The 54,614-nt window shown below is 71.0% G+C and carries 57 protein-coding genes and 5 pseudogenes (2 of these 62 running past the window's edge); 37 read left to right on the forward strand and 25 right to left on the reverse strand.

The genetic code is table 11. From position 1 onward, the window contains the following. The 5 genes from ACZ6D7_RS36045 to ACZ6D7_RS36065 all read left to right on the forward strand — a co-directional run. On the forward strand, positions 1-614 hold the 3' portion of the coding sequence (locus tag ACZ6D7_RS36045) for a LacI family DNA-binding transcriptional regulator (protein ID WP_469500226.1). The gene continues 409 nt to the left of window position 1, outside the view; the window shows 614 of its 1,023 coding nt (coding positions 410-1,023); its start codon lies beyond the left edge, outside the window; its stop codon occupies positions 612-614. A 142-nt stretch (positions 615-756) separates the two neighbouring features. Continuing rightward, on the forward strand, positions 757-1,908 hold the full coding sequence (locus ACZ6D7_RS36050) for a S1C family serine protease (RefSeq protein ID WP_469500228.1): 1,152 nt from the start codon (positions 757-759) through the stop codon (positions 1,906-1,908). Between the two features lie 29 nt (positions 1,909-1,937). Next, positions 1,938-2,147 (forward strand): hypothetical protein, encoded by a 210-nt coding sequence (locus ACZ6D7_RS36055; RefSeq protein WP_469500230.1) that lies wholly within the window; start codon positions 1,938-1,940, stop codon positions 2,145-2,147. A gap of 107 nt (positions 2,148-2,254) precedes the next feature. Beyond that, positions 2,255-2,992: a response regulator transcription factor gene (locus ACZ6D7_RS36060; protein ID WP_469500231.1), complete on the forward strand. Its 738-nt coding sequence runs from the start codon at positions 2,255-2,257 to the stop codon at positions 2,990-2,992. Further along, positions 2,989-4,431 carry a HAMP domain-containing sensor histidine kinase gene (locus ACZ6D7_RS36065; protein ID WP_469500232.1) on the forward strand — a complete coding sequence of 481 codons (1,443 nt, stop codon included), beginning with the start codon at positions 2,989-2,991 and terminating at the stop codon, positions 4,429-4,431. Before ACZ6D7_RS36060 ends, ACZ6D7_RS36065 begins: the two co-directional genes overlap by 4 nt. 11 nt (positions 4,432-4,442) lie before the next feature. Here ACZ6D7_RS36065 and ACZ6D7_RS36070 read toward each other — a convergent pair whose 3' ends face one another. Continuing rightward, entirely contained in the window at positions 4,443-4,841 is a 399-nt protein-coding gene (locus ACZ6D7_RS36070) for a PIN domain-containing protein (RefSeq protein ID WP_469500233.1), read from the reverse strand. Next, positions 4,838-5,125: a hypothetical protein gene (locus ACZ6D7_RS36075; protein WP_469500234.1), complete on the reverse strand. Its 288-nt coding sequence runs from the start codon at positions 5,123-5,125 to the stop codon at positions 4,838-4,840. The genes ACZ6D7_RS36070 and ACZ6D7_RS36075 overlap by 4 nt, the downstream gene beginning before the upstream one ends. A 30-nt stretch (positions 5,126-5,155) precedes the next feature. On the opposite strand from ACZ6D7_RS36075, the pseudogene ACZ6D7_RS36080 reads away from it, so the two are divergent. From ACZ6D7_RS36080 to ACZ6D7_RS36095, 4 genes and pseudogenes are all read left to right on the forward strand, one after another. Next, positions 5,156-6,124, forward strand: a pseudogene (locus tag ACZ6D7_RS36080) (pectinesterase family protein); the annotation flags it as partial. 61 nt (positions 6,125-6,185) lie between these two features. Next, positions 6,186-6,413 (forward strand): response regulator, encoded by a 228-nt coding sequence (locus ACZ6D7_RS36085; protein WP_469500236.1) that lies wholly within the window; start codon positions 6,186-6,188, stop codon positions 6,411-6,413. A gap of 119 nt (positions 6,414-6,532) precedes the next feature. Next, on the forward strand, positions 6,533-6,706 hold the full coding sequence (locus ACZ6D7_RS36090; protein ID WP_469500237.1) for a DUF4158 domain-containing protein: 174 nt from the start codon (positions 6,533-6,535) through the stop codon (positions 6,704-6,706). 28 nt (positions 6,707-6,734) lie between these two features. Then, positions 6,735-7,393, forward strand: a pseudogene (locus ACZ6D7_RS36095) (Tn3 family transposase); the annotation flags it as partial. A 114-nt stretch (positions 7,394-7,507) separates the two neighbouring features. Here ACZ6D7_RS36095 and ACZ6D7_RS36100 read toward each other — a convergent pair. Next, entirely contained in the window at positions 7,508-8,005 is a 498-nt protein-coding gene (locus tag ACZ6D7_RS36100) for a MarR family winged helix-turn-helix transcriptional regulator (protein WP_469500239.1), read from the reverse strand. 84 nt (positions 8,006-8,089) lie between these two features. Here ACZ6D7_RS36100 and ACZ6D7_RS36105 point away from each other — a divergent pair, with 84 nt between their 5' ends. From ACZ6D7_RS36105 to ACZ6D7_RS36120, 4 genes and pseudogenes are all read left to right on the forward strand, one after another. Further along, complete coding sequence (locus ACZ6D7_RS36105; protein ID WP_469500241.1) at positions 8,090-8,971, forward strand: NmrA/HSCARG family protein; 882 nt, start codon at positions 8,090-8,092, stop codon at positions 8,969-8,971. A 68-nt stretch (positions 8,972-9,039) separates the two neighbouring features. Beyond that, on the forward strand, positions 9,040-9,477 hold the full coding sequence (locus tag ACZ6D7_RS36110; RefSeq protein WP_469500243.1) for a MarR family winged helix-turn-helix transcriptional regulator: 438 nt from the start codon (positions 9,040-9,042) through the stop codon (positions 9,475-9,477). 138 nt (positions 9,478-9,615) lie between these two features. Beyond that, entirely contained in the window at positions 9,616-10,284 is a 669-nt protein-coding gene (locus ACZ6D7_RS36115; RefSeq protein WP_469500247.1) for a recombinase family protein, read from the forward strand. A 59-nt stretch (positions 10,285-10,343) separates the two neighbouring features. Beyond that, a pseudogene (locus tag ACZ6D7_RS36120) lies at positions 10,344-10,898 on the forward strand (response regulator transcription factor); the annotation flags it as partial. Here the strand turns inward: ACZ6D7_RS36120 and ACZ6D7_RS36125 are convergent. The 4 genes from ACZ6D7_RS36125 to ACZ6D7_RS36140 all read right to left on the reverse strand — a co-directional run bounded on the left by ACZ6D7_RS36125 (position 10,887) and on the right by ACZ6D7_RS36140 (position 15,175). Further along, a complete protein-coding gene (locus tag ACZ6D7_RS36125) occupies positions 10,887-12,674 on the reverse strand; it encodes an ABC transporter ATP-binding protein (RefSeq protein WP_469500248.1) in 1,788 nt (595 codons plus the stop codon). The pseudogene ACZ6D7_RS36120 and the gene ACZ6D7_RS36125 overlap by 12 nt on opposite strands. 98 nt (positions 12,675-12,772) lie before the next feature. Then, positions 12,773-12,907, reverse strand: coding sequence for a hypothetical protein (locus ACZ6D7_RS36130; protein ID WP_469500250.1), 135 nt, complete (start codon positions 12,905-12,907; stop codon positions 12,773-12,775). Between the two features lie 80 nt (positions 12,908-12,987). Next, a complete protein-coding gene (locus tag ACZ6D7_RS36135; protein WP_469500252.1) occupies positions 12,988-13,122 on the reverse strand; it encodes a hypothetical protein in 135 nt (44 codons plus the stop codon). A gap of 241 nt (positions 13,123-13,363) precedes the next feature. Next, positions 13,364-15,175, reverse strand: coding sequence for a bifunctional metallophosphatase/5'-nucleotidase (locus ACZ6D7_RS36140; protein WP_469500253.1), 1,812 nt, complete (start codon positions 15,173-15,175; stop codon positions 13,364-13,366). A 221-nt stretch (positions 15,176-15,396) separates the two neighbouring features. Between ACZ6D7_RS36140 and mshD the strand changes: the two genes are divergently transcribed. Further along, a complete protein-coding gene (gene mshD, locus ACZ6D7_RS36145) occupies positions 15,397-16,323 on the forward strand; it encodes a mycothiol synthase (RefSeq protein ID WP_469500255.1) in 927 nt (308 codons plus the stop codon). 7 nt (positions 16,324-16,330) lie between these two features. Here mshD and ACZ6D7_RS36150 read toward each other — a convergent pair whose 3' ends face one another. From ACZ6D7_RS36150 to ACZ6D7_RS36170, 5 genes are all read right to left on the reverse strand, one after another. Next, the gene (locus ACZ6D7_RS36150) at positions 16,331-16,990 is read right to left on the reverse strand and encodes an ABC transporter (RefSeq protein ID WP_469500257.1); all 660 of its coding nucleotides are present in this window, start codon (positions 16,988-16,990) and stop codon (positions 16,331-16,333) included. Positions 16,991-16,995: 5 nt separating this feature from the next. Then, positions 16,996-18,549, reverse strand: coding sequence for an ABC transporter permease (locus tag ACZ6D7_RS36155; RefSeq protein WP_469500258.1), 1,554 nt, complete (start codon positions 18,547-18,549; stop codon positions 16,996-16,998). Further along, positions 18,546-19,427 (reverse strand): ABC transporter ATP-binding protein, encoded by an 882-nt coding sequence (locus ACZ6D7_RS36160; protein WP_469500260.1) that lies wholly within the window; start codon positions 19,425-19,427, stop codon positions 18,546-18,548. The genes ACZ6D7_RS36155 and ACZ6D7_RS36160 overlap by 4 nt, the downstream gene beginning before the upstream one ends. A gap of 50 nt (positions 19,428-19,477) precedes the next feature. Further along, entirely contained in the window at positions 19,478-20,317 is an 840-nt protein-coding gene (locus ACZ6D7_RS36165; protein WP_469500262.1) for an anti-sigma factor, read from the reverse strand. Positions 20,318-20,426: 109 nt separating this feature from the next. Further along, a complete protein-coding gene (locus ACZ6D7_RS36170) occupies positions 20,427-20,969 on the reverse strand; it encodes an RNA polymerase sigma factor (RefSeq protein WP_469500264.1) in 543 nt (180 codons plus the stop codon). A 291-nt stretch (positions 20,970-21,260) separates the two neighbouring features. On the opposite strand from ACZ6D7_RS36170, the gene ACZ6D7_RS36175 reads away from it, so the two are divergent. From ACZ6D7_RS36175 to pstB, 11 genes are all read left to right on the forward strand, one after another. Next, a complete protein-coding gene (locus ACZ6D7_RS36175; protein ID WP_469500266.1) occupies positions 21,261-21,647 on the forward strand; it encodes a GntR family transcriptional regulator in 387 nt (128 codons plus the stop codon). Further along, the gene (locus tag ACZ6D7_RS36180; protein WP_469500267.1) at positions 21,644-22,642 is read left to right on the forward strand and encodes an ABC transporter ATP-binding protein; all 999 of its coding nucleotides are present in this window, start codon (positions 21,644-21,646) and stop codon (positions 22,640-22,642) included. The genes ACZ6D7_RS36175 and ACZ6D7_RS36180 overlap by 4 nt, the downstream gene beginning before the upstream one ends. A gap of 115 nt (positions 22,643-22,757) precedes the next feature. After that, a complete protein-coding gene (locus tag ACZ6D7_RS36185; RefSeq protein ID WP_469500269.1) occupies positions 22,758-23,789 on the forward strand; it encodes an ABC transporter permease in 1,032 nt (343 codons plus the stop codon). Next, positions 23,786-24,817 carry a hypothetical protein gene (locus ACZ6D7_RS36190; protein WP_469500270.1) on the forward strand — a complete coding sequence of 344 codons (1,032 nt, stop codon included), beginning with the start codon at positions 23,786-23,788 and terminating at the stop codon, positions 24,815-24,817. The genes ACZ6D7_RS36185 and ACZ6D7_RS36190 overlap by 4 nt, the downstream gene beginning before the upstream one ends. A 271-nt stretch (positions 24,818-25,088) precedes the next feature. Beyond that, positions 25,089-27,317: an RNA degradosome polyphosphate kinase gene (locus ACZ6D7_RS36195; RefSeq protein WP_469500272.1), complete on the forward strand. Its 2,229-nt coding sequence runs from the start codon at positions 25,089-25,091 to the stop codon at positions 27,315-27,317. Beyond that, positions 27,298-28,422, forward strand: a complete 1,125-nt coding sequence (locus ACZ6D7_RS36200) for a CHAD domain-containing protein (RefSeq protein WP_469500274.1) — start codon at positions 27,298-27,300, stop codon at positions 28,420-28,422. Before ACZ6D7_RS36195 ends, ACZ6D7_RS36200 begins: the two co-directional genes overlap by 20 nt. Positions 28,423-28,527: 105 nt before the next feature. Continuing rightward, positions 28,528-28,950 carry an NUDIX hydrolase gene (locus ACZ6D7_RS36205; RefSeq protein ID WP_469500276.1) on the forward strand — a complete coding sequence of 141 codons (423 nt, stop codon included), beginning with the start codon at positions 28,528-28,530 and terminating at the stop codon, positions 28,948-28,950. A 224-nt stretch (positions 28,951-29,174) separates the two neighbouring features. Then, positions 29,175-30,305, forward strand: coding sequence for a phosphate ABC transporter substrate-binding protein PstS (gene pstS, locus ACZ6D7_RS36210; protein WP_469500280.1), 1,131 nt, complete (start codon positions 29,175-29,177; stop codon positions 30,303-30,305). 137 nt (positions 30,306-30,442) lie between these two features. After that, complete coding sequence (gene pstC, locus ACZ6D7_RS36215; protein WP_469500282.1) at positions 30,443-31,462, forward strand: phosphate ABC transporter permease subunit PstC; 1,020 nt, start codon at positions 30,443-30,445, stop codon at positions 31,460-31,462. Then, positions 31,459-32,523, forward strand: a complete 1,065-nt coding sequence (gene pstA / locus ACZ6D7_RS36220) for a phosphate ABC transporter permease PstA (protein WP_469500284.1) — start codon at positions 31,459-31,461, stop codon at positions 32,521-32,523. Before pstC ends, pstA begins: the two co-directional genes overlap by 4 nt. 43 nt (positions 32,524-32,566) lie before the next feature. Continuing rightward, positions 32,567-33,343, forward strand: coding sequence for a phosphate ABC transporter ATP-binding protein PstB (pstB, locus tag ACZ6D7_RS36225; RefSeq protein WP_469500286.1), 777 nt, complete (start codon positions 32,567-32,569; stop codon positions 33,341-33,343). A gap of 1,038 nt (positions 33,344-34,381) precedes the next feature. On the opposite strand, the gene ACZ6D7_RS36230 is transcribed toward pstB, so the two are convergent. Next, positions 34,382-35,380, reverse strand: a complete 999-nt coding sequence (locus tag ACZ6D7_RS36230) for an inorganic phosphate transporter (RefSeq protein WP_469500288.1) — start codon at positions 35,378-35,380, stop codon at positions 34,382-34,384. 7 nt (positions 35,381-35,387) lie between these two features. After that, entirely contained in the window at positions 35,388-36,008 is a 621-nt protein-coding gene (locus tag ACZ6D7_RS36235) for a DUF47 domain-containing protein (RefSeq protein WP_469500289.1), read from the reverse strand. 215 nt (positions 36,009-36,223) lie between these two features. On the opposite strand from ACZ6D7_RS36235, the gene ACZ6D7_RS36240 reads away from it, so the two are divergent. Continuing rightward, entirely contained in the window at positions 36,224-36,667 is a 444-nt protein-coding gene (locus ACZ6D7_RS36240) for a metal-sensitive transcriptional regulator (protein WP_469500290.1), read from the forward strand. Here ACZ6D7_RS36240 and ACZ6D7_RS36245 read toward each other — a convergent pair. Further along, positions 36,653-36,922, reverse strand: coding sequence for a hypothetical protein (locus ACZ6D7_RS36245; protein WP_469500339.1), 270 nt, complete (start codon positions 36,920-36,922; stop codon positions 36,653-36,655). The genes ACZ6D7_RS36240 and ACZ6D7_RS36245 overlap by 15 nt on opposite strands. Positions 36,923-37,093: 171 nt before the next feature. After that, entirely contained in the window at positions 37,094-37,933 is an 840-nt protein-coding gene (locus ACZ6D7_RS36250) for an SCO4651 family lipoprotein (protein WP_469500336.1), read from the reverse strand. 178 nt (positions 37,934-38,111) lie between these two features. Here ACZ6D7_RS36250 and ACZ6D7_RS36255 point away from each other — a divergent pair, with 178 nt between their 5' ends. Continuing rightward, on the forward strand, positions 38,112-38,285 hold the full coding sequence (locus ACZ6D7_RS36255; RefSeq protein WP_469500292.1) for a hypothetical protein: 174 nt from the start codon (positions 38,112-38,114) through the stop codon (positions 38,283-38,285). Between the two features lie 151 nt (positions 38,286-38,436). After that, positions 38,437-39,984, forward strand: coding sequence for an FAD-binding oxidoreductase (locus ACZ6D7_RS36260; protein ID WP_469500294.1), 1,548 nt, complete (start codon positions 38,437-38,439; stop codon positions 39,982-39,984). A gap of 61 nt (positions 39,985-40,045) precedes the next feature. Here the strand turns inward: ACZ6D7_RS36260 and ACZ6D7_RS36265 are convergent, their stop codons facing one another. Both ACZ6D7_RS36265 and ACZ6D7_RS36270 read right to left on the reverse strand, forming a co-directional pair. Continuing rightward, the gene (locus ACZ6D7_RS36265) at positions 40,046-40,756 is read right to left on the reverse strand and encodes a phosphatase PAP2 family protein (protein WP_469500296.1); all 711 of its coding nucleotides are present in this window, start codon (positions 40,754-40,756) and stop codon (positions 40,046-40,048) included. Between the two features lie 165 nt (positions 40,757-40,921). Then, positions 40,922-41,929 (reverse strand): C40 family peptidase, encoded by a 1,008-nt coding sequence (locus ACZ6D7_RS36270; RefSeq protein ID WP_469500338.1) that lies wholly within the window; start codon positions 41,927-41,929, stop codon positions 40,922-40,924. Between the two features lie 89 nt (positions 41,930-42,018). On the opposite strand from ACZ6D7_RS36270, the gene ACZ6D7_RS36275 reads away from it, so the two are divergent. The 3 genes from ACZ6D7_RS36275 (at position 42,019) to ACZ6D7_RS36285 (ending at position 44,106) form a co-directional block, all read left to right on the forward strand. Then, a complete protein-coding gene (locus ACZ6D7_RS36275) occupies positions 42,019-42,633 on the forward strand; it encodes a hypothetical protein (RefSeq protein ID WP_469500298.1) in 615 nt (204 codons plus the stop codon). Positions 42,634-42,646: 13 nt separating this feature from the next. After that, positions 42,647-43,222, forward strand: a complete 576-nt coding sequence (locus ACZ6D7_RS36280; protein WP_469500300.1) for a hypothetical protein — start codon at positions 42,647-42,649, stop codon at positions 43,220-43,222. A gap of 146 nt (positions 43,223-43,368) precedes the next feature. Next, positions 43,369-44,106, forward strand: a complete 738-nt coding sequence (locus ACZ6D7_RS36285; RefSeq protein WP_469500301.1) for a carbonic anhydrase — start codon at positions 43,369-43,371, stop codon at positions 44,104-44,106. A gap of 5 nt (positions 44,107-44,111) precedes the next feature. Here ACZ6D7_RS36285 and ACZ6D7_RS36290 read toward each other — a convergent pair. The 3 genes and pseudogenes from ACZ6D7_RS36290 to ACZ6D7_RS36300 form a co-directional block, all read right to left on the reverse strand. Further along, a pseudogene (locus tag ACZ6D7_RS36290) lies at positions 44,112-44,345 on the reverse strand (serine protease); the annotation flags it as partial. A gap of 54 nt (positions 44,346-44,399) precedes the next feature. Continuing rightward, a complete protein-coding gene (locus ACZ6D7_RS36295; protein ID WP_469500303.1) occupies positions 44,400-44,993 on the reverse strand; it encodes a Uma2 family endonuclease in 594 nt (197 codons plus the stop codon). A gap of 231 nt (positions 44,994-45,224) precedes the next feature. Next, positions 45,225-45,647 carry an ATP-binding protein gene (locus tag ACZ6D7_RS36300; RefSeq protein WP_469500305.1) on the reverse strand — a complete coding sequence of 141 codons (423 nt, stop codon included), beginning with the start codon at positions 45,645-45,647 and terminating at the stop codon, positions 45,225-45,227. 136 nt (positions 45,648-45,783) lie between these two features. Here ACZ6D7_RS36300 and ACZ6D7_RS36305 point away from each other — a divergent pair, with 136 nt between their 5' ends. Genes ACZ6D7_RS36305 through ACZ6D7_RS36315 form a run of 3 tightly spaced genes read left to right on the forward strand, consistent with a single transcriptional unit; the run spans position 45,784 to position 47,079 of the window. Then, positions 45,784-46,629, forward strand: coding sequence for a helix-turn-helix domain-containing protein (locus ACZ6D7_RS36305; protein ID WP_469500307.1), 846 nt, complete (start codon positions 45,784-45,786; stop codon positions 46,627-46,629). A gap of 8 nt (positions 46,630-46,637) precedes the next feature. After that, a complete protein-coding gene (locus ACZ6D7_RS36310; protein WP_469500308.1) occupies positions 46,638-46,829 on the forward strand; it encodes a DUF397 domain-containing protein in 192 nt (63 codons plus the stop codon). Further along, positions 46,822-47,079: a DUF397 domain-containing protein gene (locus ACZ6D7_RS36315; protein ID WP_469500310.1), complete on the forward strand. Its 258-nt coding sequence runs from the start codon at positions 46,822-46,824 to the stop codon at positions 47,077-47,079. The genes ACZ6D7_RS36310 and ACZ6D7_RS36315 overlap by 8 nt, the downstream gene beginning before the upstream one ends. Here ACZ6D7_RS36315 and ACZ6D7_RS36320 read toward each other — a convergent pair. The 4 genes and pseudogenes from ACZ6D7_RS36320 to ACZ6D7_RS36335 all read right to left on the reverse strand — a co-directional run. Continuing rightward, complete coding sequence (locus ACZ6D7_RS36320) at positions 47,073-50,486, reverse strand: hypothetical protein (protein ID WP_469500312.1); 3,414 nt, start codon at positions 50,484-50,486, stop codon at positions 47,073-47,075. The two genes, ACZ6D7_RS36315 and ACZ6D7_RS36320, sit on opposite strands and share 7 nt — an antisense overlap. 2 nt (positions 50,487-50,488) lie before the next feature. Next, a complete protein-coding gene (locus ACZ6D7_RS36325) occupies positions 50,489-50,845 on the reverse strand; it encodes a trypco2 family protein (RefSeq protein ID WP_469500314.1) in 357 nt (118 codons plus the stop codon). Between the two features lie 97 nt (positions 50,846-50,942). After that, entirely contained in the window at positions 50,943-51,230 is a 288-nt protein-coding gene (locus ACZ6D7_RS36330) for a hypothetical protein (protein ID WP_469500341.1), read from the reverse strand. A gap of 76 nt (positions 51,231-51,306) precedes the next feature. Further along, positions 51,307-52,059, reverse strand: a pseudogene (locus ACZ6D7_RS36335) (GNAT family N-acetyltransferase); the annotation flags it as partial. A gap of 76 nt (positions 52,060-52,135) precedes the next feature. Between ACZ6D7_RS36335 and ACZ6D7_RS36340 the strand changes: the two are divergent. The 3 genes from ACZ6D7_RS36340 to ACZ6D7_RS36350 form a co-directional block, all read left to right on the forward strand. Then, a complete protein-coding gene (locus ACZ6D7_RS36340; RefSeq protein ID WP_030795368.1) occupies positions 52,136-52,444 on the forward strand; it encodes a hypothetical protein in 309 nt (102 codons plus the stop codon). Between the two features lie 162 nt (positions 52,445-52,606). Further along, positions 52,607-53,425 carry a DUF8175 domain-containg protein gene (locus tag ACZ6D7_RS36345; RefSeq protein ID WP_469500316.1) on the forward strand — a complete coding sequence of 273 codons (819 nt, stop codon included), beginning with the start codon at positions 52,607-52,609 and terminating at the stop codon, positions 53,423-53,425. Further along, positions 53,415-54,614, forward strand: partial view of a hypothetical protein gene (locus tag ACZ6D7_RS36350; RefSeq protein WP_469500319.1) — the 5' portion only. It continues 147 nt past the right edge of the window; only the first 1,200 of its 1,347 coding nucleotides appear in the window; the start codon lies at positions 53,415-53,417; the stop codon falls past the right edge of the window. Before ACZ6D7_RS36345 ends, ACZ6D7_RS36350 begins: the two co-directional genes overlap by 11 nt.

The raw sequence follows: 54,614 nt of genomic DNA on the forward strand, positions 1-54,614 counted from the left end.
TCGAGGCGTGGGACGCCCGGGTGGTGCTGCTGCACGAGCGGCCCGAGGCCATCGACGACGTCGCCGTCGTCACCGACGACCTGGGCGGCGCCCAGCTCGCCGTCCGCCACCTCCTGGAGCACGGCTACGCGTACGTCGCCTGTATGGGCGGCACCGCCGAGACCCCCTCGGTCGGCGACCCGGTCTCCGACCACGTCGAGGGCTGGCGACGCGCGATGGCCGAGGCCGGCCTCGGCACCGAGGGCCGGCTCTTCGAGGCGCCGTACAACCGCTACGACGCCTATCGCGTCGCCCTCGACCTGCTGTCCGGCCCGGACCGGCCGCCGGCGATCTTCTGCTCCACCGACGACCAGGCGATCGGTCTGCTGCGCGCGGCGCGCGAGCTGCGCATCGACGTGCCGGGCGAGCTGGCGGTCATCGGCTTCGACGACATCAAGGAAGCCGGCCTCGCCGACCCCCAGCTGACAACGATCGCATCGGACCGCTCCGCGATGGCCCGAGCGGCGGTGGACCTCGTCCTGGACGACGGCGTACGGGTCACCGGATCGCGCCGCGAGCGGCTGAAGGTGTTCCCGTCGCGGCTGGTGGTACGGCGGTCCTGCGGCTGCGTGTAGCCGTTCGGGGGCTTCCATGAAGCTTCTCTGAGAGCCTTCGCCGAGCTGCGAGAAGCGCCTTTATATCGGGCATACGAGGTTCTGCCGGGCTTCTCAGGGAGCGCTCAGGTAGTTCTCATGGTCGGGAGCCAAGCTTCTTGCCATGACCGAGAGCTTCCGCCGCAGCGGCGAGTACGAGAACCCTGAGAACCCGTACGAGAACCCGTACCAGGGCGCCCAGCAGCACGCTTTTGCCCCCGTGGACCCGGAGTGGCCGCCCCCGCCGGCGTACCGGCCGGCCGCGCAGACCGCGCAGATCGCGCAGCAGCCGGTGGTCGAGCCCACCGCGGTGTGGCAGACGCAGGCGGCCGCCGGCGGCCACGGCAACGGCGACGGCCACGGCGGCGGAACCGCTCTCCTCACCGAGACCCCCGCGCAGCCCGCGCCCAAGAAGCGCGCCAAGGGCCCGATGGCGCTGCTGGCCGCCGTGGCGATCGTCGCCGCGGCCATAGGCGGCGGCACGGCCTACGGCATCCAGGAGCTGACCGGCAAGGACACGGTGGTCTCCTCCTCCACCACGACCAGCGTGGTGCCGTCCAGCAAGACCGGTGACGTGGCCACGATCGCCGCGGCGGTCAGCCCGAGCGTCGTCGAGATCAGCGCCACGCTCAGCAGCGGGTCGTCCACCGGCTCCGGTGTGATCATCACCAGCGACGGCGAGATCGTCACCAACAACCACGTCATCTCCGGCGCCTCCTCGATCAAGGTGACAACCAGCGACGGCACGTCGTACACCGCGAAGGTCGTCGGCACGGACAGCAAGAAGGACCTCGCGCTGATCAAGCTGGAGAACGCCTCCGGCCTGAAGCCGGCGACCCTCGGCAACTCCGACGGCGTCAAGGTCGGAGACACGGTCGTCGCCATCGGCTCCCCCGAGGGCCTCACCGGCACCGTGACCAGCGGCATCGTCTCCGCTCTGGACCGGGACGTGACCGTGTCCACCGACGAGAGCCAGCAGCAGGGCGGCAGCGGCGGGTGGCCGTTCGAGTTCGGCGGCCAGGAGTTCAACGGCGACACCGGCTCCTCGACCACGACCTACAAGGCGCTCCAGACCGACGCCTCCCTCAACCCCGGCAACTCCGGCGGCGCGCTCATCGACGCAGGCGGCAACATCATCGGCATCAACTCCGCGATGTACTCGGCCGCCTCGGCCTCGTCCTCGGACGCCGGCAGCGTCGGCCTCGGCTTCGCCATCCCGATCAACACCGTCAAGTCCGACCTGGCCACCTTGCGGGCCGGCGGCTCCGACAGCTGAACGTCCATCGAGCGAGCAGGGAGCACGTCATGATCAAGCAGGTTTCGCACACGGTGACCGGCGTCGGCGCGGCCGACCTCGGCCTGGCCCTCGGCGTGGCGTACGAGCTGCACGCTCCGGTGACCCCGACCCGGGCACCCGAGGTCGCGGCCCCGCAGATGATGGGCCTGCGCACCACCGCCGCCCGCCCGCACCGCCGCAAGGTGCCGCTCAACCGCCTCACGGCGCTGCGCGGCTGATCTCCCCCAGCTCCTCTGTACTCGCCCGCCGGGAACCGTGCGAGGCTGAAGGCGTCCATCCGATCTCAGCCTCCCGTCGTCCCACCGCACCCGAGGAACCCACGCCCATGAGCCCCGCCGAAGGCGACCGTGACACCCAGCGCATCCTGATCGTCGACGACGAGCCGGCGGTGCGCGAAGCCCTCCAGCGCAGCCTCGCCTTCGAGGGCTACGACACGGAGGTCGCGGTCGACGGTGCCGACGCCCTGGAGAAGGCGACGGCCTACCGCCCCGACCTGGTGGTCCTGGACATCCAGATGCCCCGCATGGACGGCCTCACCGCCGCGCGCCGTATCCGCGGGGCGGGCGACACGACGCCGATCCTGATGCTGACGGCCCGTGACACGGTCGGCGACCGGGTCACCGGGCTCGACGCGGGCGCCGACGACTACCTGGTCAAGCCCTTCGAACTGGACGAGCTGTTCGCCCGCGTCCGCGCCCTGCTGCGCCGCAGCTCCTACGCGGCGGCGGCGGGCGCGGCGGCGGTGGAGGAGGACGAGGCGCTCACCTTCGCCGACCTGCGGATGGACTTGGCGACCCGGGAGGTGACACGCGGCGGGCGCCCGGTGGAGCTGACCCGCACGGAGTTCACCCTCCTGGAGATGTTCATGGCCCACCCGCGCCAGGTGCTGACCCGTGAGCAGATCCTCAAGGCCGTCTGGGGCTTCGACTTCGAGCCGTCGTCGAACTCCCTCGACGTGTACGTGATGTACCTGCGCCGCAAGACCGAGGCGGGCGGCGAGCCGCGCCTCGTGCACACCGTCCGGGGCGTGGGGTACGTCCTGCGACAGGGCGGCGCGGAGTGAACAAGCTCGTACGACGGTTCCGGACCCTTCCGATTCGGGCCCGGCTGTCGATGCTGGTCGCTGCCGCTGTGGCTTTCGCGGTGGCGGCGGTTTCGGTGACGTGCTGGTTCATCGTGCAGGGGAAGCTGTACGACCAGGTCAACAACGACCTGCGGAGGGGCATGAGGGCGCCCGGGCAAGAGATCGTGAGAGCCCTCAACACGTGCAGCGAAACCTCGGACGACGGCACGTCCAACCCATTTCGGAACAACTACATCCAGGTGGTCAAGGAAGACGGAACCACCTGCGTCATCGACGACTCCATCGGCACGGTGAAGGTCACCCAGGCCGACAAGAACGCGATCAAGAGCGGCGACACCGGCCAGCTCTACTTCCGTAACGGCACCGACGGGGAGGGCAACCCCGTACGCGTCATGCTCCAGCCGATGACGACCACCACCGTCACCGGGGAGGCCGGCCCCAACGTCGGACTCGTGGTCGCCGTCTCCCTGAAGGGCACCCAGTCCACCCTCAACGACCTCGCCCTCATCCTCCTCCTCGTCTCCGGTATCGGAGTCCTCGGCGCCGGCGCCGCAGGCCTCGCCGTCGCCCGTGCGGGGCTGCGGCCCGTCGACAAGCTCACCGAGGCCGTCGAGCACGTCGCCCGTACCGAGGACCTGGGGATCCGTATCCCCGTCGAGGACGACAGCGAGGACGAGATCGCCCGGCTCTCCCGTTCCTTCAACTCGATGACCGCCTCCCTGGCCAACTCCCGTGAGCTTCAGCAGCAGCTGATCGCGGACGCCGGGCACGAACTCCGCACTCCCCTCACCTCCCTCCGCACGAACATCGAGCTCCTCACCCGCAGTGAGGAGACGGGCCGGCCGATCCCGGAGGCGGACCGCAAGGCGCTGCTCGCCTCGGTGAAGGCGCAGATGACGGAGCTGGCCGCGCTGATCGGCGACCTCCAGGAGCTGTCCCGCTCGGAGGGCCAGCGCGGCGAACGCGTGCAGGTGGTGGCGCTGGAGGACACGGTCGAGACGGCCCTGCGCCGGGCCCGTCTCCGCGGCCCGGAGCTGACCATCACGGCGTCCGTCGAGCCCTGGTACACCCGGGCGGAGCCGGCCGCACTGGAGCGTGCGGTGGTCAACATCCTGGACAACGCGGTGAAGTTCAGCCCGGAGGGCGGCACGATCGACGTGCGGCTGACCGGCGGCGTCCTGACGGTCCGCGACCACGGCCCCGGCATCCCCGAGGACGAACTCCCGCACGTCTTCGACCGCTTCTGGCGCTCCCCCAGCGCGAGGGCCCTGCCGGGCTCGGGCCTGGGCCTGTCGATCGTGGCCCGGACGGTCGAGCAGGCGGGCGGCGACGTCACCCTGACCCGCGCGGACGGCGGCGGCACGGTGGCGACCGTACGGCTGCCAGGCGCGCCCACGCCTCCGCCGGAGACGCCGTGATCCCAACGGGATCAGTGGAAGCCGAGCATTCCGGGGGAGTCGATGTCGACGGTGAGGATCCCGGGCGGGTAGTCGCTCTCTCTCCCGGTCAGGATGATCGACATGCCGCCGGTCTCCTGATGCGGTGTCGCGACGTAAAGGGTGTGGCAGACGTCTGTTCCGCCCCAGCCCTCCCGGTGCATCGCACCGACCGTGGCCGCAGCCGCCTGGGTCAGAGGGTCGACCAGGACTCCGGGCAGGGCGAGCACATCCCCCGCGATGCCCTTCTCCTGCGACTCCGCGTACATCAGGCACAACGCGGGCACGTGCAGCCAGTCCCCCGGCGTGTGCGCCATGTTGTCGGCGAGATGGTGCAGTGCACGATGCCCCTGCGCGAGCGCCACCACGGCGCTGGTGTCGAGAATGATCACGCGGCTCGGTCCCGGAGCGCGTGCATCTTCTCGGCGGCCATCGCGTACACATTGGCCAGTACGTCCGGCCCTCGGTCGAACTCTTCGTCCGTGAGCGTGCAGTTCATGCGCTCACGCAGCACCTTTCGAGTCGCGGCCACGCGCTCAGCGATCTGCTCGGCCGTGAGCTGCTGCGCCGCCAGTTCCTCGACAAGCTGCCCCAACGTCATCCCGCGTTCCTTCGCCACCTGGGCGAGATGGTCGCGGGCCGCCCGGGACACCTGAATGGTCGTGTGATCTGCCATGGCTCCACCAGTCACACCGCAGCCCGCCGCATCCTGGCCGCCGCCACGACCCTCACCGTCGCCGCCGACGGCAGCGGCCAGTACCGGACCGTGCAGGCCGCCGTGGACGCCGTACCGGTGAACAACCCCTCGCGCGTGGTGATCTCGGTGAAGCCGGGGACGTACCGCGAGGTCGTGAAGGTGCCCGCCACCAAGCCGCACGTCACCATCCAGGGTGCGGGCGCAACCCGTAAGGACACGACGATCGTCTACGGCAACGCGGCGGGCATGACCAAGCCCGACGGGTCCGGGACGTACGGCACCCCGGGCAGCGCCACCGTGTCCGTCCAGTCGGACGACTCGCAGATCCGCAATCTCACGGTCACCAACGACTTCGACGAGGCGAAGCACCAGGACATCGCAGGCCAGGCGGTGGCGCTGCTGACACAGGCCGACCGGATCGTCCTCGACGGGGTCATCGTCAACGGCGACCAGGACACCCTGGAACTGGAGACCGCCGCCAAGGACAAGCCCGGCCGGGTCTACGTGAGCAACTCCTACATCACCGGGAACGTCGACTTCGTCTTCTGCCGGGCCACGGTGGTCGTCGACAAGTCCGTGATCACGCTGAAGAAGCGCTGGAACGGCACGTCCGCCGGGTACGTCACCGCGCCGAGCACCCCCGCGGGCCGCAAGGGCATCCTCATCAACCGCTCGACGGTCAACGGTGACGTGAGCGCGGCCTCCTTCTTCCTCGGCCGCAACTGGCACCCGGGCGGCGACACGAGCGTCGACCCGCAGACCACCGTCCGCAACAGCACCCTGAGCGCGGCCGTCAAGGCGACCCCGTGGTCGGACATGGGCGGCTTCTCCTGGAAGGACGACCGGTTCGCCGAGTACCGGAACAGCGGCGCCGGCGCGGGGGCCGCGAGCGGTGACCGGCCCCAGCTGACCGACGCGCAGGCCGCCTACCAGGAGGTCGCGGACTGGCTCGGCGACTGGACGCCCTCGGCCGCCTGATCCCAGCCCACCCACACCCCTCTGCCAGCTCCGCCACAGTCCCCCGCCGCACCGTGAGGGGATGGTGATGCGAGCGGTGGAGGGCACGGGGACGGACAGGGCCACGAGCGCGGCGGGCAGGATCCTGCTCGCCGACGACGACGCGGACGTCCGGGAGGGCATCGGCAGACTGCTCAGGTTCGAGGGGTACGAGACCGTCCTCGCCTGCGACGGACGCCTCGCCCTCGACCTGATCGCGGCCCCCGACAACTCCCCCGACCTGGTCCTGATGGACGTCGGGTGTGAGTAGTTGCGGTGCAGAAAGTGGCGCTGAGATTGATCTTGGTCGGCTAGCACACCTGACAGGGGTGCCGCCGGGGTTCACTGAAAGATCGTCGGGCGGGCGTCGGCACTGGCTACGGTCCGGTCGTGCCGGTGGAGTTTCTGACTGATGAGCAGGCCGAGGCGTACGGGACGTTCACCGAGGTGCCCACGCGCCCGGAGTTGGAGCGGTTCTTCTTCCTCGACGATGACGACCGTGATCTGATCGCGCTGCGTCGTACGGACGCGCACCGGCTGGGGATGGTTATCTGGAGTCGCTGAGGCACTGTCCAGGATGTGCAGCACGTACTGGCGGGCCGACCTGCCCGGCGGCGAGGAGCCGGCCGCTGGGTACGGGCCGCTGGAGGCGGTGGCCTGCAACAAGGTCAACCTGAAGAAGATCGCCACGCACTGGCCGGACATGCTCCGGGTCGCCGGGTCGCTCATCACGAACCAGGTGCGGGCCTACGACCTGCTGCGGATGTTCGGCCGCGAGGGCCACCCCACCCCGCTGGGGGCTGCGTTCGCTGAGTACGGCCGCATCGACAAGACCATGCACTTGCTCGCCCTGGTCGACCCGGTCGACGACACCTACCGCCGGCTGATGAACCGGCAGCTCACGTCCAGGAGTCGCGCCACCGGCTCGCCCGTGCGATCTGCCACGGCGGCCGCGGGCAGATCCGCCAGGCGTACCGCGAGGGCCAGGAGGACCAACTCGCCGCCCTCGGCCTGGTCCTCAACGCCGTGGTCCTGTGGAACACACGCTACCTGGACGCCGCGGTCGCCCAGTTGCGCGCCGAGGACCACGACATCAAGGACGAAGACGTCGCCCGGCTCTCCCCGCTGAAGGACCGGCACATCAACTTCCTGGGCCGCTACCTGTTCAACATCAAGGCCAGCGGCCCCGGCCAGGGCCTGCGCCCGCTGCGTGACCCGGATTCCCCCGAGGACACCGACGAGGATGACTAACAGCCAGCGAATCCAGCTCTTTGAGGCATGACACGACAGCCGGGATAGCTGTTTCGATGCCACCGGACACCTAGCGGCTCCCGCATCGATCGCGGCTGCCTGCGGGACCCGTACTCAGTCGGGCTTGGGCCGGGATCGCAGGCGTCGCATCTGGGCGTGACTGAGGTCGTGAGCCTGTCGCATATGACGGGTGATCACCTCAAGCTCGTCCTCGGTGTGGCCGTCGAGCAGCGACTGCCACGCCGGGCCGAGGTCGTCCCATACCGCGGTGACCCGGGCGACGCGCTCCGCCACCGGGGCGACCAGCACCCGGCGACGGTCCTGCTGGTCGGGGGTGCGGACCACGTAACCCTCTCGTTCGAGACGGTCCACCAGCCGTGTGGCCGAGCCTGTGGTCAGGCCCGTCATGTCGGCGATTTGCCTGACGGTGAGCGGCCCTGGCTCGGCCGTCAGCAAGCTCAGACACTGCACATCGGTCGGGTGCAGCCCGAGATGGTCGGCGACAGCCTGGTTGAACAGCACATACGCCGCCAGGTAGCGGCGGGACTCCGTCGACAACTCCTCGTACAGCCGGGCCCGCCGCGACTCTGTCACCTGGATCACACTCCACATTGCTGCGTGACGCAGCAGTCTCGGATAATCTACTACGTGGCGCAGTTAATGCACCACGCAGTGATTCTATCCCTGGAGGGAACCATGCTCAACGTTGCCGTCACCGGAGCCACCGGAGCCCAGGGCGGGGCCACCGCCCGCGCCCTGCTTGCCGCCGGCCACCAGGTGCGCGCGCTCACCCGCCGTCCTGATTCGCCCGCCGCTGACGCCCTGCGCGGCCTCGGAGCCGATGTTCGCCGCGCCGACTTCGACGACCACACATCCCTCGACGCGGCCCTCGCCGGGGCGGACTCGCTCTTCGCGGTCACCACCCCGTTCGGCGCTGACACCACCACCGAGACCCGGCAGGGCAAGGCCCTCGTCGACGCGGCGGCAGCCGCCGGCCTCGGGCACGTCGTGTTCACGTCCGCCGCCCACGCCGACCGCAGCACCGGTGTCCCGCACTACGAGAGCAAGCACCTGGTCGAGCGGCACCTGCGCGAGACCGGAGTGCCTTGGACGGTGATTGCCCCGGCTGCGTTCATGGACAACTACGCGAGCGGCTGGACCCTGGAAGGGCTGCGCCAGGGCACGTTCGCCTGGCCCATGCCCGCCGACCGGCCGCTCACTCTCATCCCCGCCACCGACATCGGCGCGTTCGCCGCACTGGTCCTTCAGCGCCGCGACGAGTTCGCCGGCCGCCGCATCGACATCGCCTCCGATGAGCGCACCCCCGCCGAGATAGCGGCGATCCTCGCGGCGGCCATCGGCCGCCCGATCGGCCACCAAGAGGTACCTCTGGCCCACGTGCGGATCCGGTCCGCCGACCTGGCCGCCATGTTCGAGTACTTCACCACCTCGGGCCTCGATGTCGACACCGCCGGGCTGCGCCGTGACTACCCCGAAGTCGGCTGGCACAGCTTCACCGACTGGGCCGCCGACCAGGACTGGACCGCGCTCCTGGCCTCCGCGCCTGAGCATCAGTGACCTCACCTGCGCCCTTGGCCAGCTGAGGCCGCACAAATACCCAGCCCCACCGCTGAAGGAGCACCTGCATGAAGCCCATCGGCTACTGGCTCAACCGCACCGACAAAGCCCTCACCCGCTACATGAACGACATGCTGGAGGGATTCGGTCTCACCAGGATCGCTTGGCAGGTCCTCAACGTCATCCACGACACCCCCGAGGCCACCGACGCCGAAGTCCGGTCGACTCTTGCCGCGAACGCCGACATCCCCACGCTGATCGCGGCCATCGACACAGTGCTCGCCGATGGCTGGGCGGCCCGACCCGCACCGGACCGGCTCGCCCTCACCCACGGCGGCCGTCAGCGCCTGACCGACGTCGCCGAACGCGTCGACAGGTTCCGCGAACTGTCCATGACCGGCATCCCCCTGGACGAGTACCGGACAGCCGTCCTCGTCCTGGAACGCATGGCCCGGAACCTCGAAACGGCAACAGGCACCGACCGCGATGCCGTGCACACGCCGTAGGCGATCTTCAAGAAACCTTCGTTTTCTGAAGATCGCCCCGCGAGGCCGCCCAGACCCCGCAAAGCCTTCAAAAACCCCTTCAAAAACCTGGGTCATTCAACAACTCCGGACCACCGTTTTCTGACATGATCCGGGGCCATGACCGCCCCAGAACCGGCCGTCGGGCCGGACCTGCTCGTCGCCGAACCGCTCGTCCGCACCGAAATCAAGATCGGATACGCCCGGGTCTCGACCGGCGGCCAGAAGCTGCAGCGGCAGCTCGACGCCCTCACCGCCGCCGGGTGCCCAAAGATCTTCGCGGACAAGAAGTCCGGCAAGAACGCGCTCCGCCCCGAGCTGAAGGCGTGCCACGCCTTCCTCGACCCCGGCGACACCCTCGTCGTCCCCTCACTCGACCGCTACGGCCGGAGCCTCCAGGACCTCATCAACATGGTCGCCGAACTGCGCGACCGGGGTATCGGCTTCACCTCGCTGCACGAGAACCTCGACACCACCACCCCCGGCGGCCGGCTCGTCTTCCACGTCTTCGCCGCCCTCGCAGAGTTCATCCGCGAACTCATCGTCATCGGCACCAACGAGGGCCTGGCCGCCGCCCGCGCCCGCGGCCGCGTCGGCGGACGCCCCAGCGTCGCCACCGAGGAAGTAATCCGCGCCGCCCGCGACCTGCTGCCCGACCCCGGCCGCTCGATCACCTCGATCGCCAAGCTGCTGGGCGTCTCCCCCGGCACCCTCTACAACCACATCCCGGACCTCCGGGAACTACGCGCCGGCGCCGTACCCCGGCAGCTCGAAGCCCCCGCGAAGTAGCCCAACCCCAGCAAGATCAATCTCAGCGGCGCTTTCTGCACCGCAACTACTCACACCCGGACGTCACCATGCCCGGTCTCGACGGGCTGGCGGCGACCCGGCGGATCCGGGCCTCCGGCTGCACCGTGCCGATCCTGATGATCACCGGCCGGGACGCCGTCGGGGACCGGATCGTCGCCCTCGACAACGGGGCGGACGACTACCTGATGAAACCGTTCGCCGGGGAGGAACTCCTGGCCAGGGTGCGCGCCCTGCTCCGCCGCGCCACCCGCCGGACCCCGCCCCCGCCGACCGCGACGGCCCCCGGCCTCCTGACCTTCCAGGACGTCGTCATGGACCCGGCCACCCGCTCGGTCACCCGCGGCGGCCGTCTCCTCGACCTCACCCGTACCGAGTACTCCCTGCTGGAGTACCTGCTGCGCCACCCGGCCCGGGCGCTCAGCCGCTCCCAGATCCTCAAGGACGTCTGGGGCTTCGACTTCGAGCCGGCCTCCAACACCCTCGACGTGTACGTGATGTACCTGCGCCGCAAGCTGGAGCACCGCGGCGAACCGCGGCTGATCCAGACCGTGCGGGGGCTCGGGTACATCCTGCGCGGGTCGTCACAGCCGTAGGACGAGAGTGTCGTCCGCCGCGTGCTTCCGGCCCGCCGTCGCCGTGCCCGGCCACGGTTCGGCCAGCCTGGCGTACGCCGCGCAGCGGGCCACCAGTTCGTCGTGCGTGCCGGTGTCCAGCAGACGGCCGCCGTCCACGATCAGGATCCGGTCCGCGTCGGGCGCGAGGCTCAGATCGTGGGTGATCATGATCGTCGTACGGCCGGACACCAGCCGGCGCAGGGGCTGGACGATCTGGCGGGCGGCGACCGAGTCGAGGCCGGCGGTGGGTTCGTCGAGGACGAGGACCGGGGCGGCGCGGAGCATCGCACGGGCGATGGCGATCCGCTGGAGCTGGCCGCCGGAGAGGGCGGCGGTGCCGGGCGCGATCCGGGTGTCGTAGCCCTCGGGGAGCGCGCCGATGAACTCGTGGGCCGCAGCGGCCCGCGCGGCCTCTTCGATCTCGGTGTCCGTGGCGCCGGGCCGGCCGCACTCGATGTTCTCGCGGATCGTGCCGCTGAGGACGAGTGTCTGCTGCGGCAGCAGGGCCACGTTCTCGCGTACGAAGTCCAGCGGTACGTCCGTCAGCGGCACTCCGTCGATGCTGATCACGCCCGCGTCGGGGTCGTAGAAGCGGGTGAGGAGCTTGGACAGGGTGGACTTGCCGGCCCCGCTCCGGCCCGTGACCAGGATCAGCTCACCGGGACCGGCGGTGAAGGTGACGTCCTGGAGGGACGGCCGGGGCGAGCTCGGGTAGCCGAAGGTGACGCCGTGACAGCCGACCCAGCCGCGGACCGGCCAGGCGGGAACGGGCATCGCCGGGTCCCCTACGGCGGGCTCCGCGTCCAGGATCTCCGCGATGCGCTCCGCGCCGGCGGTGGCCGCGGTGACCGTCAGGCCCAGCCGGCCGAGGCTGCGGACCGGCGGGTAGAGGTAGCCGATGAACGCGGCGAAGGCGAGCAGCGCGCCGAGGGTCATCCGGCCGGCCGAGATCTCCCAGACGCCGAGGCCGATGACCGCCAGCACGCAGAGGGTCTCGACGACCTCCACGAACTGCTCGTACATCTCGCTCAGCCGCGCCCCGCGCACGCTGGCCCGCAGCCAGGCGCGGGCCTCGCGGTCCAGGCGGCGCTCCTCGTCGCGGCGGCGGTTGTACGCCTGGGTGAGGACGACGTTGCCCAGCGACTCCTCCACGACGGAGGTGATGGCGCCGTCCGCGACCCGCTCGTCCTGCGCGGCCTGCTTGATACGGCTTGAGAAGCGGCGGGCGGCGAGGAGGAAGAGGGGCGCGAGGACGAAGGTGGCCAGGGCCAGGTCCCAGCGCAGATAGAGGGCGGCGGCCGAGTAGAACACCGCGGAGAAGGCCGCCGAGATGGTGCCCACCACCCCGGACACGACCAGCTGTTCGATCGCCTCGACGTCTCCGGTGAGGCGTTCCACCAGGTCGCCCCGGCGGTGGCGCTGGAAGAAGTGGGGTGGCAGGCCCTGGACATGACGGAACACGTTCGCGCGCAGCCGCAGCACGAAGCGTTCGGCGGTCCAGGTCGCGAGCGAGTTGCCCAGGTAGCCGACGAGCGCGCCGAGGGCTGCGACGCCCAGCCAGGCGCCGGCCGGTCCCCAGAACGCGGCGAGCGAGCCCGCCTGGAGGGCGGTGTCGGTGAGGTGGGCGAACAGCAGGATGGCGGCGGTCTCGGCGAGCGCGGCGACCACCACACAGGCCACGATGACCAGCATCCCCCCGCGGTCGCCGCGGGTCAGCGGCCAGAAGCGGCGGAAGGCCTCGCGGGCTTCCCTCATCGTCGACGACTTCCTCTCTCGTGCGCGGACATGGCCGAGGCGGGGTCTCGGTGCGAGCGCGACCGCTCCCACCGAGGACCCCGCCTCGTGGCGTTCCGTCAGCCCTGGTGCGCGACCGGGCGGCGCTTCGGCGCGGCCTTCGGGGCGGCCTTCTTCTTGGCGGCGGGCTTCGGCGCGGGGGCGGCGGCGGTCTTGCGGGTCTTCTTGACGGGGGCGATCTTGTGGAAGCTCATGGGAATTTCCTCTCCGTTTATCAGGTGCGTTTTATGTGCGACCTATTTGTCGCAGATTTGCAAAAGCTTCGCTGTCTGCATCAGCCCTTATGGGAGATCGGGCGCCGCTTCGGAGTGGGCTTCTGCGCGGCCTTCTTCTTGGCGGCTGGCTTCGGAGCCGGGACGGCGGCGGTCTTGCGGGCCTTCTTCACCGGGGTGACCTTGTGGAAGCTCATGACGTTCTCCGCTCGATCTGTTCGCTCTGTTTGCTTTCGCGTCGTTCACTGTCGACATGGAAAACACTACGGGACGCCAGAGACGGAAAAGGCCAATTCCACTGAGACCTCGGTTAATTGCGGCTGAGACGATTTTTCAGGCGCATTCGGGAACCAACGGTGGACTCACACAGGTTTTAATACGAAGAGGCGGCCGCGTCGGTGACGCGGCCGCCTCTTCCTCGCTACGGAGAGCCGGGGGTTACTGCACGATCGTGATCCTGCCCGTGACCGGCGGGGCGATCGGGCCGGTGGCCGAGGAGTGGGTCGTCAGGTACTGCTCCAGGGCCGTCAGGTCGTCGGTGCCGACGAGGTCGCCGGTGCCCTGACCCAGCGTGGTGAAGCCGTCGCCGCCGCCCGCAAGGAAGCTGTTGGTGGCGACGCGGTAGGTGGCGGCCGGGTCGATGGCCGCGCCGTTCAGCTTGATGGAGTCCGTCACGACCCGGTCCGCGCCGGCCTTCGTCAGGTCCAGCGTGTACGTCAGGTTGGCGGACGGCTGAAGGATCTTCGGCGCGCTCGCGTTCGACCCGCTCACCTGCTCCTTGAGCACCTGGATCAGCTGGGCGCCGGTGAAGTTCTGGAGGTTCACGGTGTTGGAGAACGGCTGCACGGTGAAGCCCTCGGCGTACGTCACCACGCCGTCGCCCTCGCTGCCCTTGGCCGCGTAGGTGAGGCCGGCCCGGACACCGCCCGGGTTCATCAGCGCGACGTCGGTCTCGGCGTCCAGCTCCTTGCCGTACCAGAGCTGCGCGTCCGCGATCAGGTCGCCCATCGGGGACTCGGTGCCCGTGTTGGGGACGTCACCGGAGATGTAGCCGATCGCGCGGTTGCCGATCGGGGCCGCCAGCGTGTTCCACTTGCCGATCAGCTCGGTCATGTCGGGCGCCTTGGCCACGGTCCGGGTGACGACGTGGTTCGCCGACTTCACCGCCGTACGGGCGATGTCACCCGTGAAGCGGTCGTAGGTCAGCGTGGTGTCCGTGTAGAGCCGGCCGAAGGACGCGGCCGAGGTGACCGTGCGCGGCTTGCCCGACGGGTCGTTGATCGTGCACGCGTACGCGGCGTGCGTGTGGCCGGTGACCAGCGCGTCGACCTTCGGCGTGACGTTCTTCGCGATGTCCACGATCGGACCGGAGACACCGTCACCGGCACCCGGCGAGTCGCAGTTGTAGTTGTACGCCGTCGACGCGGGCAGACCGCCCTCGTGGATCAGGGCGACGATCGACTTCACGCCCTGGCGCTCCAGCACCTTGGCGTACTTGTTGATCGTCTCGACCTCGTCCTTGAACTTCAGGCCCTTGACGCCCTCGGCGGAGACGACACCCGGGGTGTCCTCCAGCGTCACACCGATGAAGCCGATCTTGACGCCGTTCTTCTTCCACACCCAGTAGGGGCTGAGGATCGGCTTGCCGCTCTTCTCGTTCAGGACGTTGGCCGCCAGGTACGGGAAGTCGGCGCCCTGGAACTCCTGGTCCGTGTAGCAGCCGGCCGTCGGGTGGCAGCCGCCGTACTGCAGACGCTTCAGTTCCTTCGCGCCCTCGTCGAACTCGTGGTTGCCGACGGACGTGACGTCCAGGTCCAGCTTGTTCAGCGCCTCGATGGTGGGCTCGTCGTGGAAGAGGCCCGAGATCAGCGGCGAGGCGCCGACCATGTCACCGCCGGCCGCGGTGATGGAGTACGTGTTGCCCTTGCGGGCCTCACGCAGGTGCGTCGCGAGGTACTCCACGCCGCCCGCGTCGATCGTCTTCGTCGTGCCGTCGGCCTGAAGCTCGGTGACCCGGCCGGAGGAACCCGACGGCGGCTCGAGGTTGCCGTGCAGGTCGTTGAAGGACAGCAGCTGCACGTCCTGGTAGCGGCTCGGCAGCGGCTTGGAGTGCTTCGAGTCGTGGGCGTCCGCCGGAAGGGCGGCGGCCATCGCTCCGGCGGTGGCGAGACCCGCGGCGGCCGCGACCAGACGGTACGTGCGACGTCCGCCGCGTCTGTCGCTCGAATGCGGCTGGGAAGTGGCTGGCATGCGCCCCCCTGTGGCGTTGTCTGCGTCCCCCCGGGCCCCCGTCATGGACCCGTGGGGCGTGTGAGGAAATAGGCCCCGTCCGGCGCAGCCTAGAGTCAACGCGCGTAGCGCGACAGGGGGTTCTTGGTTACATCCTGGTTTCCCTTTGTCTTCCGCATTGCCTTTCCGCAGGTCGTTGCCCGTGGCGCCACTTTGTGCCGCCCGCCCTTTACCCTCGTCCCATGAGCAGCGACGACATCGCACGGGCCCACGGCTCCCGATCCATCGAGACCCACTCCGCGCTCTCCCCCGAACAGACCGAGGCCGTCCTCGAACTGCTCGCGGAGGCCGCCCGGACGGACGGCCAGCAGGCGGTGTCCGAACAGGGCCGGCTCCAGCTGCGCGGAGGCCCCCGCGAGGGCGTCTCCCATCTGCTGCTGACCGTCGGCGGCGAACTCGTCGGCTACGCCCAGCTGGAGGACACCGATCCGGTCGAGGCGCCCGCCGCCGAACTCGTCGTCCACCCCTCGCACCGCGGTCACGGTCACGGCCGCGCCCTCGGCTCCGCGCTGCTCGCCGCCTCCGGCAAGCGGCTGCGGGTGTGGGCCCACGGCGGCCACTCCGCCGCCCGCCACCTCGCCCAGGTACTGGGGCTGACCCTGTTCCGCGAACTGCGCCAGATGCGGCGGCCGTTGACCGGCCTCGACCTGTCCGACCCGGTGCTGCCCGAGGGTGTCACCGTCCGCGCCTTCGTGCCCGGCCAGGACGACTCCGCCTGGCTCGCCGTCAACGCCGCCGCCTTCGCCCACCACCCCGAACAGGGCTCCCTCACCCAGCGCGACCTCGACGACCGCGAGGCCGAGCCGTGGTTCGACCCCGCCGGCTTCTTCCTCGCCCTGCGCGGCGACCAGCTCATCGGCTTCCACTGGACCAAGGTCCACGCCGAGGAACAGCTCGGTGAGGTCTATGTCCTCGGCGTCGCCCCCGGCGCGCAGGGCGGCGGCCTCGGCAAGTCCCTCACCACGATCGGCCTGCGGTATCTCGCGGACCAGGGGCTGCCGACCGCGATGCTGTACGTCGACGCCGACAACAAGGCGGCAGTGTCGGTGTACGAGCGGCTGGGCTTCGTCACCCACGAGACGGACCTGATGTACCGGTCGGAGACGTGACGGGAGGTCAGCCGACGCGGGCCGGTATCAGCGGGTGACGTCTGAGCGGTTCCGGCGTCCACAGGGCGCAGACCGCCAGGGTCACGCCCAGGACCACCGCCCATCGCACCTGGGTCGCCTCCCACCAGGGGTCGTCCGGTGTGGCCAGCAGGCCCCAGCGGCTGGGGACGACGATCATCAGCACGGCCGCGGTGACCAGCCGGATCACCGTGCCCCGGCCCACCTCCGCGCGGTCCGTGAAACGGACGGCGACCGTGGCGAGGGCGAGCGCGCCGACGGCCATGCCCGCCGCCTGGAGGGTGACCGTCGCCGCCGAGGGGCGGGTCGCGGCGGGCACCAGAAGCAGGGCCGCCGTCCACCACAGCGCGGTGAGCGGGGCGACGAAGGCGATGCGCAGGGCCGTCCGGACCGCCCGGCCGACCGGCGTCGTCGCGCTGGTGTTGCGGGCCGGGTCGTCGAGCAGGAAGGCCAGACCGGACGCGCCGACCAGCGCGGTGAGGCGCAGGACGAACAGGCCCAGGTCGGCCCCCGGGTCGTCGTCCGGCAGCCGGGTGCTGCCCGCGAGCAGCAGGCCCAGCGCGCCGGCCGCCGTCAGCGCCCGCCAGGGCACGGTGCGCCACACCGACCGCACCAGGGAACGAAGCAGGGCTCCCGGGTCTCTCGGCATGTGCTCTACTCCTCGCACTTCTCCGCCTCCTTCGGCACCTCGACGCCCACCAGCTTCGCGGCCTGGGCCGTGGTCGTCCGCGCGGAGGTCAGTTCCGTCCAGTGCGCCTTGACCCGGGCCGTCATCTCGGCGCGGGGGCGCTCCAGCATGCTCCGGACCACGTCGGTCTGCTCGGCCGTCAGGCCCAGCCCGTTCGTCGGGGCGAGGATCGAGACCGGGCCGCTGATGCTGTCATCCAGGCTCACGTGCTGGAAGGTGTCCAGCGGGGTCGGGTCGGTGCCCAGGACCAGCCACATGATCGTCACCGGACGGGCGTCGCACATGCCCTCGAGCGTCACCGCCTCCGAGCCGCCGACCAGGACCGTGGCGGCTCCGACCGCGAACTCGGGGACGCGGTTGCCGCCCCAGCGGGTGCCCACCGTCACCTGGCCGGGGGTGCGGGAGGGCCACAGGGCGCTGTCGCTCTCCCCTCCGCTGCTGGCGTCGACACGTTGACGGATCGTCAGCGGGGCCTGGGCGGCGGAACCGCCGGCGGCGGACTGCACCCGGTCGACGACCGCGGCCCAGTCGGACCGCACGCCCTCCCACTCGGGGAAGGAGCAGTACGCCGACCTGCCGTACGTGGTGCACGACTGGACCTTCTGCGGGGTGTCGGACGCCGTCCTGCGGGCCGCGTCCAGCCCCGCCGTGTCGTGCGGGAGCTGACCGATCACACCGGCCGCGGTGGCCGCGAGGGCGAGGGCCGTCGCCGTTCTGACGGCCCGGGTGCGGCCCCCGGCGAGCAGCAGGGCCGCGCAGGCCAGCAGGGCGCACAGGCCCGCCACGTACAGCGCGTGCCAGCCGGCGGGGCGGCCGATCAGGTCGGAGGGGACCGGGTCCCCACCGCCCTCGCCGGAATAGACGATCGGGGAGAGCCAGCCCGACCATCCGCCCTCGCCCGCTATCGCCGACAGGAGAACGACGGCCATGTACGCGGCGATCGCGAACACCATGGGCGCGAAGGAGGAGGGCAGCGCACGGGCCAGCAGCACTCCCACGATCCCGGCCAGCAGCACGAACAGCGGGCCGACGGCGAGTTCACCGAAGGAGCCGTGGCCGATCGCGCCGGGCTTCAGCGCCTCCCGGACGTACTCGGCCGCGACGACGACCGCGGTGAGCGCCGCGAACGGCACCACGGAGAGCAGGTGCGCGGCGGTGCGCCGCCAGGGCTCCATCGCCAGGACGCCGAACTGCTGGACCGTGCCGTTCTTCCGCGAGCGCAGCGCCGCCGCGTTGGCGCACATGAGGACGGCGATGGCGACCAGCAGCGGGGTCATCTGGGTGCGGCGGTCGACGGTGTTGAGGACGGGGAAGTCGTCCATGCCGTCCACCCGCGCCATCCGCACGAAGACCACGAGGGCGTAGAGGGCGAAGACGAGCAGGATCGGAACCTGGAGGAACAGCTCGCGGGCCTCGAAGCGGGCGAGGGCGAGGACGGCTTCGGTGCGGCGCGGGTCGCGCGGGGGCTCGGGGGGCGTGGGGGCCGGGGCGGTGAGCGGGGTGGCCGTGGCGCTGCTCATGCCGTCACCTCCGCGGACTCGCCGTCGAGGGCGAGCAGATAGCCGTCCTCCAGGGTGGGCTCGACCAGGTCGGCGCCGGACGGCGGGTCGCCGATGTTGCGGAAGGTGCCGGCGCCGGTGCGCCAGCCGGCCAGGGCGCCCGGGGCGCGTTCCGCGCTGCTCCACACGCGGCCGGCCGCTCGGGCGGTCAGCTCCGCGGGGGTGCCCTCGAAGTGGACCCGGCCGCCGGCCAGGACCACGACACGGTGGCAGAGCATCGCCACGTCCTCCGTCTGGTGGGTGGACAGCAGGACCGTGCGCCCCTCGCCCGCCTGGGCGATCAGATCGCGGAACCGCATGCGCTGTTCGGGGTCGAGGCCGACGGTCGGCTCGTCCAGCACGAGGAAGCCGGGGTCGCCGACGAGCGCGGCGGCCAGGGCGACCCGCTGCCGCATGCCGCCGGACAGCCGCTTGAGGCGCTTGCCGCGCACCTCCGACAGGTCCACGGCGTCCAGGACGCGCCGCACCTCGCCGTGGCGGGCGGTGCGGTCGGTCAGCTCCTTGAGGATCGCCACGTAGTCGACGAACTCGAAGGCCGTGAAGTCCGGGTGGAATCCGGGGGTCTGGGGCAGATAGCCGAGCGTGCGGCGCAGCTCCAGGCGGCCGGCGGAGGTGCGCGGGTCGTGACCGAGGGCCGTGAACTGCCCGCTGTCCGGCGGCACGGCCGTGGCCAGCACCCGCAACAGGGTGGTCTTTCCGGCGCCGTTGGGGCCGAGCAGCCCGGTCACGCCCCGGGACAGCCGCAGCGAGACTCCGTCGAGCGCGCGCGTGCCGCCGTAGCGCAGGCAGAGGTCGGTGGCCGTCAGCGTCGCGGGGCCGACGGGGGACGCGGGGGTCATGCGGGGCTCCTGGAAGTCGGGGCGAGGGGCGGGGGCGGGGCCGGGCGGTGTCATCGGACGCCTCCGTCCTGGAAGCCGCCCACGGGGCGTGCGTCGAAGCGGTCCCTGGTCTGGTAGAGCAGCAGCGCGGCGAGGGCGGCGACCACCGCCGCGCCGGACTGTCCGGCCGCCGTGAAGGGGGCGAGCGTGTCGTGGGGCGCACGCTCGTGCGCCACGACCAGCAGCGTCAGCCAGGCGCCACCGACCGCCGTCGGGGCGAGGACCGGACCCAGCCGGGCGGTCAGCGCGAGGCCCGTGGCGGTGAGGGCGAGAGCGGGCAGCAGCCAGGCCAGGGCCAGGAGGCCGTACCCCGGCAGGGCGAGCGTCGCCAGGCCGTTGAGGACCAGACCGGCGCCGACCACCGCGACCGTACGGATCATCAGCAGCCGGAAGCCGTGCAGCGGGGCGACGACGGCCATCTCGTACGTCGGGTCCAGGGACCGGCCGTAGGAGAGGGCGACGCCGGCCAGCGGGAGCAGCGGGGCGAGCGCGAGGAACAGCGTGGGCTGGTCCGCCACGCGTACCGCCAGCACCGTGGTGACCAGCAGGAACAGCACCGACAGCAGCCAGGAGCGGCGCAGCACCGGCGTCGCCGTCAGCAGCCGCGCGGTGTGGTCGGCCGCGCCGAACCGCACGAGCAGCCGCTCGGTCAGGCTCGGTCGCGGCGCGTCCAGCTCGGCGTCCAGCCGCTCCCAGCCGGCGTCCAGCACGACCGGGTCGGTGCTCCGGGCGAGCCGGGCCCGGCACTCGGCGCACCGGGCGAGGTGGGTGTCGGCGGACCACAGCAGGGGCGGCGTCAACGCGCCGTGCGCGTAGGCGCGCAGGTCCTCTTCGGCCACGTGCCACGTCATGCCACTGCCTCCTTCGACCGCTCGACGCCCGCGCCCTCGCGCAGGCCTGTTCCGATCCCCCGCCGATGCGCGGCGCGCTCGCGCGGGCCGCCTCGTCTCGCGTACCGCCTCATGCCAGCGCCTCCCGCAACTGCTTGCGGGCGCGTAGGGCCCGCGTCTTGACCGTGCCGGCCGGGATGCCGAGCAGGACGGCCGCCTCCCGGGTGCTGAGCCCGTCGATGACGGTCGCCTGGAGGACGGCCCGCAGCTCCGGCGAGAGACGGGTGAGGGCCCCGGCGAGGTCCCCGTGCTCCACCCCCGCGAGCACGCGCTCCTCCGCCGACACCTCGTCGCGGTGGCGCAGCCGGGCGAGGGCCTGGCGCAGCCGGCCGCGCGCGCCGTCGCCGCGCAGGGCGTCGACCAGCCGCCGCGCGCCGATGCGCCACAGCCAGCCGGCCACGTCGCCCTCCTCGCGGTAGCGCGCGCTTCCCCGCCACACCGCGAGGAACGTCTCCTGCACGACGTCGTCGACTATCCCGGCGTCGGCACAGCGGCCGCGCATGCGCGCGGTCAGCCAGGGTGCGTACCGCCGGTACAGCTCCTCGAAGGCGTGACGGTCCGCGTCTGCCGCGATGGCCCGCAGCAGTTCCCCGTCGCTTCTCGTTTCGCTCACATCCCCTCATCGGAACGGGCCCGCCGATCGGTTCACGATCCGCCGCACGAATTTTTCCGACCCGCACGGCCCCCTCCGCGTCGCGCCGGAGGACCACTCTGCTCAGCGCCAGAGGCCCCCGGACCCGCACCAGACGGTCGCCTCCTCGCCCCTCCCCCCGCCTCTCCCCCGTCCCTGCCCGCCCCTGCCCGCCCCTGCCCGCCCCTGCCCGCCCCTTGCCGCGCCGATCTTGACTTCCCGACCCCGTTCCACCACCCTTTCACTACTCAATTAGTGAAAGGGTGGTGCCCGATGGTCGAATACCGCATCGACCGGCACAGCGGCGTGGCCACCTATGTCCAGATCGTCCAGCAGACCAAACAGGCCCTGCGCCTGGGCGTGCTGCGGCCCGGCGACAAGCTGCCCACCGCCCGCGAGGTCGTCGAGGCGACCGCCATCAACCCCAACACCGTGCTGAAGGCGTACCGCGAGCTGGAGCGCGACGGGCTGGTGGAGGCCCGGCGCGGGCTCGGCACCTTCGTACGACGGGGACTGAGCACCGCCCCGGCCGACTCGCCCCTGCGCAGCGAACTGGGCGCCTGGGCGGTCCGGGCCCGCGAGGCCGGGCTGGACCGCGAGGACGTGGCCGCGCTCTTCACCGCCGTACTCGACGAACACTTCCAGGGAGATCCCTCATGACCGTGACTGACACCGCCCTGGCCGCGTCCGGGCTCGGCAAGCGCTTCGGGCGGCGTGCGGGCTGGGCGCTGCGCGGGTGCACGTTCCGGCTGCCCGCGGGACGCGTCTGCGCAGTCGTCGGGCCCAACGGCGCGGGCAAGTCCACGCTTCTCGCCCTCGCCTCCGGTCTGCTGGCCCCCTCCGAGGGCACGGTCACCGTCCTCGGCACGGACCCGGCGTCCGCACGCGCGCGTGTCGGTTACGTCGCCCAGGACAAGCCCCTCTACCCGCAGCTCACCGTCGCCGAGACACTGCGCGTGGGCGCCGATCTGAACCCGGGCCGCTGGGACGCCGAGACCGCCGAGCGGATCGTCTCCGCGGGCGATCTCGCCCCCAGGGCGAGGATCCGTACCCTCTCCGGCGGCCAGCGCACCCGCGTCGCGCTCGCCCTGGCCCTCGCCAAGCAGCCCGAACTGCTCCTGCTGGACGAGCCGATGGCCGACCTCGACCCGCTGGCCCGGCACGAGCTGATGGGCACCCTGATGGCACGGGCGGCGCAGTACGGGACGACGATCGTGATGTCGTCGCACGTGGTCGCCGAGCTGGAGGACTCCTGCGACCACCTGCTGCTCGTCGGCGGCGGCCGGGTCCGGCTGGCCGGGGAGATCGACGATCTGCTCGCCGCCCACACGCGCGTGTACGCACCCACGGAGCCCCCGGCGCGGCAGTCGTCGGCACGGACCCCGGCTCAGGCCCCGGACAAGGCCTCGGCTCAGGCCGCGACTCCGGCCTCGGCGGACGCCGCCCTCGCCCCGCACACCGTCGTCGAGTCCCGTGTCACCGGCCGCCAGCTCAGCGCGCTGGTCCGCCCGGCGGGCCCGCTCCCCGACGGCTGGCGCACCGCGACGCCCTCCCTGGAGGAACTCGTCCTCGCCTACCTGCGCAACCCGGAGGCCGCCCCCCTCACCCCGGCGGAGGCCGAGGGCCGCCCGGCCGACGCGGAGGCCCGGGCATGACCACCAGGACCCTGGCAGCGCCCCTGGCAGCGCCCCTGATCGCGCCCCTGACGCCACCCCCACCCCCGCCCCTGACACCGTCCCCGACCCCCGGCCCAGCCCAGGAGGCCGCCGTATGACCGCCCTCACGCTGCGCCGCGAGTCACCCCCCGCGGCCACCGCTCCCCGGAACCCGCACCCCCGCTGGCTCCTGCGCCTGCACCGCCCCGCCCTGTACGTCTGGGCCGGTCTCGTCGCCGTCCTCGCCCTCGGCCTGGTGTGGCTGTGGGGCCCGCTCACCGACGCGTCGGCCGACGCCTGGCGGCAGTACCGCACCTGCGCCGGCGACGACGGCCCCTGCTCCTACGACCAGGACGCGATCGTCATGTACAAGTCGGTGTACAACTACACGACCGCGCCCCTGACCGCGCTCCCCTTCCTCATCGGCGCCTGGTCGGGCGCCGCCCTGGTCGGCCGCGAGCTGGAGCACGGCACCGCGTACCTCGCCTGGACCCAGGGCCTGTCCCCGACCCGCTGGCTGGCCACCAAGCTCGCCGTGCCCGCCGTCCTCGTCACCGCGGGCACCGGGCTGCTCGTCGCGCTGCACCACCTGGCGTGGTCGGCGGGCGAGGGCCGGATCGACACCGCCAAGAGCTGGTCGGACAGCATGACCCTGCACGCCAACGGCCCCACCACCGTCGCCTTCGCCCTCGCCGGCCTGGCCGGCGGCGCCCTCGCGGGCCTGCTGCTGCGCCGCACGCTGCCCGCGCTGCTCCTCTCCCTCGGCGTCGTCGCGGCCGTACGGCTCCTGGCCGGTCTGGCCATGCCGCACCTGTGGCCGGCCGTCACCCGCGTCAGCGGCCTCGAGGACGGCTACCGGGGTTCGGGCCTCTCGGTCGACGCGGGCCTGGTCACCTCCACCGGCGCGCACATCGCCGACCCCGGCTGCGGGCCGGCGACGGTCTCCTCCGGCTGCGAGGCCGTGTACGCCAGGCTCGACGCCACCGGCTTCTACACCACCTACCACCCCGAGTCACACTTCTGGGGCCTCCAGCTGACCACGTCCGCCCTCGTCCTGGCCGTCGCCGCCGCCCTCACGGTGGCCGCGTTCGCCCTGGTCAGGCGGACGACGGCCTCCTCGCGCGGCCTCCGGGAGAGCGCCGTATGACCGCCACTGGAGAGCGCACCAGGACCGCCGGAGTGCCTGCCGGAGTCCCCGCCGCCGCCCGCGAGGACGGCCGGACCGGCTGGGGCACCGTACGCACCGTGCTGCGCGTGCACCGCGCGGCGCTCGTCCTGTGGGGCGTCCTCGTGGCCGCCGCGGCCGGTGGGCTGGTGTGGCTCACCGAGGAGACCGAGCGCAAGGTGCGCGCCGAGCAGGAGGCCTGCCGGCAGGCGGGCCCGGAGTGGTGCGACATGACCGTCGGCTGGGTCGGCTACGACGCGCTGATCGGCTGGATCGGGTTCTTGACCGCCGGCGCCTTCGTCGCCGTGGCCGCCTTCGCGGGCGGCGCGCTGATCGGCCGCGAGCTGGACAGCGGCACCGCGCGCCTGGCCTGGACCCAGGGCATCACCCCCACCCGCTGGCTCGCCGCCAAGCTCGCCGTCCCCGCGCTCGTCGTGACGCCCGGCCTGACCGCCGTGGTCCTGGTGTTCCGCTGGGCCTGGTCCGCCACCCGTCCCGTGCAATTCGCCGACTGGTGGTCGTGGGAGTCGTTCGCGGCCCGCGGCCCGGTCGCGGTCGCGTACGCCCTGTGCGCGCTCGCCGTCGGCACGCTCGCCGGGCTCCTGCTGCGCCGCGCCCTGCCCGCCCTGGGCGTCTCCGTCGCCGCGATGCTGGGGCTCAGCCTGTTTCTGACGCAGTTCCGCGCCTCCCTGTGGCCCGCGGTGACCCTCACCGGACCCACGGACACCCCCGAGTTCCCCGAGGGCTCCTGGGACGTGGAGTCCGGCGTGCTGGTGCACGGGCGCGAGACCCCGGACTTCGACTACGGGCCGTGCGACCGCCCGGGGACCTCGCCGGAACGCTGCCTCGACGACCTGGGCGTCACCGGCTACTACACGCGTTTCCACCCCGAGTCCCACTACTGGCCGCTCCAGCTCGTGGAGAGCGGGATCGTGCTCGCCGTCGCCGTCCTCGCCACGGCCGCCGCGTTCCTCCTCCTGCGCAGCCGCACGGCGGCCACCGGCGGCTGATCCCCGCGTCCTTCGCACACGCGTGTGTCCCGCCACCGGGGAGGGGCACACGCGGACGCGATCGACCCCCGCGAGCCGCCCCCCGATATCCCATACGCCATGTCTCCGTAACCACCGGTTCAGACGACCTTGCGACGCTCGATCAATGAACCCCGCCGTGCCCGAGGCCTCGCCTCCCCCTGAGGGGAATCGCCCCGACGGGAGCGCCTCCGTGCTCCCCTCCGCACGTTCCGACGCGCCTGTAACGCCGCTGGCGCGGAAGAATGGGTACATGAGCCAGTCACACGCCCAGGCCGAGGTCCAGCACACACAGCCCTCCGTGGGCTCCATAGCCGCGCACCGCCCGCACACCATCGCGGCCGCGGTATCCGATCTGGAACCCGACCTCGACGCCGACCTCGACGCCTACGAGGACGCGTCGGACGGGGTCCAGCTTCCGCAGGGGCGATTCCTGGACCGGGAGCGCAGCTGGCTCGCGTTCAACGAGCGCGTCCTGGAGTTGGCCGAGGACCCGAACACGCCCCTGCTCGAACGGGCGAACTTCCTCGCCATCTTCGCGAGCAACCTGGACGAGTTCTTCATGGTCCGGGTGGCCGGTCTGAAGCGCCGTATCGCCACCGGGGTCGCCACCCGCTCGGCGTCCGGCCTCCAGCCGCGCGAGGTGCTGGAGATGATCTGGGCCCGCTCCCGCGAGCTGATGGCACGGCACGCCGCGACCTACCACGAGGACATCGCCCCCGCGCTCGCGGAGGAGGGCATCCACCTGGTCCGCTGGCAGGAGCTGACCGAGAAGGAGCAGGCCCGCCTCTTCACGCTGTTCCGGCACCAGATCTTCCCGGTCCTGACGCCGCTGGCCGTCGACCCGGCGCACCCCTTCCCGTACATCTCGGGTCTCTCGCTGAACCTCGCGGTCGTCGTCCGCAACCCGGTCAGCGGCCACAAGCACTTCGCGCGCGTCAAGGTGCCGCCGCTGCTGTCCCGCTTCCTGGAGAGCTCCCCGGGCCGCTACGTCCCCGTCGAGGACGTCATCGGCGCGCACCTGGAGGAGCTGTTCCCGGGCATGGAGGTGCTGGAGCACCACGCCTTCCGGCTCACCCGCAACGAGGACCTGGAGGTCGAGGAGGACGACGCCGAGAACCTCCTCCAGGCCCTGGAGAAGGAACTGATGCGGCGCCGCTTCGGGCCGCCGGTGCGCCTGGAGGTCGAGGAGTCCATCGACCGCGAGGTGCTCGACCTGCTGGTGCGCGAGCTGAAGATCTCCGAGGCCGAGGTCTACCCGCTGCCCGGTCCGCTCGACCTCACCGGTCTCTTCCGCATCCACGGCCTCGACCGGCCGGAGCTGAAGTACCAGAAGTTCATCGCCGGCACGCACCGCGACCTCGCCGAGGTGGAGTCCGCCTCCGCCCCCGACATCTTCGGCGCGCTGCGCAACCGCGATGTGCTCCTGCACCACCCGTACGACAGCTTCTCCACCTCCGTCCAGGCGTTCCTGGAGCAGGCGGCCGCCGACCCGGACGTCCTCGCGATCAAGCAGACCCTGTACCGGACCTCGGGCGACTCCCCCATAGTCGACGCGCTCATCGAGGCCGCCGAGGCCGGCAAGCAGGTCCTCGTCCTGGTCGAGATCAAGGCCCGCTTCGACGAGCACGCCAACATCAAGTGGGCGCGCAAGCTGGAGGAGGCCGGCTGCCATGTCGTCTACGGCCTCGTCGGTCTGAAGACCCACTGCAAGCTGTCCCTGGTGGTCCGCCAGGAGGGCGAGACGCTCCGGCGGTACTGCCACGTCGGCACCGGCAACTACCACCCGAAGACGGCCCGGCTCTACGAGGACCTCGGTCTGCTCACCGCCGACCCGCAGGTCGGCGCGGACCTCTCCGACCTGTTCAACCGGCTCTCCGGCTACTCCCGCCGCGAGACCTACCGCCGGCTCCTGGTCGCCCCGAAGTCGCTGCGCGACGGTCTGGTCTCGCGCGTCGAGAAGGAGATCCAGCACCACCGTGCCGGACGTCCCGCGTACGTCCGTTTCAAGGTGAACTCCATCGTCGACGAGGCGCTGATCGACTCCCTCTACCGCGCGTCCCAGGCGGGCGTGCCGGTGGAGGTGTGGGTGCGCGGCATCTGCGCCGTGCGCCCGGGCGTGCCCGGCCTGTCGGAGAACATCGAGGTCCGCTCGATCCTCGGCCGCTTCCTGGAGCACTCCCGGATCTTCGCCTTCGGCAACGGCGGCGAGCCCGAGGTGTGGATCGGCAGCGCCGACATGATGCACCGCAACCTCGACCGCCGTATCGAGGCCCTGGTCAGGGTCACCGACCCGGCCCACCGGGCGGCCCTGAACCGGCTGCTGGAAACCGGCATGTCCGACGCCACCGCCTCCTGGCACCTCGGCCCCGACGGCGAGTGGACCCGGCACGCGACGGACCCGGACGGCCAGCCCCTGCGCAACATCCAGGAGATGCTCATAGACGCCCGGAGGCGCCGGCGTGGCACAGCAACACCATGACCTGACGGACCCCGCGGCCGGGCCCTCCCCCACGCTCGGCGCCGGCCGAGCGGAAGGGACCCCCACCGGAGACGCCCTCGCGGGCTATCTCCGGGCCCAGGCCACGGACTTCCTCCGCGCCCTGCGTCTGCACCGGGAGGCCGGTGGCACGACGGGCGGCGCCGAGGGCTCCGTCGACGCGGTGCGCGCCCTGCGCCGCACCGCCCGTCGCATCAGCGGCAGCCTGCACACCTTCCGTCCGCTGCTCGACGCCGACTGGTCGGAACAGATCCGCCCCGAACTGGCCTGGCTGTCGGGCACGTTGGCCTTGGAACACGCGTGCGGGGCGCGTCTGGAGCGCCTGCTGCTGGCGCTGCACCGGCTGTCGGGCGCCGCGGTGGTGCCCGCCCAGGCGGGCGCGGTCATGGGCGGCCGTTCCGCTGGGGCGGACGCCGCCCCGCTGAAGGCCGGGTCCGCCGGACCGGCGCCCGTCCCGGACCGCGGCAACCTCACCGTGGGCGCGGCGAAGGCGGGTGCCCTCCTGGACCGCCAGCTCACCCTCGCCCGTACCCGGGCCCACTCCACGGCCCTCCAGGCCCTGGGCTCCTCCCGGTTCCACGCCGTCGCGGACAAGGTCGCCGTCCTCGCCAGCGAGGTCCCGCTCACCGCCGCTGCCGCCATCACCGACCTGCGCCCGCAGGCCGCCGCCGCCGAGGAACGCCTCGCGGACGCCGTCGCCGCCCTCCCCCTGGTCACCGCGGGCAACCCGTACAACGCGGAGGCCCTGGTCCACGGCCTCTCCCCGGACCCGGCCCCGCACCCGCAGGACGCCCCCTGGCACCAGGTCCGCCTCCTGCTGCGGCTGCACCGCTACGCGTGCGAGGTGCTGTACGGCCCCACCACGCCCCTCGACGTCCGGCTGCTCACCGCCGGCCAGGCCCTGGACCGGCACCGCGACGCGTCGGAGGCGGCGTCCGCGGCGGCCCAGGCCGCCCGTACCCCCCGCATCGCACCCGCGACGGCCTACGCCCTCGGCGTGCTGCACGCGCACCAGCGCCACGAGGTGGAGGCGGCCCGCTACGCCTTCCAGCGCTCGTGGCCCAAGCACACCATCGGCACGCCCTAGAACAACCCGCACGCCTTAGAACATCTGCACGCCTTAGAACAATCGGCACGCCCTAGAACAATCGGCACGCTCTGGAACAGCAGTCGAGCAGGCGGTGAGAACCAGGTGAGTTCCCCGAACGAGATCCCCGTCCAGGCTGCCGGATGCGTCCTGTGGCGCCGTTCGCCGGCAGACGGTGAACTGGAGGTGTGCCTGGTCCACCGACCGAAATACGACGACTGGTCGCACCCCAAGGGCAAGCTCAAGCGGGGCGAGGAGCCGCTCGCCGGTGCGCTGCGCGAGGTGGCGGAGGAGACCGGGTACCAGGCCGCGCCCGGGACCCGGTTGCCCACGCTGGAATACGAGGCGAACGGCCGGCCCAAGCAGGTGCGCTACTGGGCGGCCGAGGCCGTGTCCGGTGGTTTCATGCCGAACGACGAGGTAGACCGCCTGCTCTGGCTGCCGCCGGCGTCCGCGCGGACCCGTCTCACCCAGCCCCGGGACCGGGACCTCGTCGACGCCCTGCTGGCCGTCCTCCGCCTGGCGTGATCCGGAACCGGGCCGTGTCCTCAACGTAAGCCTTCCGTGACCTTACCGGGCATTCCCCACGGGTTCACCCTCCGTTCACTCGCGCCCGTAGGCGGCTTCACCTGTTCTGCCTAATTTCGGCCTTACCCGGTGCGGCACGCGACCTGACGGACGCGTCCATGCCACCCATGACTTTCGCACGCCGCCGAATTCAGGCCGGCGGCTCCTGGAAGGATCTCCCTCAAGTGAAGCTTCAGCGCATGAACCGGCGGGCCCTCACCCTCGGTGCTCTCGCCGTCTCCGGCGCCCTGGCCCTCACGGCGTGCGGCTCCGACGACACCGGCTCCGGCGACGCGACCAACAGCTCGTCCGCCACCGCCGCCGCCGGCGACATCAAGTGCGACGACGCGAAGGGCCAGCTCCTCGCCGACGGCTCCTCCGCGCAGAAGAACGCGATCGACGCCTGGGTCAAGAACTTCACCCAGGCCTGCAGCGGCGTCCAGGTCAACTACAAGGGCTCCGGCTCGGGTGCCGGTGTCACCGCGTTCACCCAGGGCACCGTCGCCTTCGCCGGTTCCGACTCCGCTCTGAAGCCCGAAGAGGTCACCGCCTCCAAGCAGGTCTGCACCGGCGGCCAGGGCATCGACCTTCCGATGGTCGCCGGCCCGATCGCCGTGGCGTACAACGTCTCCGGCGTGGACAACCTCGTCCTCGACGCCCCGACGATCGCCAAGATCTTCGACGGCAAGATCAAGAACTGGAACGACGCGGCGATCGCCAAGCTCAACCCCGACGCGAAGCTGCCCGACCTGAAGATCCAGCCGTACCACCGCTCGGACGAGTCGGGTACGACGGACAACTTCACCAAGTACCTGATCGCCGCCACCCCGGACAACTGGAAGTACGAGGGCGGCAAGGCCTGGCAGGCCGCGGGCGGCCAGTCGGCGGCCGGCTCCTCCGGTGTCGCCCAGGGCGTCAAGCAGACCAACGGCGCCATCGGTTACATGGAGCTGTCCTACGCCAAGGACGGTCTGGGCACGGTCGCCATCGACACCGGTGCCGCCGAGCCGGTCAAGGCCTCCTCCGACGGCGCCACGAAGGCCGTCGCCGCCGCCCAGGTCGTCGGCACCGGCAACGACCTGTCGCTGAAGCTCGACTACACGACCAAGGCCGACGGCGCCTACCCGATCACCCTGGTCACGTACGAGATCGCCTGCGACAAGGGCAACAAGGCCGCGACGCTGCCCGCCACCAAGGCGTTCCTGCGCTACATCGCCAGCGAGCAGGGCCAGGGCATCCTCTCGGGCATCGACTACGCGCCGATCCCCGACGCCATCATCACCAAGGTCCGCACCACCATCGAGGGCCTGAGCTGATCCGAAGGTGCGGTCCGGCACCGGGGTGACCCGGTCCGGACCGCACCCGTCCGGTGCACCGCCGCCAGGGGCCGCCCGTCGACGGCCCCGCCCGAGCCGCCCACTCCCGCAGACGGCTCCGCAGACCGGAGACCCCCATGGACATATCAACCAAGAAGACAGGTACAGGCGCCGACGACGCGCCTCCCCCCACGAACGCCCCGTCGGTCGAGCAGAAGCGCGCGGCCCGTGGCGCCACCCGCCCCGGTGACCGCATCTTCCTCGCTCTCTCCCGAGGGTCGGGCATCCTGCTGCTCGTGATCATGGCAGCGATCGCGGTCTTCCTGACCTATCGCGCCTATCTCGCCATCAGCAAGGACGACGCGAACTTCCTCACCACCTTCGAGTGGAACACCGGCCTGGTCCCGCCGAAGTTCGGCATCGCGGTCCTGGCCTTCGGCACGGTGGTCTCGTCGATCATCGCCATGGTCATCGCGGTCCCGATCGCGGTCGCCATCGCGCTGTTCATCACCCACTACGCCCCGCGCAAGCTGAGCGGTCCGGTCGCCTACGTGATCGACCTGCTCGCCGCGGTCCCGTCCATCGTGTACGGCCTCTGGGGCGCCCTCGTCCTCGTGCCGTACCTGGACGGCCTGTTCGGATGGCTGAACGAATTCTTCGGCTGGACCGGGATCTTCTCGTGGGACGAGGGCGCTCCGCGCTCGATGCTCACCGTCGGCATCCTCCTGGCGATCATGATCCTGCCGATCATCACCAACGTCAGCCGCGAGGTCTTCCGCCAGGTCCCGCAGATGCACGAGGAGGCGGCCCTGGCGCTCGGCGCCACCCGCTGGGAGGTCATCCGCATGTCGGTGATCCCCTTCGGCCGCTCCGGCGTGATCTCGGCCTCGATGCTCGGCCTCGGCCGCGCACTCGGCGAGACGATGGCCGTGGCCACCGTGCTCTCCCCCGACTTCGACATCCACGCCAGCCTGCTGAACCCCGGCGGCGGCACCTTCGCCCAGAACATCGCCAGCAAGTTCAACGAGGCGACCGAGTTCGGCCGTGACGCGCTCATCGCCTCCGGTCTGGTCCTGTTCGTCATCACCCTGCTGGTCAACGGCGCGGCGCGCATGATCATCGCCCGTCGCAAGGAGTACTCGGGGGCCAACGCATGAGCCACGCAGCAGTAGTCTCCGACAAGCGCCCCAGCACCCTGCGCGGCGCCAGCCTCCCGAAGTGGGCGCCGTACGCGATCGCGGCCGGCTCGATCGTCGTGGCCGTCGCCATCGGTCTGGGCGCCGGCCTGCACAGCCGGATCCAGTGGGGCCTGATCGCCGGCCTCCTCTTCGTCTTCGGCACGTTCGGCATCGCCGCGAAGGTGGAGGGCCGCCGCCAGGCGAAGGACCGCGTGGCCACCGCGCTGGTCTGGGTCGCCTTCTTCGCGGCCGTGGTCCCGCTGGTCTCTCTCCTCTGGACGACCATCGCGCGCGGCGTGAAGGTCCTGGACGTCTACTTCCTGACCCACTCCATGGGTGTGGTCGCCGACTCCGAGCCGGGCGGCGGTATCTACCACGCCATCATCGGCACCCTGGAGCAGGTCGGCCTGGCCACCCTGATCGGCGCGCCGATCGGCATCCTGACGGCGATCTACCTGGTCGAGTACGGCCGCGGCAGCCTGGCGAGGGCCGTGACCTTCTTCGTGGACGTCATGACCGGTATCCCGTCCATCGTCGCGGGTCTGTTCATCCTCAGCCTCATGCTGATGTTCGACATGCAGCCCTTCGGCTTCGCGGGCTCCCTCGCCCTGGCCATCCTGATGATGCCGGTCGTCGTACGCTCGACCGAGGAAATGCTGAAGCTCGTCCCGAACGAACTGCGTGAGGCGAGCCTGGCGCTCGGCGTCCCGAAGTGGCGCACCATTCTCAAGGTGGTGGTTCCGACCTCGATCGGCGGCATCATCACCGGTGTGATGCTGTCGATCGCGCGTATCGCGGGTGAGACCGCCCCTGTCCTGCTGTTGGTCTTCGGTAACCCCTTCATCAACAACAACCCCTTCGAAGGGGCGCAGGCGTCGCTGCCGCTGTACATCTACCAGCAGTACTCGCAGAGCGCGGGTTCGACGGCGGCCTACGACCGAGCCTGGGCGGCCTCGCTCACGCTGATCGCCTTCGTGATGATCCTCAACATGGTGGCCCGCGGCATCGCCCGCTGGAAGGCCCCGAAGACCGGTCGCTGACCGCGGCCCCTCAGCGACCGAGACTGGAAGTGAAGAAGTAGCCATGTCCAAGCGAATCGACGTAAGCGGACTGACCGCGTACTACGGCGCCCACAAGGCGATCGAGGACATCTCGATGACGGTCGAGCCGCGCTCGGTGACGGCGTTCATCGGCCCCTCCGGCTGCGGCAAGTCGACGTTCCTGCGCACGCTCAACCGTATGCACGAGGTGACGTCCGGCGGCCGGGTCGAGGGCAAGGTGCTCCTCGACGACGAGGACCTGTACGGCGCGGGGGTGGACCCGGTGTCGGTCCGCCGCGAGATCGGCATGGTCTTCCAGCGTCCGAACCCCTTCCCCACGATGTCGATCTTCGACAACGTGGCGGCGGGTCTGCGCCTCAACGGCAGCTACAAGAAGAGCGAGCTGGCCGAGGTCGTCGAGAAGTCCCTCAAGGGCGCGAACCTCTGGAACGAGGTCAAGGACCGCCTGAACAAGCCGGGCTCCGGCCTGTCCGGCGGCCAGCAGCAGCGCCTGTGCATCGCGCGCGCCATCGCGGTCGAGCCGAAGGTCCTCCTCATGGACGAGCCCTGCTCGGCCCTCGACCCGATCTCCACCCTCGCCATCGAGGACCTGATCGGCGAGCTGAAGGAGCGCTTCACGATCGTCATCGTGACGCACAACATGCAGCAGGCGGCCCGTGTCTCCGACCGCACCGCCTTCTTCAACCTGGCGGCCGTCGGCCAGCCCGGCAAGCTGATCGAGATCGACGACACGGAGCGCATCTTCTCCAACCCGTCCGTCCAGGCGACGGAGGACTACATCTCGGGCCGCTTCGGCTAGACCGACGCCCGCACAAGACCCCTCGCGGTGCTGCATGGCGGTGCCACCGCGAGGCCGCAAAAGGGCCCGCCCTCCGTTCCGGGGGGCGGGCCCATGCATTTGCCTCCGGCGGCGGACCGGCTTGGCTGGGCTGAACCCCGGCTCACCTTGATCGATGCGGGTCAGCGAGCTTGGGGGGCGACAGGGGGGACGTCGGCCGGCGACAGGGGGGACGTCGACCGACGGGGCCAGGGACGGGAAGGGGGGCGGGGACGGGAACGGAGGCGGGGACGGGGGCGGAGGCGGGAACGGGGGCGGAGGCGGGAACGGGGGCGGAGGCGGGAACGGGGGCGGAGGCGGGAACGGGGGCGGAGGCGGGAACGGGGGCGGAGGCGGGAACGGAGGCGGAGGCGGGAACGGGGGCGGAGGCGGGAACGGAGGCGGGAACGGAGGCGGAGGCGGGAACGGGGGCGGAGGCGGGAACGGGGGCGGGGCGGCGATGGGGACCCGGGGCGGGCGAACGGGAAGGGCCGGGGGAGACGGAAACCCCTGCGGGGGCAGGGGTGCGGGGGACGCAGACCCCGCGGGGACAGGCATGCCGGGGACGCAGACCCCGCGGGGACAGGCATGCCGGGGACGCAGACCCCGCGGGGACAGGCATGCCCGGCGACGGAAACCCCACGGGGACAGGCATGCCCGGCGACGGAAACCCCACGGGGACAGGCATGCCCGGCGACGGAAACCCCACGGGGGCGAGGGCGCAAGGGGACGAAGTCCCCGCAGGGACAGGGGTGCAGGGGACGAAGTCCCCGCCGGGGCCCGGGGCAGAGCCCCAAAACAACACCCACCCCAACCCACCGAGTCAAACACCCGACCAGGCACCCACACCCCAAGGAGACAAAGTCCCCGCGGACACAGGAGCGCAGGGGACGAAGTCCCCGCCGGGGTCCGGGGCGGAGCCCCGAGGCGAGGGCCACTCCTCATCCAACCGAGTCGGGTGGGTGGGTGGGCGAGGACGGGAGGGCCACCCCCTCACCCCAGGAAGAAACCCCCGCCCGACTACAGAAACGCCAGGTTCACGACCCAGAACGCCACCGCCGCGACCACCGCAGCCGCCGGCATCGTGATGAACCACCCCATCACAATGTTCTTCGCGACACCCCACCGCACGGCATTGATCCGCTTCGTCGCCCCCACACCCATGATCGCCGAGGTGATCACATGCGTCGTGGAGATAGGCGCCTTGAACAGAAACGCCGTAGTGAACATGATCGACGCCCCCGTCGTCTCCGCCGCGAACCCCTGCGGCGGATCCAACTCGATGATCTTCCGCCCCAGCGTCCGCATGATCCGCCACCCACCGGCATACGTCCCCGCGGACAACATCACCGCACAGACGATCTTCACCCACACCGGGATCGGATCCCCGTAGTCCTCGACACCCGCGATGACCAGCGCCATCACCACGATGCCCATCGTCTTCTGCGCGTCCTGGAGACCGTGCCCGAGCGCCATCCCGGCCGCCGATACGGTCTGCGCTATCCGAAAGCCCCGCTTGGCCTTGTGCGGATTGGCCCGCCGGAACATCCACAGAATCGCGGTCATCACCAGATAACCGACGATCAGCCCCACCACCGGCGAGACGAACATCGGAATGACGACCTTCTCCAGGACCCCGTCCCAGTAGACCGTCGTCCCCCCGGCCAGCGCCGCCCCCACCATCCCACCGAACAGCGCGTGCGACGACGACGAAGGCAGCCCGAAGTACCACGTGACGAGGTTCCAGGTGATCGCCCCGACCAGCGCGGCGAAGAGGATCCCCATCCCCGTCGATCCCTGGGGCGTCTCGATCAGCCCCTCACTGACCGTCTTGGCGACCCCGGACCCCAGAAACGCACCGGCGAGATTCATCACCGCCGCCATCGCCAGCGCGGCACGCGGCGTCAGCGCCCGTGTCGACACCGAGGTCGCGATGGCGTTCGCCGAATCGTGGAAACCGTTCGTGTACGTGAAAAAAAGCGCGACCCCAATGGTCACGACCAGAGCAAAGGTGTCCATGAACGGCTCAGGACTCCTTGACGGCGATGGTCTCCACCGTGTTCGCCACATGCTCGAACGCGTCGGCAGCTTCCTCCAGCACGTCCACGATCTGCTTGAGCTTCAGCACCTCGATCGCGTCGTACTTGCCGTTGAACAGATGCGCCAGCAGCTTCCGGTGGATCTGGTCCGCCTGGTTCTCCAGCCGGTTGACCTCGATCCAGTACTCGGTGAGGTTCTCCATCGTCCGAAGGTTCGGCATCGCCTCGGCCGTCAGCTCGGCCGCCCGCGCCAGCACCTCGATCTGCTGCTCGACCCCCTTCGGCAGCTCCTCGACGTTATAGAGGACGACCAGGTCGACGGCCTCCTCCATGAAGTCCATGATGTCGTCGAGGCAGGACGCGAGAGAATAGATGTCCTCACGGTCGAACGGCGTGATGAACGAGGAGTTCAGCTGGTGGAAGATCGCGTGCGTGGCGTCGTCACCGGCGTGTTCCGCGGCCCGCATACGCTCTGCGATCTCGGCCCGGCCGGACGAGTCCGCCCCGAGCAGTTCCATCAGGAGTTTCGAGCCCGTGACGATGTTGTCCGCGGATGCGGCGAACATGTCGTAGAAGCTCGTCTCCCTGGGGGTCAGACGAAAGCGCACGTGAGGTCCTCAGAATGCATCGGTTTCGGTCATGCGGGCGGCCAGGTTGATGCTAGGCGCACCATCCGACCATGGCTATCGGGCCGTCCCCCAGTGTCGCCCATCGGGCAGAGTGATCAGCACATGGGCAGTTCAAGGGGCCTCAAGGGCCCTGTACCCGCAAAGTTCGTTACGATATACCCGGCAGGGGTATATGTCCGGAACGGGAGGATGCGATGACGACCACTGAGGTCACCGAGGCCGCCGAGCCGGCCCCCACCGGGGCCACCGAGGACACGGATCCCAAAACCGACGCGACCGTCACGACCGCCACAACCGACGCGACCGTCACGACCGCCACGCCCGCCACGCCCGCCACGACCGGTGAGACCCACACCACGCACGGCTACCACAAACAGAAGGACGAGCACCTCAAGCGCCTGCGCCGGATCGAGGGCCAGATCCGCGGCCTCCAGCGGATGGTCGACGAGGACACCTACTGCATCGACATACTCACCCAGGTGTCCGCCTCCACCAAGGCGCTCCAGTCCTTCGCCCTCCAGCTGCTGGAGGAACACCTGCGCCACTGCGTCGCCGACGCGGCCATCAAGGGCGGCGACGAGATCGACGCGAAGGTCGAGGAAGCCACGAAGGCGATCGGCCGCCTACTCCGCACCTGACCCGGACACCGCACCCGCACCCGCACCCGCACCCGAAGGACCGGAACCGGACACCCCACCCGACCCGGAACCAGCAGCCGCCCCACTCCCCCCACCGGCCGCCGCCCGCTCCTCCCCCACCCGCAACACCTGGTCGATGCTCTCGAGACTGAGCCGCTCCTCCGCCGCCGACGCCGCGATGATCAGCTCCCCGCACAGCTCGATCTCGGCGAGGGCCACGTGGTCCTGAACTGCCGTACCGCCGACCGGAGCCACGCGCATCACCTCGTCTCTGCCGTCACCGGCTTCCTAGAGTAGGGAGCCGTATACACCGCGCGCATGGCACGGACGGGCTAGTCCTTGTGCCCGTCCCGTGACCGAATCCGACCGTCCGGCCCCCGTCCATCCGCCCTTGCGTCCTTCTGCCCCTGCCCCGGTCCCCTCACGTCAGTCCTCCGCGATCCGCCCGGCGTAGATGTCCCCGGGCGCCGGCAGCCGTACGTCGACGGGGGCCCCGAAGTCGTACAGCAAGGTCGTGGAGGCCACCGCCACCGCCTCCTCCCGCCGCCCGTTGACGAAGCTGAACCGGTGCCGGACCTTGCGGATCCGCCCCTCGTCGTCGAGGTACACATCGAACGGCACCCGCGCCGAAGCGAACCCTTTCGCCGCCGCCCGCAGCGACCCCCGGCCGCCCGCGGAGGCCCCCTCCGCCGCCATCGCCAGGTCCGCCGTCCCCCGGTAGTGCCACACCGTCGTCCCCGCCAGCTCGGTCCGTCCGACGTACGTCGCCGTACGCGTCCCCCGCAGCACCTCGGCCGCGGCGAACGGGTCGGTGGCCCCGCCGGTCACCAGGTTCCCGTCGGACAGCGTCGCCGTCTCCACCCGCACCCACTTGTCCTCGGGCACCCCCGCACCCCGGTTCTTCATGAACAGCGCGCCGGGCGCGAGGAGTTCGGTGATCGGCCGGTGCTCGACGGTCCCGGCCGGATCCTGCGGCAGCATCACCTTCAGCTCCCCGAGCTGCCGGCGGTAGTCGTAGACCCCCTGGCCTCGGATGGTGACCCGGGTCCCCCCGGTGGCCATCTCCATCGACGTGCGCGCCTTCGACGTCCCCGCCCGGACCAGCGTCTCGGCGGCCCGGTGCAGCAGCGGAACGGGATCGCCCGCCCGCCCGTCCTCGGCGTCCGGCCCGCCGCCGGAGCACCCGCCGGCCCCGGTGCAGACCCCGGCCACCAGACCCGCGACGACGACCACCGCACCCCGCCGTCTGTGCCACCGCTGCGCCATCGCCTGCCTGCCTGCCTCAACCGGTACGTCCGTCACGGGCCCCCTGTCGTTCCGGATAACGACGGGTAGGTGGCCCCGTCACGCACCCCCGGCCCCCGGCGACGGCCGAACGGGGCCTTCACCCGGCCAAGGGCACCGCCATAAGGGTTCTTTGCCGAACCTGGGTACCGTTGTCCTCGTGACTCAGCAGGACGGTTCGGCCCCACCCCGCACCGAGGGGGAACACATCACCACGACCGTCGAACAGGGCCGTTTCTGTGTGGCCCGCTGCACCACCTGCGGCTGGCGCGGCCCGGCCCGCAGGGCACGCAGCCTGGCGAGAACCGACGCCGAGGGCCACGGCACCGGCTGAGCACCGGGCTCGGCCCGCGTCACCGTTCCGTCACCGCCGACCCCCCGGAGGAACCCGTTCCCCCAAGGCCCCGTCTCGCAGCATGAAGCCGACAGGCCTAGGACAGCCAACAGGCCGAGGACAGCCGACGGGACGACGGAAGGCGCAGGACATGGAACGGCGTACGTTCATCGCGGGCGGCACGGCCGCACTCGCGGCGGTCACCACGGCCGGGTGCAAGAGCGGCGACAGCGCGGGAGGCGGCACGGACAGCACCGGTCACCCGTCCCTCACCACGACCAGCGTCTCCGCGCCCGCCAACTGGTCGGCCCTCGCCCGTGACCTGGACGGCACACTGGTCCGCCCCGGCGACGCCTCCTGGACCACGGCCCGTCAGCTCTACAACACCCGCTTCGACAGCCTCAAGCCGGCCGCCGTGGCCTACGTCGCCCACAGCGACGACATCCGCACGGTCCTGGCGTACGCCCGCGCCCACCGGACGAAGGTCGCGATCCGCAACGGCGGCCACTCCTACGGCGGCTGGTCCTCCGGCGACGGCCGGCTGATCGTCGACGTGTCGAAGCTGAACCGGGTCCGGGCGAGCGGCAGCTCGGCCGTCGTGGGCGCCGGCGCGAAGCTGATCGACGTCTACCGCGCGCTCGCCGCGAAGGGCGTGACGATCCCGGCGGGCTCCTGCCCCACGGTCGGCGTCTCGGGTCTGGTGCTCGGCGGCGGCCACGGCGTGGTCTCCCGCGCCTACGGCCTGACCTGCGACAGCCTCACCCAGGCCACGATCATCACGGCGGACGGCAAGCAGCTGGTCACCAGCGCCACCCAGAACAAGGACCTCTTCTGGGCGCTGCGCGGCGCGGGCAACGGCAACTTCGGCATCGTCACCGAACTCCACTTCAAGACCCACCCCGCGCCCCAGGCGGTCACGGGCTATCTCACCTGGCCCTGGGCGAAGGCGGCCGCGGTGGTGAAGGCCTGGCAGGAGTGGGGGCCGTCCCAGCCCGACGAGATCTGGTCCTCGCTCCACCTGTCCGCCTCGCCCGGCCGCACCCCCACGGTCTCGGTCGCCGCGTTCTGCATAGGCACCTACGGCCAGCTCCAGAACGCCGTCGACCGTCTCGCGGACCGGGTGGGCGCCCCGGCGTCGAGCGTGTCGCTGCGCCGCCGCTCGTACGAGGACGCGATGGAGATCTACGCCGGCTGCTCCTCCTTCTCCACCGACGCCCAGTGCCACCTGCCGGGCTCGACCCCGGGCCGCTCCCCGCAGGGCAAGCTGGGCCGGGAGACGTACGCGGCCCGTTCGGACTTCTTCGACCGCTCGCTGTCGACAGCCGGCGTCCAGACCCTGCTCAAGCAGATCACGGCGGTGCAGGGCGGCGCGGGCAGCATCGCGCTCACCGCGCTCGGCGGCGCGGTCAACCGGGTCTCCCCCACGGCCACCGCCTTCGTCCACCGCCGCTCGCGCATGCTGGCCCAGTACATCGCGTCCTGGGGGTCGGGTTCGGCGGGTACGGCGGCCCAGTCCTGGCTGACCAAGGCGCACAAGGCGATGGGCCCGTACGCCTCGGGCGCCGCCTACCAGAACTACGCGGACCCGACGCTGACGAACTGGCGGAAGGCCTACTACGGCGACGCGCTCCCGCGCCTGACCCAGCTGAAGAAGCAGTACGACCCAAAGGGCTTCTTCACCTACCCGCAGGCACTCTGATCCTCGGGGACCTGCCCCAGGGCTGCCCCAGGACTGGCCCAGGACTGGCCCAGGGCCTGCCCTAGGCGGCCAGGTCCCGCTCCTTGTCGGCCGCCTCGGTCCGCGCCCCCGGGATCACCGCGTCCCGGGCGCCCGCCCGGGCGGCCCGGCTGCGCACGGCCCAGCCGAGCCGGGGCGACCGCTCGACGGCCTTCAGCAGCGGGGTGAGCAGCAGCGAGGCGAGGGGCGACAGCAGCAGGGCGACGGCCGTACCGAGCGCGAAGCCGCCGACGACGTCCGTCGGGTAGTGCACGCCCATGTAGATCCGGCAGAACCCTTCGAGCAGGGCTATGCCGAGCCCCAGGAGCCCGAACCTGCGGTGGGCGACGAACAGCGCGACCGCCATGGCCATGGTGATGGTGGCGTGGTCGCTGACGAAGGAGTAGTCGGTCTTGCCGGAGACCAGGACCTCCAGGCCCTGGTGGTCGAGGAAGGGCCGGGGCCGCTCCACGAACCCGCGTATCGGCACGTTGACGAGGACGGCGACGGCGGCGGCGAGCGGGGCCCACACCAGCGCGGCGACGGAGGACGCGGCCTCCTCGGCGCCACCGGGCCGCCGGCGCACGGTCCACCAGCACCACATGATCAGCAGGATCATGGCGAACAGCAGCCCGTACTCGCCGACGAACTCGACGACCCGGTCCAGCCAGTGCGGAGCGTCCTTCGCGAGCCCATTGATGTCATAGAGCAGGTCGACGTCGGGGTTCGACCCGGAATCGGCGAGTCCAGCCATGGTGCTGCGGCCCCTTCGTCATGTCTTGCGCGGCGCTCGCGTGCGCCTGTCCCCACAGGAACGCACGGCCCCGGTTGATACGTTCCGCTCTCCACTGAATGATCACGCAGACGTTATCGAAGAGAGATACATCACCGCAGCTCAGGGGGTAGGTGGCTGCCTGGATCAGACGGTCGTGGGGAGCGCTTTCGCGCCATCTTCGGTCACGCGGGTGGCACCGAAGTACTTGCGGGTGTCGATCGGGTCGAACCGGATGACGGCGCCCGTGTACGGGGCGTCGATCATGTAGCCGCCGCCGACGTAGATGCCCACGTGGTCGATGGCCCGGGAGTTGGTGGGATCGGGCGAGAAGAACACCAGGTCGCCGGGGAGCAGTTCGTCGCGCGAGGGGTGCGGACCGGCGTTGTACTGGTCGTTGGCGACGCGCGGCAGGGTGATCCCGACACTCTCGTAGGCGGCCTTGGTCAGACCGGAGCAGTCGAACCGTCCCCCCTGGTCAGCGGTGCCGTTCCCGCCCCACAGATAGGGCGTGCCGAGCTTCTTCTGGGCGAAGTAGATGGCCCCTGCCGCCTGTTCGGAGGGGTCGACCCGGCTCACCGGCGCCGCGAAGGACTCCTCCAGGGTCGTGATCGTCTTCACGTAGTTCTGGGTCTCCGAGTACGGCGGCACGCCCCCGTACTTGATGACCGCGTACGCCCCCGCGTTGTAGGCGGCGAGCATGTTCCGGGTGGCGTCCCCGGGGACGTCCTTGACGTACGAGGCGAGCTGGCAGTCGTACGACGCGGCCGATGGAATCGCGTCATTCGGGTCCCAGACGTCACGGTCGCCGTCGCCGTCGCCGTCGATGCCGTGGGTGGCCCAGGTGCCCGGGATGAACTGCGCTATCCCCTGCGCGGCCGCCGCGCTCTGTGCCCTCGGGTTGAAGCCGCTCTCCTGGTACAGCTGGGCGGCGAGCAGCGCGGGGTTGATGGCGGAGCACAGATTGCCCCACTTCTGCACAAGGTTCTGATACGCGGCGGGCACGGCACCCTTGGCGAGCGTCCTGGCGCCGCCGCCGACGCCGTTGGTGAGGTTCCCGGCGACCAGGTACACGCCGACGACGAGCACCATCATGAAGGCGACCCCGGCACCGACGGCAGCGGTCGCTACGATCCATGCCTTACGCACCGTCAACCGCCCCTCGCCGCCCAGGAGTCCGCCCCGGCCAGTGTAGTGGCGGGCCTCACCCTCCGGGGTGATCACGCAGAAGGAGAAAACCGCACGTGGCGAGCCCCTATCCCCCACAGCATCCGGCCCAGTCCAACCCGGCCGCTCCGCAAGGGGGTTACCCGCCAAACGGGGCACCACATCCGGCCTACGCGGGCTACGGCGGCCAGGGCCCGTACGCCCAGCAGCCGACCCAGCCGTACGGCGCCCAGGCACCGGCGGCTTCACCGGCACCGGCACCGGCCTACGGACAGCCGCCGATCGCGGCGTACGGACAGCAGCCGCACGCCCCCGGCTGCCGGATCTGCGGCGCGTACCCGGCGGCGGAGGACGTCACGATCCGCCAGCACACGGGGCTGCTGGTGGCGATGCGGACGGAGAAGGCGGAAGGTCCGCTGTGCCGGACCTGCGCGACCGCGATCCACCGTCAGATGACCACGAAGACCCTGGCGGGCGGCTGGTTCAGCCCGATGTCCCTGTTCCTGCTGTGCTGGCTGACCCTGGCCGCGAACGTCCACGCCCACTTCAAGATCGCCAAACTCCCCCACCCCGCCCCGACCCCCGCCACCCTCCACCCCGGCAAACCGATCCTCCACCGCCCCCTCGCCTACGTGGGCCTGTCGGTGATCGCCAGCTGGCTGGTGTTCCTCATCCTGCGCGGCCTGAGCTGAGGAGGCCGAGCCGATGGGGGCCGACATCCACGGCTTCGTCGAGTGCCGGGCCACGTTCGGCTTCCGCGACTCCGACGACGTCACCTGGGACACGGCGATCGAGCTGGACATGCTCTACGGCGGCCGGGACTACGACGCCTTCGGCTGCCTGTTCGGCGTACGGAACCACGCGGGCTTCCGTCCCCTCGCCGAGGGCCGCGGCCTGCCGGACGACGCGACCGCCGAGACCCGGAGGGCCCATGGGACATGGGGTCCGCAGATCCACGACGCGACCTGGATCAGCTGGGCGGAACTGTCCGCGGTGGACTGGGACGAACCCTCGGACGAGGTGGACGGCCGGATCCACGAGTACGCGCCCGCCCCGGACCACGGCTGGGTCCTCATCGGCAAGCGGCACCGCCCCGGCCACGGCGGGCCCGAGGGCGACGAGTGGACGGAGAACGGCCGCCTCTTCCGGGTCGTACGCCTGACCCGGCGGGACGCTGTGCCCGCGGGCGGCGACTGGGACCCGGTGTGGACGGTCATGCGGACGCTCGCCGAGCTGCACGGCGGGGAGAACGTCCGGCTCGTGGTGTGGTTCGACAGCTGAACCGGTGACGGTCGACCGGGCGCCCGGTCAAGATCGACCCCGCTTCCCGTCAAGCGCCGGCCAACAACCACCCCCGTAATCCCCATCCACGGCCATGATTCGGCAACCCCGGCGCCGAGCCCCGGGTTCGGGCATACGTTCCCGCCGTGATCTCTCAAGACACCCCCCACAGAAGTGCCCGCCGTACCTTGCTGCGTGGCCTCGCCGGTGCCGCGACCCTGGGCGGCCTCGCCCTCGGCACGAGCTCCGCCTCCGCCGCCCCGCGCGGCACCTCCCCCCGGCCCACCACCACCCACCGCCCCGCCACGGCCGACGAGGCCCTGCGCGAACTCGCCGCCGGCAACCGCCGCTGGCGCACCTTCCGCGAGCGGCACCCCGACGAGACCCCCGCCGTCCGGCAGAGCCTGACGGCGGGTCAGCACCCCTTCGCCCTGATCCTCGGCTGCATCGACTCCCGCGTACCCCCCGAGCTGGTCTTCGACCAGGGCCTCGGCGACCTGATGACCGTCCGCTCCGCCGGCGAGGTCCTGGACGAGGCCGTCCTCGGCAGCGTGGCCTACGGCGTGCTCGAACTGGACATACCCCTGGTCGTCGTCCTCGGGCACCAGTCGTGCGGCGCGGTGAAGGCGGCCGTGCAGGCGGACCTGTCCGGCGAGGAGTTGCCCGCCCACATCCAGTACCTGGCCGACCAGATAGCCCCGAACATCGACCGCACCAAGGAGGGCGACGCCCGCGTCGACTCCACCATCGACGCCAACGTACGGGCCGTCCGCGACCGTCTCGCCGCCGAGCCCGACCTCGCCGCGAAGATCTCCGCCGGCGAGTTGGCCGTCGTAGGCGCCCGCTACGAACTGACCACCCAGCTCGTCCACCGCATCGCCTAGCACCCTCAGGGGACGGAGGCCGCGTCGCGAAAGAGCTCTGCGGCCTCCGCCCCCGAGACCACGCTGTACGAGATGTCCGCCGTGGCCCCGCCCTGTTCGTGACCGTCGAGGACCCCGACGACCTGCCCGTCCCCGCTGACCCACGGACTGCCGCTGGTCCCGCCGGTGAAACCGGGGCAGTCGATGCGCTGCTGGGTACGGCTGTGCGCGGCGGGCCGGTCGGTACAGCGGAGCGGGACCCATCCTCCGGTTACCGGGTGAGAGGAACGCCAGACGCAGCGTGAAACGCGCGGCTATCCCGTGCCGTACACAGGGAAGCCGTCGGTGGCCACCTCGATGTCCAGTGGCTCGGGCAGCCGCACGGACTCCCCGAACTTGCCGGGCAGCACGTCTCGGTAGGCGCCGTTGTCCGGGCGGGTGTGCAGGGCCCAGGTGCTTTTGCGGGGGTCGATGACGAGAAGGACGGGGACGCGGGCGACGGCGTACCAGTCGGCCTTGTCCCTGATCTCCCGGGACTTCTCGGACCGGGAGATGACCTCGACGGCAAGCGCTGCGTCCTCCGGGGCGGCCAGCCGGCTGTCGTCCTCCTCCCACTCCACGGGAAGGACGATCAGGTCGGGTGTGACGTAGTCCTCCGGGTCTCCTGGCAGGGCGATCGAGGACACCTCGTACACGTCCAGCCCCTCGGGCAGAGTCACACTCTCAAGCTGCCGCCGAAGCCGCTTCACCACGCCCGCGTGCTTCCCGCGCGGAGTCGGGGACATCACGAGCTTTCCTCCCACGATCTGCACCCGCAGACCTGTCGCACTCTCGATCTTCTCGGCGATCTCGCGCAGGTTCCCCGGACGGGGTTGCAGGTGGGGCCAGGCTCCCGGCGGCACGGACATGACTCGCTGCCTCCGTCCCTCAATCCCTTCGGCGTCCTCGGCCGCACCAGCGGGTTCGGTGGGAGGTCCGACATCCCGCTCGGCGTCGAAGCCACCGTACTGTGCGGTCTCCCCTCCCGCCTCCGTGTCCCGCTGCGCGCATGTGCACGTGCTCCTCCTGTGCCTCTGTTCAACCTTCGCCCTGCCACCCCTCCGTTACCTATCGATCACACTGCGCAACGCCAGACCACCTCACTGACATTCGGCCCACAGCACCTTCCCGCCGCTTCCGCCCAGCTCGGCGGCCCCCCAGCTGTCCGCACAGGCCCGCACGAGGTGCAGCCCGCGGCCGCCTTCCTCCCCGAGATCAGGCGGCACGACGCCGGAGACCCCCTCGGCGACCACGAACCCGGGAGGTACCCGGGGGTCGCTGTCCCACACCCCCACCCGAACCCGCCCCGACTCGGCCGACCGAAGCCGCAGCGCGTAGGGCCCGCTGGTGTGGAGCTGCGCGTTGGCGAGCAACTCGGCGGCGAGCAGTTCCGCGGTAGGGGTGAGCGCGGAGAGGGCACGAGCCTGGAGAACGGCACGGAGTGTGGCCCGGGCGATCCCCGGGGAGCGTGGATCGTGGGGCAGCTGGAGGGTGTAGGCCCAGGGCGGAGTTACGGTGGACATGGAAGTCTCCGGTCACTTAGGGGAGTTGGGGGACTGCGCCTGGTTGTAAAGTAGCGGGGTCCATATAAGTTCTTACACGGATACCGAGAAAGCACTGAATTACCACTCGTGTGAGTGACAGGGAGGCAGGACACCCGTGCGAAGCAATCCAACGGGTCGCCAACTCCGCCTGGGCACCGAGCTGCGCAAACTACGGGAGCGCGCGGGTCTGACCTCCACCCAGGCGAGCCGACTGCTCGGCGTGCAGCAGAACCAGATCAGCAACGTCGAGGCCGGCCGGGCCGGAGTGAGCCCCGAGCGCGTTCGCACCCTGGCCTGCCATTACGACTGCGGGGACAAGGCCCTCGTCCAGGCGCTCAGCGACATGGCGACCGAGCGGGCGCGCGGCTGGTGGGAGGAGTACCGCGAGATCCTGCCCGCCGTACTGCTCGACATGGCCGAGGTCGAACACCACGCCGCAGCACTCCGCACCGCGGTGACCGTCCACATCCCCGGCCTCTTCCAGACCACGGACTACGCCCGGGAGATCTTCCGCCAGGACGTACCCGAGATGTCACCGCCGGACATCGAGCACCGGATCTCGTTCCGTGTGAAGCGCCAGGCCGTGCTCTACCGGGACTCACCGACCCCACACCAGGCGATCATTCACGAGGCGGCCCTGCGCATGAAGTTCGGCGGCCCTTCAGTGACCGGTTCGCAGCTCCAGCACCTGCTGGCCATGAGCGAGCGCGAGCACATCAACGTCCAGGTGATCCCCTTCGACGCCGGCACCTTCCCCGGCTCGGGGCAGTCGATCTACTACTCCCAGGGACCGGTCCCGCAGCTCGACACCGTGAACCTCGACCAGTCGCACGGCCCGGTGTTCCTCGACTCCGAAGCCCAGCTCGACAAGTACCGCGTACTCCTGAACCGTATGGAGGCCTCCGCGCTCTCCCCCTCGGAGTCGCGGAACCTCATCCACAAAGTCGTTCAGGACCTGTGAGGAAGCCCATGCCCGCCCTCTCCTGGCAGAAGTCGTCCTACTGCGCGCAGGGCAACTCCTGTGTCCACATAGCCACCGGCGCCCCCGCCACCGTCCACCTCACCGAATCCGGCGACCCCACCGCCGCGATACTCACCACCACCCCCGCCGCCCTCTCCGCCCTCCTCACCACCCTCAAAAAGGACACCCCCCATGTCTGACATCCCCCCGGACCTCACCTGGATCCGCGCCGCCCCGCCGGAGGCGACCGGACCGGGACCCTGGATCGAGATCGCCTTCGGCGAGGGCGACGACGGCGAGGCCCCCGTCTACCTCCGCGAGACCAGCGACCCGGACAACGTCGTCACCACGAACCGCCGCAAGTGGGACGCCTTCGTCCTCGGCGTCCAGGCAGGCGAGTTCGACCACTTCGTGGAGGGCGTGGACCTGTCCGCTCAGCACGGTCAGTAGGTGTCGTGCAGAACGGCGAAGTTCTGCAGAAACTCCCCAGACGGCAACGCCCGGCCGGTGAACAGCCCCCGGGCGGTGGCGTCAGGGTGCCACGGTCTCGTGGCGGAGCCGTCCGGCTCCATGCCGTAGGTCCACAGGAGGTAGCACTCCTCGCCTTGCCCGGCACGGGCCAGCACCCCGGTGAGAGCGCTGTAGAACGAGTTCACGCCCCTGCGCTGCAACGCGCACCGGACAAACGTAGACAGCAGGTGAATCGCGTCGTCGATCCGGCCGGTGACTTCCAGGGATCGGGCCAGCTCAAGGACGTCGAACGACTCGGACCGCGACCACCAACCGCCCTCCGGGTCGACGAGAGTCCTGAGCACACATTGTTCGATCTCCCGGAACCCGCCCAGCCGCGCGAGGTCGGCGACCCTGCGCCGGCGGGCCAGGAAGAGGCCGTACTGGAAGCGGACCGAGGTCAGATCGTCGCTGTCCCCCGACCGCACCGCCCGGCGTACTTCGTCGTGGTACAGGGCGTCCGCCTCCGCCTCCGCGCCGTGGTCCGCCAGCAGAAGGGCCAGCCGAAGGCGGGGATTGGACGCGGGCAGCAGGTTCTTGTCGTAGTGCCCGACCGGCTCCAACAAGGCCCTCAGCAACTCCTCGGCCACGTCGGTCTCCCCGGCCCGCTCCAGCGCATCGACCAGGTGGACGGAGGCGAACACCAGGAATTTGTGTCTTCGGCCGTCGGCCTCCCTCCGCACGAAGTCCGCCGCCTCGCGCAGTCTGCCGCCCTGGACCAGCTTCTCCATCAGGGTCCGGTTGACCGATCCCTTGCCCGGTGGGACGCGGTCGAGCCAGTCCACCGCTTCGTCGTACCGCCCTATGTCCGCCAGCAGTTCCACCAGTCCGCAGGTCAGATACATGACGTCGCCGTGTGTCGTGGCCGCGCGTCTCAGCCACTCCGCCGCGTCGGACCGCCGGCCCGCGCGCAGCAGCATCAGGGGCGGGCTCTCCTCCAACCATGAACCGGACAGCGAGAAGCCGCTGCTGGTGATCTGCCGCCCCACCCAGATCGCGTCGATGTCCTCCTCGGGAGGAAACAGCTCCACGGCGTCATCGATCCGGCCGACCGCCTCCAGACATCGCGCGTAGTTCAGCCGCGCCCTCCGCTCCGCGTCACTGCCGCGGCAGAGGCGTACCTCGTGCCGTGCCCAGAACGCGGCCCGCACGAAGTCCTTCCGCCGCTCCGCACGCCGAGAAGCCTCCGCGGCCGCCTCCGCCGAACGCCTGAGGAACACGTCGATCCACAGCTGTGGATGGCGTCGGCGCACGGCCCAGCCGGCGACCGACGCCAGCAGGTAACCGAAGAACGCCACAACCATGGGGCCGGAGGCCCAGTTGCCGGTCACCCAGAGGTAGAACAGGAGGGCCACGTACACAAAGAACATCAACAGTCCGGAAGGCTCAAGGGGTGCCCAGGGCGGAGCGACCTCGGGGAGGTCGGGCATGCCTCTCTCGATGGCGTGGATCTTCTCGGCCGCGTAGCCGTTCAGCCGGAGGCGGCCGTGGTCCGACCACAGCAGCGTCGCGATCCGGAGGAAGTGGCAGTCGTGGGCGTGCCCCGCCGCTTCCCACCGCTCCCAGCCCGTGGCGTGCAGAACCGCCGCTTCCCACACACCGGGGGCGACGGGCCCGACGAGCAGGTCTCCCGCGTGCTGCGCCAGGTAGTCCGCCAGTTCGTGGACGTCCTCGCCCGTCCCCGACCGGGAGATCAGCAGGGGGGCGATGGGCTCGGCCCCGGTCAGCTCGCGCAGGGCGTCGGTCCACTCGGCCGCGTCGTGCTCACCGTCCGCGACGGCCGCCTCCAGCAGGTCCCTCGTCAGAGTCCGCAGGCCGATGCGCGAGGCGTCGAGTGCCGCGTCCAGGATCCGGCGGTGCAGCCCCGACCGTGTCTCGTAGTAGTTGACCAACAGCGGCCCACCGGCCAGGTACTGGGTCAGCTTCCCGTTCCTGCCGACCGCCTCGACGCCCTCGCGGATGGCCGGGTCGTACGCGATGGCGCGGTCCAGCTCTTCCCCTCCGTCCTCGGAGAAGTCGTCCGGTACGCGGACGCACCGGTATCTGGCCAGGAGGTGGGCCGTCTTGCGCACCTGGTCCCTTTCGATGGCGTCCCAATGTTCCGGCCACACGGTCGCCATGACCAGGAAGGGCCCCTGTCCGGGCCGCAGCAGTCGCTCCAGGGCGACGGCGACCTGCTCGGCGGAGTCGTTCGCGAGGAGCTGCCAGGCGTCGTCCAGCCACAGGACGGTGCGTGGCCCGACCCGGCCACTTCTCACCGCTTCCATCAGCTCGCCCGGATCGCTGGGGAAGAAGAGCCGCCAGTCGGGCAGGACCGCGCGGACCGCCTCGTAGGCCGCCCGCGACTTCCCCGTCGACGACCGCCCGACAAGGACGACCACGTCGGTCTCTCCCTGGGCGACCTCGGCGACACGCGCGCGCAGTTCGTCGTCGTGACGGCGTCCGACGTAGCTGGGCAGGGGGTCGTAGCGGGCGCCGGTCGAGCTGCCGCCGGCGACGGAGGGGTGGACGTGCAGATGGCGGACGGGGTGACAGTCGGTGACGGGGTCCCCCACCCACCGGTCGTCGTCCGTGAGCCGGGGGACGAGGACCTCGAACTCCGGCACCTCGTCGAATCCCAGCGCCTCGGCGAACCGTATGCCGTCCCTTCGGTCCAGGTGTTCTATCGCCGCCACGGGGGTGACCGTCAGCGACTGGTGGCCGGCCGCCGCGTTGGCGGAGGTCACCACGCCCAGCACGCGCCGCGCGTCGGGCGGCCCCGCCAGGACGACCGCGCCGGACATTCCGCCCCAGGGCGACCGGGGTTCCGTGGGTGCCTCACCCGGCGCACGGGCGCCCGGCGTCCGGTCGGCGGGCGCCCGATCGCCGACCAGCGTCAGGAGCGGCGGCCCGGCACGTGTCCCGGCGGCCGGCATCACGAAACCCTCGGCGAGGGGGACGTAGCCCTCCAGCTGAGCGGATCTACGAGACCCGCCGTCCGCGCCGCTCATCCTCCACCAGGGGAAGCCGACGGCCGTACAGCCGTCGATGCGCCCGAGCGTGCTGCGGTCCACCCGTGCGAACCGCAGCGTCTCCAGCCCGCTCACCGGTACCTCGACGACGAGGAGCGCGAGGTCCACGTCGTCCCGCCCCGTGCGAATCGTCCGGACGACCCGGAGCTCGACGGGAGGGCGATCGCCCCCGTCCGCCCGCATCACGACATGACCGCTGCCCACGGCGACATGACCCGCCGTCAGCACGACATCGGCGGACACGAACAAGCCCGAGCCGTGGCGCACCGTGCCGTCGATGTAGCGGATGCAGACGACGCGGCCGGTCTCCACCGCGCCCGCCCGCCCGGCCCCCATGCTCAGCCCGCGTCGTTCAGCGCCTCGTCGCGCGGCGCGGCGGCGCCGTCACCGTCGGAGATCCGCTGGTCGTCCGGCGGCAGCGGGCTCCCCTGGGCGTCGACGACGACCGGCGCCAGCTGCAGGGTGAGCGACTGCACGGTCTCCGTCTCCCGGGAGCGCTCACCACCGGCCGTGAGGACATGCCATCGGATGCCCGCGGAGCCCTTCCCCTGCTGAGTGACCGTCACACTGAGATTGAGTTCCACGGACGCCACGTCGAACCGCACCGCCCGACCGTTTCCCCGACTCCTGGCCCGCTCGAGACTGTCCCGCAACGCCTCGATGGCATCGGCCAGTTCCACCGCGTTCTCCCCCATGTGCCTCCCCCTCGGCGGTGCGTCCCGTAATCGCCAGAATAGGGAAGTTCACGCCCCGAGCGTAGAGCCCCGAAGGCTCAACAGGCCGCGGCCCCACTCACGACTCCCGCCCTGCCTCCTCCAGCGCCTCCACGAACCCCTCCTGGAACTCCCTCTCGGCCCGCCGGCAGGGTGCCGAGAAGAAGGCCCGCCCGGCCTCCCCCAGCGAACACCCCAGCAGGGCCTTGGTGACCAGCACCGCCTCGGCCCCGTCGCACCCGTGGTCCTTCAGCCACCGCTGGAGCACGTCGGTGTCCCGGGACGCCTCCCAGACGGGCCGGGCGGCCTCGACCGCGGCCGCGACCCGGTGCGCCCGCCCCCACACGTCCCCCCCGCACCACGGCATGCAGATGCTGGTCGTGCCACCCGTCCGCATGCAGCAACGCGCCCCGCATGGTCCCCTCGTACGCGTACCCCGCCTTCCCGGCCACCCGGCAGGACGCCTCGTTGCCCACGGCGTGGCACAGCCGCAGCCGGTGCAGGCCAAGCTCGTCGAAGGCCCACCGGGTCAGCCGCTCCACCGCGGGGACGGCAAGGCCCCGTCCCCGCGCCGGCGGCAGCAGCCAGTACACGATCTCCGCGCTGCCGCCCGCGAGATCGACGTCGTTCCAGCCGATGAGCCCGACGACGTCCCCGCCGCCCTCCGGCGCGACGGCCCAGATCGCCCCCGTCTCGGCCCGCCACCGCTCCCCCATGCGCGCGATCCGGCTCTCGGCGGTGTCCCGGTCGGCGACGCTCAGCAGATTCCACTGCCGGATCCCGGGATCCCCCGCGGCCGCCAGCAACGCCCCCGCGTCCGAGGCCCGCCAGGGCCGCAGCTCCAGCCCCCAGGCCACGAGCCCCAGCACGGGCTGCTCGGCACCGCTCATCCGACCGGCGGGGACGACGGGAGGCACAGGCGAGACCGCGTTCATCGCGGCATCGTGCCACGGCCCGTTCGCCGTTCGCCCATCGGTGTCATGAGACCATCGGAGAACATGAAGACGGACACTCACCCGACCAGCCGTCAGAAACGGTCCAGGGCCGTGAAGTGGGTCAACGACGGAACCACACCCAGGGTTCCGCACCGGCCTCATTGCCCGGGGTGACCTGCCGTGATACACAGAGTAACCGTACGAGACATTCATACGAATCCCGCTCATCAATGACGCCAAGTCGACATGCGACGGCGGCATTGTCGGCGACAATGAGGCCTGACCTCTGCACACCGCAGAGGACACGCGGAACTACCCACCAGGGGCGGTGACTTACATGCTGTTTGCGGCCGACAAGGGCGACATCAACACCATCATCGGCGGGATCGCTCCGGACTGGGGCCCCTTCGGCAGCCTGGGCAACGAGGCGAAGACGATGATCCAGGTGGTGATGGCCGTGGCCATCCTGCTCTGCCTGGGCATCGCCGTCTGGGGTGCGGCCAAGCAGCGCATCGGCGCCACGGCCCTCCGGGACACCTTCAGCGCGGAACAGGGCAAGGGCCTCATCATCGCCGGCCTGACGGGCGTCTTCATCATCGGTTCACTCGGCACGCTGTTCACGATCGTGTACGGCATGGCCATCTAGCCGAGCTCCCCGGCCCCCTCCACCCCACCCACCCGTCGTGCCCACCGGCTGAGGTTGCGTTTCCCTGATGTCGAGTCACCACACCGCGCCCGCGCGGGAACCAGCACGGCTACCGTCGTACTTCTACGCGTTCCGGTACGGCAGCGAGGGGGCGTCCGCGGCATGACTCCCGGCGACGATCACGACTACGGCGAACCGACGGGCACCCGCGTCCGCCTGCCCGACGCCGACCCCTACGGCGGCGCCCGCCGCCCGGCCCGCTCGTCCTCGCGCAGCCTGGTCACGGTGGTCGGCGTCGTCGTCCTCCTCATCGCGGCCATCGCCTTCGCGAACCGTGGAGGAGACGATTCCTCTTCCTCCACGACGAGCACGGAGGCGAACAAGCCGGAGACGAAGTCGACGGCGGCGACGGGCACGAAGCCGGTGGAAGGGAAGCAGGCCGGCATCCCGTCGGGGTTCGCCCACACCCAGCAGGGCGTCCAGTCGGCGGCCGCCAACTACGCCGTGGCACTGGGCTCGACGGGCATGTTCAAGAAGGACAGCAGACACACCCTGGTCGACACCGTCTACACCGCCGGTGCCGCGGCCAAGCTCCAGAGCGCCATGGACCAGGCGTACTCGGCCGACTTCCTCGCCAAGATGGGACTCGACGCCGAGGGCAACGCCCCGAAGGGCGACACCTTCGTCTCCCGCGTGGTGCCCGTGGGCACGACCGTCCGGGCGTACTCGGACACCACCGCCAAGGTCGCCGTCTGGTACCTCGGCCTGATCGGCATGTCCGGCACGGACTCGACCGACCCCGTCACCTCGTCCTGGAAGACCTGGACGTTCGACCTGAACTGGGCCGACGGCGACTGGAAGATCGCCGCCGACACCCAGAAGAACGGCCCCGCCCCGGTCCCCGGTGACGACCAGGCCGCCACGTCCGACGAGATCAGCAAGGCCATCGAGGAGTACGGAGGGTTCACGTATGCCCGGTAACCCGCGCCGCCTGCTCAGGCTCGCCGGAGTCGTCACGGCCGTCCAGACCTCCGCCGTGCTGCTGGCCACCCGTGCCTTCGCGGCCCCGTCGCCCGACCCGACGCCGTCCTCGTCGGGCTCGGCGACCCCCACACCCACCAACACCCTCGACTGCAGCATGATCTCCGGCGAGGCCAAGAAGTACTGCGAGCGGGGCAACGCCGGCTCCGGCACCACCACCAACCCCGGCGTAACCGACACCCTCGACCCCCTCTCCTCCCTCGCCAAGGGCTGTGCCGAGGCCGCCGCCTGGACCGTCGACAAGCTCAGCGAGGCCGTCAAGGACACGGCGAACGTCGACTTCACCAACCCCAAGTTCCTCCAGCAGTACGCGGTCGTCTTCGCCGCCTCGACCGTCCTCACCCTCCTGCTGTGGCTGCTCGCCGTGGCCAAGCGGGCGGTCCGCGGCGTCCCCCTCACCACCGCCATCGGCGAAGCCGTCGGCTTCCTCTGGCTGACCGTCCTCGCCTCCGCCTTCACCCCCCTGATCCTCTACACGGTCGTATCGGCCACCGACGGCATCACCGAGGTCCTGGCGAAGACCACCGGCAACCAGACCGACACGTTCTTCGGCACCTTCTCCGCCGCCCTGGAGAAGGGCGAGGACATCGGCGGCGGCCCGATCATGCTGATCGTCGTCTCCCTCGTGTCGATCCTCGCCGCCGGCGTCCTCTGGCTGGAGCTGGTCATCCGCGCCGCCCTCCTCTACGTCGGCGCCCTCCTCGGCACCGTCGTCTACGCGGGCCTGGTCGACAAGAACCTGTGGAGCCACGTCCGCCGCTGGGCCGGCATCATGATCGCCGTCATCCTGGTCAAACCGGTCATCGTGATAGTCCTCGGCCTGGCCGGCGCCCTCTCCACCGACGACGGCCCGAACGCGTTCTCCGCCGTCGTCTCCGGCCTGTCCATCATCCTGCTCGCCATCTTCGCCAGCGCGATGATCTACCGCTTCGTCCCCGGCTTCGGCGACGAGATCGCCGGCTCCCGCAACAACCGCATCATGCAGGGCGCCGAGGGCAAGGCCGCCGCCGTCATCAGCTCCCCCGCGACCCTCGTCGCCCAGGGCATCAAGACCCACAGCACCCGAGCCGACAACAACGGCGGCGGAACCACCTCCAGTGGCCCCCGCCCCGCCAACCCGGCCTCCGGA

The organism is Streptomyces sp. NPDC041784, assembly GCF_055591025.1.

Coding starts and splice junctions, on each gene's coding strand:
- ACZ6D7_RS36175 (WP_469500266.1), top strand. CDS start 21,261: ATGGTCGAATACCGCATCGACCGGCACAGCGGCGTGGCCACCTATGTC.
- ACZ6D7_RS36295 (WP_469500303.1), bottom strand. CDS start 44,993: ATGTCCGTGCCGCCGGGAGCCTGGCCCCACCTGCAACCCCGTCCGGGG.
- pstB (WP_469500286.1), top strand. CDS start 32,567: ATGTCCAAGCGAATCGACGTAAGCGGACTGACCGCGTACTACGGCGCC.
- ACZ6D7_RS36240 (WP_469500290.1), top strand. CDS start 36,224: ATGACGACCACTGAGGTCACCGAGGCCGCCGAGCCGGCCCCCACCGGG.
- ACZ6D7_RS36155 (WP_469500258.1), bottom strand. CDS start 18,549: ATGAGCAGCGCCACGGCCACCCCGCTCACCGCCCCGGCCCCCACGCCC.
- ACZ6D7_RS36320 (WP_469500312.1), bottom strand. CDS start 50,486: ATGGGGGCCGGGCGGGCGGGCGCGGTGGAGACCGGCCGCGTCGTCTGC.
- ACZ6D7_RS36100 (WP_469500239.1), bottom strand. CDS start 8,005: ATGTGGAGTGTGATCCAGGTGACAGAGTCGCGGCGGGCCCGGCTGTAC.
- ACZ6D7_RS36085 (WP_469500236.1), top strand. CDS start 6,186: ATGGTGATGCGAGCGGTGGAGGGCACGGGGACGGACAGGGCCACGAGC.
- ACZ6D7_RS36125 (WP_469500248.1), bottom strand. CDS start 12,674: ATGAGGGAAGCCCGCGAGGCCTTCCGCCGCTTCTGGCCGCTGACCCGC.
- ACZ6D7_RS36130 (WP_469500250.1), bottom strand. CDS start 12,907: ATGAGCTTCCACAAGATCGCCCCCGTCAAGAAGACCCGCAAGACCGCC.
- ACZ6D7_RS36260 (WP_469500294.1), top strand. CDS start 38,437: ATGGAACGGCGTACGTTCATCGCGGGCGGCACGGCCGCACTCGCGGCG.
- ACZ6D7_RS36110 (WP_469500243.1), top strand. CDS start 9,040: ATGAAGCCCATCGGCTACTGGCTCAACCGCACCGACAAAGCCCTCACC.
- ACZ6D7_RS36230 (WP_469500288.1), bottom strand. CDS start 35,380: ATGGACACCTTTGCTCTGGTCGTGACCATTGGGGTCGCGCTTTTTTTC.
- pstA (WP_469500284.1), top strand. CDS start 31,459: ATGAGCCACGCAGCAGTAGTCTCCGACAAGCGCCCCAGCACCCTGCGC.
- ACZ6D7_RS36300 (WP_469500305.1), bottom strand. CDS start 45,647: ATGTCCACCGTAACTCCGCCCTGGGCCTACACCCTCCAGCTGCCCCAC.
- ACZ6D7_RS36160 (WP_469500260.1), bottom strand. CDS start 19,427: ATGACCCCCGCGTCCCCCGTCGGCCCCGCGACGCTGACGGCCACCGAC.
- ACZ6D7_RS36310 (WP_469500308.1), top strand. CDS start 46,638: ATGCCCGCCCTCTCCTGGCAGAAGTCGTCCTACTGCGCGCAGGGCAAC.
- ACZ6D7_RS36105 (WP_469500241.1), top strand. CDS start 8,090: ATGCTCAACGTTGCCGTCACCGGAGCCACCGGAGCCCAGGGCGGGGCC.
- ACZ6D7_RS36115 (WP_469500247.1), top strand. CDS start 9,616: ATGACCGCCCCAGAACCGGCCGTCGGGCCGGACCTGCTCGTCGCCGAA.
- ACZ6D7_RS36190 (WP_469500270.1), top strand. CDS start 23,786: ATGACCGCCACTGGAGAGCGCACCAGGACCGCCGGAGTGCCTGCCGGA.
- ACZ6D7_RS36050 (WP_469500228.1), top strand. CDS start 757: ATGACCGAGAGCTTCCGCCGCAGCGGCGAGTACGAGAACCCTGAGAAC.
- ACZ6D7_RS36075 (WP_469500234.1), bottom strand. CDS start 5,125: ATGGCAGATCACACGACCATTCAGGTGTCCCGGGCGGCCCGCGACCAT.
- ACZ6D7_RS36135 (WP_469500252.1), bottom strand. CDS start 13,122: ATGAGCTTCCACAAGGTCACCCCGGTGAAGAAGGCCCGCAAGACCGCC.
- ACZ6D7_RS36345 (WP_469500316.1), top strand. CDS start 52,607: ATGACTCCCGGCGACGATCACGACTACGGCGAACCGACGGGCACCCGC.
- ACZ6D7_RS36140 (WP_469500253.1), bottom strand. CDS start 15,175: ATGCCAGCCACTTCCCAGCCGCATTCGAGCGACAGACGCGGCGGACGT.
- ACZ6D7_RS36280 (WP_469500300.1), top strand. CDS start 42,647: ATGGGGGCCGACATCCACGGCTTCGTCGAGTGCCGGGCCACGTTCGGC.
- ACZ6D7_RS36340 (WP_030795368.1), top strand. CDS start 52,136: ATGCTGTTTGCGGCCGACAAGGGCGACATCAACACCATCATCGGCGGG.
- mshD (WP_469500255.1), top strand. CDS start 15,397: ATGAGCAGCGACGACATCGCACGGGCCCACGGCTCCCGATCCATCGAG.
- ACZ6D7_RS36180 (WP_469500267.1), top strand. CDS start 21,644: ATGACCGTGACTGACACCGCCCTGGCCGCGTCCGGGCTCGGCAAGCGC.
- ACZ6D7_RS36265 (WP_469500296.1), bottom strand. CDS start 40,756: ATGGCTGGACTCGCCGATTCCGGGTCGAACCCCGACGTCGACCTGCTC.
- ACZ6D7_RS36185 (WP_469500269.1), top strand. CDS start 22,758: ATGACCGCCCTCACGCTGCGCCGCGAGTCACCCCCCGCGGCCACCGCT.
- ACZ6D7_RS36165 (WP_469500262.1), bottom strand. CDS start 20,317: ATGACGTGGCACGTGGCCGAAGAGGACCTGCGCGCCTACGCGCACGGC.
- ACZ6D7_RS36325 (WP_469500314.1), bottom strand. CDS start 50,845: ATGGGGGAGAACGCGGTGGAACTGGCCGATGCCATCGAGGCGTTGCGG.
- ACZ6D7_RS36060 (WP_469500231.1), top strand. CDS start 2,255: ATGAGCCCCGCCGAAGGCGACCGTGACACCCAGCGCATCCTGATCGTC.
- pstC (WP_469500282.1), top strand. CDS start 30,443: ATGGACATATCAACCAAGAAGACAGGTACAGGCGCCGACGACGCGCCT.
- ACZ6D7_RS36315 (WP_469500310.1), top strand. CDS start 46,822: ATGTCTGACATCCCCCCGGACCTCACCTGGATCCGCGCCGCCCCGCCG.
- ACZ6D7_RS36330 (WP_469500341.1), bottom strand. CDS start 51,230: ATGCCGTGGTGCGGGGGGGACGTGTGGGGGCGGGCGCACCGGGTCGCG.
- ACZ6D7_RS36055 (WP_469500230.1), top strand. CDS start 1,938: ATGATCAAGCAGGTTTCGCACACGGTGACCGGCGTCGGCGCGGCCGAC.
- ACZ6D7_RS36195 (WP_469500272.1), top strand. CDS start 25,089: ATGAGCCAGTCACACGCCCAGGCCGAGGTCCAGCACACACAGCCCTCC.
- ACZ6D7_RS36250 (WP_469500336.1), bottom strand. CDS start 37,933: ATGGCGCAGCGGTGGCACAGACGGCGGGGTGCGGTGGTCGTCGTCGCG.
- ACZ6D7_RS36150 (WP_469500257.1), bottom strand. CDS start 16,990: ATGCCGAGAGACCCGGGAGCCCTGCTTCGTTCCCTGGTGCGGTCGGTG.